Origin of the sequence: Terasakiella pusilla DSM 6293 (assembly GCF_000688235.1) — a bacterium.
Taxonomy (GTDB): domain Bacteria; phylum Pseudomonadota; class Alphaproteobacteria; order Rhodospirillales; family Terasakiellaceae; genus Terasakiella; species Terasakiella pusilla.
Window position 1 is genome coordinate 56,683 of record NZ_JHYO01000015.1, and the last position, 52,912, is coordinate 109,594.

46 protein-coding genes and 1 riboswitch (1 of these 47 cut by a window edge) are annotated in these 52,912 nt (G+C 51.7%); of the genes, 16 read left to right on the top strand and 30 right to left on the bottom strand.

The window, feature by feature from the left end; genetic code table 11:
- From lpdA to Q397_RS0111710, 8 genes are all read right to left on the bottom strand, one after another.
- Positions 1 to 1,002, bottom strand: the 5' portion of a protein-coding gene (gene lpdA, locus Q397_RS0111675) for a dihydrolipoyl dehydrogenase (RefSeq protein WP_028879577.1). It extends 402 nt beyond the left edge of the window; the window shows 1,002 of its 1,404 coding nt (coding positions 1-1,002); the start codon lies at positions 1,000 to 1,002; the stop codon falls past the left edge of the window.
- 82 nt (positions 1,003 to 1,084) lie between these two features.
- A complete protein-coding gene (odhB, locus tag Q397_RS0111680) occupies positions 1,085 to 2,704 on the bottom strand; it encodes a 2-oxoglutarate dehydrogenase complex dihydrolipoyllysine-residue succinyltransferase (RefSeq protein WP_028879578.1) in 1,620 nt (539 codons plus the stop codon).
- Positions 2,705 to 2,721: 17 nt separating this feature from the next.
- Positions 2,722 to 5,658, bottom strand: coding sequence for a 2-oxoglutarate dehydrogenase E1 component (locus Q397_RS0111685; protein WP_028879579.1), 2,937 nt, complete (start codon positions 5,656 to 5,658; stop codon positions 2,722 to 2,724).
- Between the two features lie 102 nt (positions 5,659 to 5,760).
- On the bottom strand, positions 5,761 to 6,633 hold the full coding sequence (gene sucD / locus Q397_RS0111690; RefSeq protein WP_028879580.1) for a succinate--CoA ligase subunit alpha: 873 nt from the start codon (positions 6,631 to 6,633) through the stop codon (positions 5,761 to 5,763).
- A 1-nt stretch (position 6,634) separates the two neighbouring features.
- A complete protein-coding gene (sucC, locus tag Q397_RS0111695) occupies positions 6,635 to 7,834 on the bottom strand; it encodes an ADP-forming succinate--CoA ligase subunit beta (protein ID WP_028879581.1) in 1,200 nt (399 codons plus the stop codon).
- A 104-nt stretch (positions 7,835 to 7,938) separates the two neighbouring features.
- Complete coding sequence (gene mdh / locus Q397_RS0111700) at positions 7,939 to 8,898, bottom strand: malate dehydrogenase (protein WP_028879582.1); 960 nt, start codon at positions 8,896 to 8,898, stop codon at positions 7,939 to 7,941.
- A gap of 410 nt (positions 8,899 to 9,308) precedes the next feature.
- Positions 9,309 to 10,430: a cell division protein ZapE gene (gene zapE / locus Q397_RS0111705; protein WP_028879583.1), complete on the bottom strand. Its 1,122-nt coding sequence runs from the start codon at positions 10,428 to 10,430 to the stop codon at positions 9,309 to 9,311.
- 98 nt (positions 10,431 to 10,528) lie between these two features.
- Positions 10,529 to 11,968 carry a methyl-accepting chemotaxis protein gene (locus Q397_RS0111710; RefSeq protein ID WP_051609952.1) on the bottom strand — a complete coding sequence of 480 codons (1,440 nt, stop codon included), beginning with the start codon at positions 11,966 to 11,968 and terminating at the stop codon, positions 10,529 to 10,531.
- A 331-nt stretch (positions 11,969 to 12,299) separates the two neighbouring features.
- Here Q397_RS0111710 and lepA point away from each other — a divergent pair, with 331 nt between their 5' ends.
- Positions 12,300 to 14,102, top strand: a complete 1,803-nt coding sequence (lepA, locus tag Q397_RS0111715) for a translation elongation factor 4 (protein ID WP_028879585.1) — start codon at positions 12,300 to 12,302, stop codon at positions 14,100 to 14,102.
- A 56-nt stretch (positions 14,103 to 14,158) separates the two neighbouring features.
- On the opposite strand, the gene Q397_RS0111720 is transcribed toward lepA, so the two are convergent.
- A complete protein-coding gene (locus Q397_RS0111720; RefSeq protein WP_028879586.1) occupies positions 14,159 to 14,401 on the bottom strand; it encodes a hypothetical protein in 243 nt (80 codons plus the stop codon).
- A 157-nt stretch (positions 14,402 to 14,558) separates the two neighbouring features.
- Complete coding sequence (locus Q397_RS0111725; RefSeq protein WP_028879587.1) at positions 14,559 to 15,569, bottom strand: class 1 fructose-bisphosphatase; 1,011 nt, start codon at positions 15,567 to 15,569, stop codon at positions 14,559 to 14,561.
- A gap of 105 nt (positions 15,570 to 15,674) precedes the next feature.
- Positions 15,675 to 15,785, top strand: a riboswitch (TPP riboswitch).
- A gap of 57 nt (positions 15,786 to 15,842) precedes the next feature.
- Between Q397_RS0111725 and thiC the strand changes: the two genes are divergently transcribed.
- The 4 genes from thiC (at position 15,843) to ccmB (ending at position 20,116) form a co-directional block, all read left to right on the top strand.
- Complete coding sequence (gene thiC / locus Q397_RS0111730; RefSeq protein ID WP_028879588.1) at positions 15,843 to 17,633, top strand: phosphomethylpyrimidine synthase ThiC; 1,791 nt, start codon at positions 15,843 to 15,845, stop codon at positions 17,631 to 17,633.
- A gap of 117 nt (positions 17,634 to 17,750) precedes the next feature.
- Complete coding sequence (locus Q397_RS0111735) at positions 17,751 to 18,467, top strand: substrate-binding periplasmic protein (RefSeq protein ID WP_028879589.1); 717 nt, start codon at positions 17,751 to 17,753, stop codon at positions 18,465 to 18,467.
- A gap of 309 nt (positions 18,468 to 18,776) precedes the next feature.
- Entirely contained in the window at positions 18,777 to 19,448 is a 672-nt protein-coding gene (gene ccmA / locus Q397_RS22220; RefSeq protein WP_051609953.1) for a heme ABC exporter ATP-binding protein CcmA, read from the top strand.
- 2 nt (positions 19,449 to 19,450) lie between these two features.
- On the top strand, positions 19,451 to 20,116 hold the full coding sequence (gene ccmB / locus Q397_RS0111745) for a heme exporter protein CcmB (protein WP_028879590.1): 666 nt from the start codon (positions 19,451 to 19,453) through the stop codon (positions 20,114 to 20,116).
- 4 nt (positions 20,117 to 20,120) lie between these two features.
- Here ccmB and Q397_RS0111750 read toward each other — a convergent pair whose 3' ends face one another.
- On the bottom strand, positions 20,121 to 20,756 hold the full coding sequence (locus Q397_RS0111750) for a substrate-binding periplasmic protein (protein ID WP_028879591.1): 636 nt from the start codon (positions 20,754 to 20,756) through the stop codon (positions 20,121 to 20,123).
- 119 nt (positions 20,757 to 20,875) lie between these two features.
- The gene (locus Q397_RS0111755) at positions 20,876 to 23,257 is read right to left on the bottom strand and encodes an FtsK/SpoIIIE family DNA translocase (protein WP_028879592.1); all 2,382 of its coding nucleotides are present in this window, start codon (positions 23,255 to 23,257) and stop codon (positions 20,876 to 20,878) included.
- Positions 23,258 to 23,405: 148 nt separating this feature from the next.
- Between Q397_RS0111755 and Q397_RS0111760 the strand changes: the two genes are divergently transcribed.
- Entirely contained in the window at positions 23,406 to 24,068 is a 663-nt protein-coding gene (locus Q397_RS0111760; RefSeq protein ID WP_028879593.1) for a Crp/Fnr family transcriptional regulator, read from the top strand.
- A gap of 73 nt (positions 24,069 to 24,141) precedes the next feature.
- A complete protein-coding gene (locus tag Q397_RS0111765; RefSeq protein ID WP_028879594.1) occupies positions 24,142 to 24,348 on the top strand; it encodes a YgaP family membrane protein in 207 nt (68 codons plus the stop codon).
- 69 nt (positions 24,349 to 24,417) lie between these two features.
- Here the strand turns inward: Q397_RS0111765 and Q397_RS22225 are convergent, their stop codons facing one another.
- The 4 genes from Q397_RS22225 to Q397_RS0111790 all read right to left on the bottom strand — a co-directional run bounded on the left by Q397_RS22225 (position 24,418) and on the right by Q397_RS0111790 (position 28,913).
- Positions 24,418 to 25,809, bottom strand: a complete 1,392-nt coding sequence (locus tag Q397_RS22225) for a DEAD/DEAH box helicase (protein ID WP_051609954.1) — start codon at positions 25,807 to 25,809, stop codon at positions 24,418 to 24,420.
- A 292-nt stretch (positions 25,810 to 26,101) separates the two neighbouring features.
- Positions 26,102 to 26,617, bottom strand: a complete 516-nt coding sequence (locus Q397_RS0111775) for a phasin family protein (RefSeq protein WP_084149039.1) — start codon at positions 26,615 to 26,617, stop codon at positions 26,102 to 26,104.
- A 218-nt stretch (positions 26,618 to 26,835) separates the two neighbouring features.
- Positions 26,836 to 27,642 carry a pyrroline-5-carboxylate reductase gene (gene proC, locus Q397_RS0111785; RefSeq protein ID WP_028879596.1) on the bottom strand — a complete coding sequence of 269 codons (807 nt, stop codon included), beginning with the start codon at positions 27,640 to 27,642 and terminating at the stop codon, positions 26,836 to 26,838.
- Positions 27,643 to 27,737: 95 nt separating this feature from the next.
- Positions 27,738 to 28,913: a DNA recombination protein RmuC gene (locus Q397_RS0111790; RefSeq protein ID WP_038013661.1), complete on the bottom strand. Its 1,176-nt coding sequence runs from the start codon at positions 28,911 to 28,913 to the stop codon at positions 27,738 to 27,740.
- Between the two features lie 129 nt (positions 28,914 to 29,042).
- Here Q397_RS0111790 and Q397_RS0111795 point away from each other — a divergent pair, with 129 nt between their 5' ends.
- On the top strand, positions 29,043 to 30,452 hold the full coding sequence (locus Q397_RS0111795) for a DUF4139 domain-containing protein (protein WP_028879598.1): 1,410 nt from the start codon (positions 29,043 to 29,045) through the stop codon (positions 30,450 to 30,452).
- A 62-nt stretch (positions 30,453 to 30,514) separates the two neighbouring features.
- Here the strand turns inward: Q397_RS0111795 and Q397_RS0111800 are convergent, their stop codons facing one another.
- The 3 genes from Q397_RS0111800 to Q397_RS22230 are packed head-to-tail and all read right to left on the bottom strand — an operon-like array spanning position 30,515 to position 34,075.
- Positions 30,515 to 31,903: a sensor histidine kinase gene (locus Q397_RS0111800; RefSeq protein WP_028879599.1), complete on the bottom strand. Its 1,389-nt coding sequence runs from the start codon at positions 31,901 to 31,903 to the stop codon at positions 30,515 to 30,517.
- Positions 31,904 to 31,910: 7 nt separating this feature from the next.
- Positions 31,911 to 33,335 (bottom strand): dihydrolipoyl dehydrogenase family protein, encoded by a 1,425-nt coding sequence (locus tag Q397_RS0111805; protein ID WP_028879600.1) that lies wholly within the window; start codon positions 33,333 to 33,335, stop codon positions 31,911 to 31,913.
- A complete protein-coding gene (locus tag Q397_RS22230; RefSeq protein ID WP_205618825.1) occupies positions 33,332 to 34,075 on the bottom strand; it encodes a TVP38/TMEM64 family protein in 744 nt (247 codons plus the stop codon). The genes Q397_RS0111805 and Q397_RS22230 overlap by 4 nt, the downstream gene beginning before the upstream one ends.
- A gap of 133 nt (positions 34,076 to 34,208) precedes the next feature.
- On the opposite strand from Q397_RS22230, the gene addB reads away from it, so the two are divergent.
- Together addB and addA are read left to right on the top strand one after the other, a co-directional pair.
- Positions 34,209 to 37,211, top strand: a complete 3,003-nt coding sequence (addB, locus tag Q397_RS0111815) for a double-strand break repair protein AddB (protein WP_028879601.1) — start codon at positions 34,209 to 34,211, stop codon at positions 37,209 to 37,211.
- Positions 37,208 to 40,639, top strand: a complete 3,432-nt coding sequence (addA, locus tag Q397_RS0111820) for a double-strand break repair helicase AddA (protein ID WP_028879602.1) — start codon at positions 37,208 to 37,210, stop codon at positions 40,637 to 40,639. The genes addB and addA overlap by 4 nt, the downstream gene beginning before the upstream one ends.
- A gap of 3 nt (positions 40,640 to 40,642) precedes the next feature.
- Here addA and Q397_RS0111825 read toward each other — a convergent pair whose 3' ends face one another.
- The 3 genes from Q397_RS0111825 to Q397_RS24180 form a co-directional block, all read right to left on the bottom strand.
- On the bottom strand, positions 40,643 to 41,521 hold the full coding sequence (locus tag Q397_RS0111825; protein ID WP_028879603.1) for a radical SAM protein: 879 nt from the start codon (positions 41,519 to 41,521) through the stop codon (positions 40,643 to 40,645).
- A gap of 38 nt (positions 41,522 to 41,559) precedes the next feature.
- Complete coding sequence (locus Q397_RS24175; protein WP_028879604.1) at positions 41,560 to 42,192, bottom strand: CPBP family intramembrane glutamic endopeptidase; 633 nt, start codon at positions 42,190 to 42,192, stop codon at positions 41,560 to 41,562.
- 65 nt (positions 42,193 to 42,257) lie between these two features.
- Entirely contained in the window at positions 42,258 to 43,451 is a 1,194-nt protein-coding gene (locus Q397_RS24180; RefSeq protein WP_051609955.1) for a peptidoglycan-binding domain-containing protein, read from the bottom strand.
- Between the two features lie 594 nt (positions 43,452 to 44,045).
- Here Q397_RS24180 and Q397_RS0111840 point away from each other — a divergent pair.
- Genes Q397_RS0111840 through Q397_RS0111850 form a run of 3 tightly spaced genes read left to right on the top strand, consistent with a single transcriptional unit; the run spans position 44,046 to position 45,632 of the window.
- Positions 44,046 to 44,576 (top strand): helix-turn-helix domain-containing protein, encoded by a 531-nt coding sequence (locus Q397_RS0111840; protein ID WP_028879605.1) that lies wholly within the window; start codon positions 44,046 to 44,048, stop codon positions 44,574 to 44,576.
- A complete protein-coding gene (locus Q397_RS0111845) occupies positions 44,573 to 45,304 on the top strand; it encodes an AzlC family ABC transporter permease (protein ID WP_028879606.1) in 732 nt (243 codons plus the stop codon). The genes Q397_RS0111840 and Q397_RS0111845 overlap by 4 nt, the downstream gene beginning before the upstream one ends.
- Complete coding sequence (locus Q397_RS0111850; protein ID WP_028879607.1) at positions 45,297 to 45,632, top strand: AzlD domain-containing protein; 336 nt, start codon at positions 45,297 to 45,299, stop codon at positions 45,630 to 45,632. Before Q397_RS0111845 ends, Q397_RS0111850 begins: the two co-directional genes overlap by 8 nt.
- A gap of 1 nt (position 45,633) precedes the next feature.
- Here Q397_RS0111850 and Q397_RS0111855 read toward each other — a convergent pair whose 3' ends face one another.
- The 8 genes from Q397_RS0111855 to Q397_RS25410 form a co-directional block, all read right to left on the bottom strand.
- Positions 45,634 to 45,954 carry a helix-turn-helix domain-containing protein gene (locus tag Q397_RS0111855; protein WP_028879608.1) on the bottom strand — a complete coding sequence of 107 codons (321 nt, stop codon included), beginning with the start codon at positions 45,952 to 45,954 and terminating at the stop codon, positions 45,634 to 45,636.
- Positions 45,951 to 46,325, bottom strand: a complete 375-nt coding sequence (locus Q397_RS0111860) for a type II toxin-antitoxin system RelE/ParE family toxin (protein ID WP_028879609.1) — start codon at positions 46,323 to 46,325, stop codon at positions 45,951 to 45,953. The genes Q397_RS0111855 and Q397_RS0111860 overlap by 4 nt, the downstream gene beginning before the upstream one ends.
- A gap of 204 nt (positions 46,326 to 46,529) precedes the next feature.
- On the bottom strand, positions 46,530 to 47,330 hold the full coding sequence (locus Q397_RS0111865; protein WP_028879610.1) for an ABC transporter permease subunit: 801 nt from the start codon (positions 47,328 to 47,330) through the stop codon (positions 46,530 to 46,532).
- Positions 47,327 to 48,226: an ABC transporter permease subunit gene (locus Q397_RS22245; RefSeq protein WP_240475066.1), complete on the bottom strand. Its 900-nt coding sequence runs from the start codon at positions 48,224 to 48,226 to the stop codon at positions 47,327 to 47,329. The genes Q397_RS0111865 and Q397_RS22245 overlap by 4 nt, the downstream gene beginning before the upstream one ends.
- A gap of 8 nt (positions 48,227 to 48,234) precedes the next feature.
- Positions 48,235 to 49,332 (bottom strand): ABC transporter ATP-binding protein, encoded by a 1,098-nt coding sequence (locus tag Q397_RS0111875; protein WP_156950705.1) that lies wholly within the window; start codon positions 49,330 to 49,332, stop codon positions 48,235 to 48,237.
- 76 nt (positions 49,333 to 49,408) lie between these two features.
- Complete coding sequence (locus Q397_RS0111880) at positions 49,409 to 50,518, bottom strand: polyamine ABC transporter substrate-binding protein (RefSeq protein WP_028879612.1); 1,110 nt, start codon at positions 50,516 to 50,518, stop codon at positions 49,409 to 49,411.
- Between the two features lie 402 nt (positions 50,519 to 50,920).
- Positions 50,921 to 51,403, bottom strand: coding sequence for an IS5 family transposase (locus tag Q397_RS25405; protein ID WP_240475068.1), 483 nt, complete (start codon positions 51,401 to 51,403; stop codon positions 50,921 to 50,923).
- Positions 51,288 to 51,710: a transposase gene (locus Q397_RS25410; protein ID WP_240475067.1), complete on the bottom strand. Its 423-nt coding sequence runs from the start codon at positions 51,708 to 51,710 to the stop codon at positions 51,288 to 51,290. The genes Q397_RS25405 and Q397_RS25410 overlap by 116 nt, the downstream gene beginning before the upstream one ends.
- A gap of 144 nt (positions 51,711 to 51,854) precedes the next feature.
- On the opposite strand from Q397_RS25410, the gene Q397_RS22250 reads away from it, so the two are divergent.
- The 3 genes from Q397_RS22250 to Q397_RS0111900 form a co-directional block, all read left to right on the top strand.
- The gene (locus tag Q397_RS22250) at positions 51,855 to 52,172 is read left to right on the top strand and encodes an EamA family transporter (RefSeq protein ID WP_205618826.1); all 318 of its coding nucleotides are present in this window, start codon (positions 51,855 to 51,857) and stop codon (positions 52,170 to 52,172) included.
- Between the two features lie 93 nt (positions 52,173 to 52,265).
- Positions 52,266 to 52,583: a pyrimidine/purine nucleoside phosphorylase gene (gene ppnP / locus Q397_RS0111895; protein WP_028879615.1), complete on the top strand. Its 318-nt coding sequence runs from the start codon at positions 52,266 to 52,268 to the stop codon at positions 52,581 to 52,583.
- Positions 52,584 to 52,676: 93 nt separating this feature from the next.
- Positions 52,677 to 52,912: IS1182 family transposase (locus Q397_RS0111900; RefSeq protein WP_028879616.1), on the top strand; the 236-nt coding region annotated here is incomplete at its 3' end.

The window sequence follows — 52,912 nt, forward strand, 5'->3', positions numbered from 1 at the left end:
TTCGGCAACCGCAACGCCTTCTTCTTCGGCTTTGTGCGCCAGCATCAGACCACCGATGACGTCACCAACAGCAAAGATGCCCGCAACGTTGGTTTGCAGGTCATGATCCACCTTGATAAAGCCGCGCTCGTCCATTTCAACGCCCGCTTCGGCGAGACCGAGGTTATCTGTGTACGGACGACGACCGATCGCCACCAGACACGCATCCACCTTCAATTCTTCCGCGTCACCGCCCTTGGCCGGTTCCATAGTAAGCGTCACAGAGGTTTTGGTTTTCGCTGCCGCTGTCACCTTTGTGCCTGTCTTAAAGTTGATGCCCTGTTTTTTCAGGGTGCGTTGAGCGGTTTTGCGAATTTCACCGTCCATACCCGGCAGGATCTGGTCGAGGAATTCGATCACAGTGACTTCAGCGCCCAGACGGTTCCAGACAGAACCCAACTCAAGGCCGATCACACCGCCACCGATGACAGCCAGTTTCTTCGGGACTTTGCGCATTTCCATCGCGCCCGTAGAAGACATCATCAGTTTTTCGTCGATTTCAAGGAACGGCAAAGTTGCCACGTCAGAACCGGTTGCGATCACGATATTTTCTGTTTCCAGAACTTCTTCACCGCCGTCGTTCAGTTTCACGGAAACTTTGTCCGCGCCTGCGACTTTACCTTCACCAACGATGTACTTGATCTTGTTTTTCTTCATCAGGAATTCGACGCCCTGTGTCAGCTGCTTCACAACAGCTTCCTTACGGTCGATCATCTGATCCAGATCCAGTTTCGGGGTGACTTTAATCCCGTGGTTTTCCATCTCATGCGCCGCCATCTCATAGAGATGAGAAGACTGCAACAAAGCTTTCGCCGGAATACAACCGACGTTCAGGCAGGTGCCGCCCAATGCGCCGCGTTTTTCAACGATTGCTGTTTTCAAACCCAATTGTGCCGCGCGGATTGCGCAGACATATCCACCGGGGCCACCGCCGATGACGACTACGTCAAAATTGTCACTCATGACACTAAAAATCCTCTTTCTTAAAAGTCTTAAAAAAAACGGAAGGCCAGTTGAACGACCTTCCGTTTCAATTTATCCGGTCTTAAGCGTCCAGCAAGATGCGTTGCGGATCTTCCAGACATTCTTTCACACGAACGAGGAAGGAAACCGCCTCACGACCGTCAATGATACGGTGATCATAAGACAGCGCAAGATACATCATCGGACGTGCCTGAATGGACCCATCCGGCATGACCATCGGGCGCATTTGCGTTTTATGCATACCCAAAATCGCAGACTGCGGACGGTTCAGGATCGGTGCGGACAACAGGGAGCCAAAGACGCCACCGTTAGAAATGGTGAACGTACCGCCCATCATTTCGTCCATTGTCAACGACCCGTCACGGGCGCGTTTACCGTAGTTCAGAATGTCACCTTCGATCTGCGCCAGTGATTTTTCATCACAGTCACGTACAACCGGTACAACCAGACCTGTCGGGGAACCAACCGCAATACCCACATCATAGTGGTTTTTATAAACGATGTCGTCGCCATCGATCTCAGCGTTGACAGCAGGCCACTCACGCAGGGCTGTCACACAAGCTTTGGTGAAGATACCCATGAAGCCAAGCTTCACGCCGTGTTTCTTCTCAAAACCGTCTTTGTACTGTTTACGCATTTCCAGAACGCCCGTCATATCGACTTCGTTCCAGGTTGTCAGGATCGCAGCTGTGTTCTGTGCTTCCTTCAAACGAGACGCGATCACTTTACGCAGACGTGTCATTTTAACACGTTCTTCGCGCGGGCCTTCCGGACGCGGCGGGATCATCGCACCATTTGGTGTGCTTGATTTCGCAGCAGGGGCCGGTGCGGCCGCTGGTTTCGCAGCAGGTGCCGGGGCAGCTTTTGCAGGTGCCGGTGCCGCTTTGTCTTTGGCAGCCTGACCACTTTCGATATAAGCCAGAACGTCGCCTTTCACCAAACGACCGTCTTTGCCGCTTGCCGGGATCTTGGACGCATCTAAACCGTTTTCTTCAACCAGTTTGCGAACCGCAGGGGACAGCGGGTGGGCTGTGTTGGCTTGACCAGCCGGTGCCGCAGCAGAGGCTGCCGGGGCTGAGGCTTGTGCCGGTGCTGCCGCAGGAGCTGCTGCGCCTTTTTTGGCACCAACCGCAATACGACCAACAACCGTACCAACTTCAACGTCCGTGTCTGGACCTGCAATGATCTCGATCAGCACGCCTGCTGTCGGTGACGGCAGTTCAGCTGTTACTTTGTCGGTTTCAACTTCGCAAAGTGCTTCGTCTTCGGCAACTTCGTCGCCAACAGCTTTCAGCCAGTTTGAGATTGTGCCTTCCGTGACAGACTCACCCATCGCCGGAATGACGATATCAACAGTTTCGCCCGTCCCGGCAGAAGCCGCCGGTGCTTCTTCTGTCGCAGCAGCAGGGGCCGCCGCAGCCGGTGCCGGTGCAGCCGCTTCATCAGCTTCGCCAACCATACACAAGACAGCACCAACTTCTACATCGGTATCTGCACCTGCAACGATTTCGACTAATGTGCCGGCAACCGGTGACGGAACTTCGACCGTCACTTTATCGGTTTCCAGCTCTACGAGCGGTTCGTCAACAGCGACAGTGTCGCCAATGTTTTTGAGCCACTTTGAGACCGTACCTTCCGATACGGACTCACCCAAAGCGGGAACAGTGATTTCTGTGGCCATTTGTTTCCTCACAAATCCTAAAGTTTAGATGCAGCCATTTTGGTTTCGCGGGCGAATGGTGTCGGAAGAGTTTCCAACTTGCCATTCAGCGCCTCTTCAACCAGGAACTGTTGTTCAGCAACGTGGACCTTGTTCAGACCCGTTGCAGGGGAAGCCGAAGCACGACGACCGGAATAACCCGGCATGCCGCCTTTAACCTGAAGCTCTTGCGCAATGTAGACCAGACGTGGGAAGACAAATGTCCAGTACCCCATGTTTGCCGGTTCTTCCTGACACCAAACCAACTCGGCGTTCGGATATTGAGCAAGTTTTTCTTTGATGGTTTCTTTCGGCCATGGATAAAGCTGTTCCACACGAATGATGGCAACATCCTTGATCTCTTTGTCGCGACGCGCCTGAAGCAGATCGTAGTATACTTTACCTGTACACAAGACCACACGACGGACGTCTTTGTTCGCCACCAGCTCGTCAGTCTCCCCGATCACGCGCTTGAAGGCGGAACCGGTTGTGAAGTCAGCGAGCGTGCTTTGACACAATTTGTGACGCAGCAGAGATTTCGGCGTAAAGATGACCAACGGCTTACGGAAGTTGCGGCACTGCTGACGACGAAGCGCATGGAAGTAGTTCGCTGGTGTCGTCAAGTTACAGACCTGCATGTTATCTTCCGCACAAAGCTGGAGATAACGCTCCGGACGGGCCGAGCTATGCTCTGGGCCCTGACCTTCGTAGCCGTGCGGCAGAAGCATGGTCAAACCGGACAGACGCAGCCATTTAGATTCACCAGAACAAATGAACTGGTCAATCATCATCTGGGCACCGTTGGCAAAATCGCCAAACTGGGCTTCCCACATGACCAAGGCATTCGGTTCTGCCAAAGAATAACCGTATTCGAAACCAAGAACGGACAATTCGATCAGCGGGCTGTCGATAACTTCATAGTCACCTTGGCCTTCACGAATGTTGTTCAGCGGACGATAACGTTCTTCGGTTTCCTGATCGATCAAGACACTGTGACGTTGGGAGAATGTCCCACGGCCACTATCCTGACCGGACAGACGGACCTTGTGACCGTCAACCAGCAGCGAGCCAAACGCAAGCGCTTCACCTGTCGCCCAATCGATCCCTTCGCCGGTTTCGATCATTTTGGACTTGGCTTTCAGCTGACGCAGAACCTTTTTGTTGACGTTAAAGTTATCCGGTGCGGTAGAGATGGCTTTCCCAACTTCCCGCAGGATATCTTCAGAAACAGACGTATCTTCGTTGCGGTGCTCTTCTTCGCCACGGGCATTGTCCATGCCGTGCCATTTGCCTTCAAACCAGTCGGCTTTGTTCGGCTTATAAGAGTTACCGGCTTGGAATTCTTCTTCCAAACGACCGCGGAACTCGTCCGCCATGTCCTGAACTTGTTGTTCTGTCAGTACTTTTTCCGCAATCAGACGCTGCGCGTACAACTCACGCGTAGAAATCTGCTTTTTGATGATTTTATACATCTGCGGGTTGGTGAACATCGGCTCGTCAGACTCGTTATGGCCGTGACGGCGATAACAGAACATGTCGATGACAACGTCTTTGCCAAATTCCTGACGGTATTCAGTCGCGATACGGGCCACGTGAACCACAGCTTCCGGATCATCCCCGTTAACGTGGAAGATCGGGGCCTGAACCATTTTCGCAACATCAGACGGATACTGGCTGGAACGCGAGTAATGCGGCGCCGTTGTAAAGCCGATCTGGTTGTTGACGATGATGTGGATTGTCCCGCCGACTTTATAGCCGCGCAGGCCAGACATCGCGTGACCTTCCGGGACGATGCCCTGACCGGAATAAGCCGCATCACCATGCAATAGCAACGGCATAACCTGCGAACGCGGGCCACCGAGTTGTTCTTGCTTGGCGCGGACTTTGCCATGCACAACCGGGTTCACCAGTTCAAGGTGAGACGGGTTGGCAGTCAAAGACAGGTGAATGGTGTTGCCGTCAAATTCACGGTCGGCAGAGGTCCCGAGGTGATATTTAACGTCGCCGGAGCCTTCAACGTCATCCGGGTTGGATGAGTTGCCCTGAAATTCAGAGAACAAGGCACGGAACGGCTTGTGCATCACGTTGGTCAAAACGTTGAGACGACCCCGGTGCGGCATGCCCAGAACAACTTCTTTCAAGCCAAGCTGTGCGCCCCGCTTAAGAATTTGTTCCATCGCCGGGATCAAAGATTCCCCGCCTTCCAGACCGAAACGTTTTGTACCGGTGTATTTTTTATCCAGGAACTGCTCAAAACCTTCAGCTTCGGTCAGACGTTCCAGAATAGCTGTCTTGCCTTTAACGGTGAAATCGGACTGATTTTCAGACGACTCAATGCGACGCTGGATCCAGGATTTCTCTTCTGGCTCCTGAATGTGCATAAACTCGACACCGATGTGGCGGCAGTATGTGGATTGAACTTTATCAACGATCTCACGCAGGGTGGCTGTTTCCAGCCCCAAAACGAAATCGATGAAAATCGGGCGATCCATATCGGCTTCACTAAAGCCGTAAGACTTTGGATCAAGCTCCGGATGGTAGTTATTGCCTTCGATACCCAGTGGATCAAAACGCGCAATAAGGTGACCACGCACACGATAGGAACGGATCAACATCAAGGCACGGATGCTATCTAGCGTCGCGGCACGAATTGCATCGTCGTCAACATTCGCGTAAACCGCGCCAGCTTGCGGCTGGGCGTTTGCAACAGGTGCCGTCACAGAGCTTACGCCCGTATTGACCACACCATGACTTGGTTTATTCCAACTCGGACCGGAGAGGTTCTGGAGCGCTTCCAGACCGTCTTCACGTAATCCCGAGAAAAAAGCGACCCAGCTCTGATCAACAGAGGACGGATCTTTCATATAACGGGCATACAATTCTGCAAGATAAACAGTGTTGTTGCCATTCAGGACTGATTCAGGGGTATCGACCATATTTACTTTCCCTAGAGAAGCGCGGTTCACCTCGTTTTGCGGGTGAACCGCGCTTTTTCTCCCATTACCAGGATGAGGATGATTGCTCATCCCATCAATGGTTTAGCCAAGCAGCTTAACCATTGTGCTACCGATAGAAGCCGGTGAGTCTGCAACAGCGATGCCCGCAGATCTCATTGCTTCCATTTTCGCGTCCGCAGTACCTTGACCGCCGGAAATGATGGCGCCAGCGTGGCCCATACGTTTGCCCGGAGGTGCTGTGACACCCGCGATGAAACCAACAACCGGTTTCTTAACTTTGGACTGCTTCAGGAATTCGCAAGCTTCTTCCTCTGCAGTACCGCCGATTTCACCGATCATAACGATAGATTCAGTTTCATCGTCCGCCAGGAACATTTCCAAGCAATCGATGAAGTTGGTGCCGTTTACAGGGTCACCACCGATCCCGATACAAGTAGACTGGCCCATACCGGCAGCCGTTGTTTGTGCAACAGCTTCGTATGTCAGTGTACCAGAACGAGAAACGATACCGACTGTCCCGCGTTTGTGAATGTGGCCCGGCATAATACCGATTTTACATTCACCCGGTGTGATCACACCCGGGCAGTTCGGACCAATGAGGCGTGTTTTAGAACCAGCCAAAGCGCGTTTCACTTTAACCATGTCCATAACCGGAATGCCTTCAGTGATACAAACAGCCAGTTCGATCTCAGCATCAATCGCTTCCAGGATCGCGTCCGCCGCGAACGGTGGCGGAACGTAGATTACAGAAGCGTTTGCGCCTGTTTTTTCACGGGCATCAGCAACTGTGTCAAAAACCGGCAGGTCAAGGTGCTTGGAGCCACCTTTGCCCGGTGTGACACCACCGACCATTTTTGTGCCGTAAGCAATCGCTTGTTCAGAGTGGAAAGTCCCTTGTGCGCCAGTGAAACCCTGACAGATGACTTTCGTGTCTTTATTAATAAGAACAGCCATGTTACGCAGCCTCCTTCACGGCTTTCACGACTTTTTCAGCCGCATCAGCGAGGTTATCAGCAGTGATGATCGGCAGACCGGATTCAGACAAGATCTTCTTGCCTTGGTCTACGTTTGTGCCTTCAAGACGAACAACAAGCGGAACGTTCAGGCTCACTTCGCGGGCCGCAGCCACAACACCGTCAGCAATAACGTCACAACGCATGATACCGCCGAAGATGTTCACGAGGATCCCTTCAACGTTCGGGTCAGACAGGATCAGCTTGAACGCTTCAGTTACGCGCTCTTTCGTCGCGCCGCCACCAACGTCCAGGAAGTTTGCAGGCTCACCGCCGTACAATTTGATGATGTCCATTGTGCCCATCGCAAGACCGGCACCGTTCACCATACAACCGATTGTCCCATCAAGTTTGATGTAGTTCAGGTCGTGCTTGGAAGCTTCCAGTTCCATTGCATCTTCTTCGTCTTCGTCGCGCATTTCAGCAACGGCTTTCTGACGATACAGAGCGTTGGAGTCGAAGTTCATTTTCGCATCAAGGGCAACCAGATCGTCGTCACCAGTCACAACCAGCGGGTTGATCTCCAGCATAGACGCGTCCAGCTCAACAAATGCCTTGTACATTGCAGCAAGGATTTTGGAGCAAGCTTTGATTTGGTTACCAGTCAAACCCAGACCAAAAGCAACCTGACGTGTGTGGAACGGCATGATGCCAGTCGCCGGGTCGATTGCAACGGTCAAAATTTTCTCAGGCGTGTTTTCAGCAACTTCCTCAATGTCCATCCCACCTTCAGTGGAGGCCATGATTGTCACGCTGTCTGTCGCACGGTCGATCAAGAACGCAAGGTACAGCTCAGAACGGATGTCACACCCGTCTTCGATGTAAACGCGCTTAACTTCTTTACCTTCCGGACCAGACTGGTGAGTCACCAGTGTGCTGCCGAGCATTTGTTCTGCGTTTTTCGCAACTTCGTCAACGGATTTTACAACGCGAACGCCACCGGCTTCACCGGCAGATGCTTCTTTAAATTTACCCTTACCACGGCCACCTGCGTGGATTTGGGATTTAACAACAAAAACTGGACCCCCAAGTTTTTGCGCTGCTTCGCGAGCTTCATCAGCAGTGTAAGCCACACCGCCCTCAAGTACGTTTACGCCGTACCCTTTGAGAAGCTGCTTAGCCTGATATTCATGAATATTCATCTTTGCTTTGCCTCAAAGTTTGGAAAAGTCGATGCTTTTCCGGGATGATTATTTGAATTCCCTAGAGAAAGAAACAGAGGCGAGTTACCCCGCCCCGTTTCCACTTATTTAGCCATTTGCTCTTTCGTTGCAGCGATCAAACCTTTAACCGCTTCAACAGAATGATCAAACATAGCCTGTTCATCGTCGTTGAGTTTAATTTCAACAACTTCTTCGATGCCGTTCTGACCGATGATAGTCGGAACACCAACGTAGATACCGTCTTGACCGTACTTGCCACCGTCAACCCAAGCTGCACAAGGCAACAGGCGACGTTGGTCTTTCAGGTAGCTTTCTGCCATTTGGATCGCAGAGGAAGCCGGTGCGTAGAAGGCAGAACCTGTCTTCAACAGACCAACGATTTCTGCACCGCCGTCACGTGTACGCTGAACGATTTCGTCCATTTTCTCACGTGTGGTCCAACCCATTTCGATCAGGTCAGGAACCGGGATACCGGCAACTGCGGAGTAACGCTCCAGCGGAACCATTGTATCGCCGTGACCGCCCAGAACGAACGCTGTCACATCTTCAACAGAAACGTTGAATTCTTCAGCGAGGAAGTAGCGGAAACGTGCAGAGTCCAGAACGCCAGCCATGCCGACAACTTTGTTGTGCGGCAGACCAGATACTTCGCGCAGTGCCCAAACCATCGCGTCCAGCGGGTTTGTGATACAAATAACGAAAGCGTCCGGTGCATATTGCTTGATGCCTTCACCAACAGACTTCATGACAGAAGCGTTGATGCCGATCAGGTCGTCACGGCTCATGCCCGGCTTACGCGGAACACCTGCTGTTACGATTACTACGTCTGCACCTTCGATATCTTTGTAATCTGTGGTGCCTTTGAAAGATGCGTTGAAACAATCAACAGGTGAAGATTCGGCAATATCCAAACCTTTGCCTTGCGGAATACCGTCAGCAATGTCGAAAAGGACTACATCGCCCAATTCTTTCAAACCTGCCAGGTGAGCCAGTGTGCCGCCGATGTTACCAGCGCCGATTAACGCAATCTTGTTCCGTGCCATGGAGAATTTTCCCTCGATCCGGTTAAATAAATAAAGCTGGACTCTACCCCATGAGAACATGAGACAAAAGCCCAAAAACCCGTCCGAGGTTAGTAGCGTGAATCCGCTTTGAGAGCAAGTCTTGTTTCCAAAAACTTGATTGCTTAACCCCGCAGAAACCCTAGCATTTGACCTAGAGTGGTCTTACCATGCGGAGCGGAACTCGGTATTAAGGTACCTGAAATTTTCGAAAAGCCAGAGAACGTCTGGGGTTTAATAATATTTCGCGCAAAAATGCTGTGGTGCAGCATAATCCTGCGGTGGTGCTACCATGCATAAAGCGCATGCACTGACCCCTATTTGTGCATGCGCGAATCTATAGATAAAACCTACGCGAAATAAAATTCCGCCTATCGATTCCGCAGCCCTGATTAGGTCAGATGCTCCGCTCCGAGATAGTCTTCTGATTGCATTTCCATCAGGCGTGATACCGTGCGCTGAAATTCGAACGCGCCATCGCCTTCGGGATACAAGGTCTGCGGTAAGGTAGCGGCGGTACAAATCAATTTCACTTTATGTTCGTACAAAGCATCAATCAAATGAACGAACCGTTCGGCTTCATTGCGATTTTTAGGGGAAAGTTGGGGAATACCCTCAATGAAGATCACATCAAATAGGGTTGCCAGTTCCAGATAGACGTTCGCGCCGTAAGGTTTCACACAGAGGTCTGCAAATGTAAAATAGGCAATCCGGTTATACCGTTTTGGAATGTCGATCCGGCGGGACTTGACAGTCACATAGTCTTCCCTTGCCTGCCCATCGGACATTTTTTCCAATTGTGCGTGCAACTGATCGCGCGCTTCCATATCCAGCGGATAGAAGTACGTTTGCTCCCCGCCTTCACGGCCCAGACGATAATCCGTCGGGCTGGCCAGTTGCATCACATCCAGCTTGGCATTAATCATATCAATAAAAGGCAGAAAGCGATCACGCTGCAGGCCGTTTTTATACAAATCATCCGGCACACGGTTGGAGGTTGCAACCACCACAATGCCTTTGTCGAACAGAACCTTGAACAAGCGGCCCAAAATCATCGCATCCGCAATATTGGTCACCTGAAATTCATCAAAACAGAGCAACCAGGCCTCGTCTGACAACTGATTTGCCAGTGGAATAATGGGATCGCCATCGGTATTGAGTTTCTTTTCCCGAATGACTTTCAGGCGGTCATGCACTTCGCGCATAAACTCGTGGAAATGGACACGTCGCTTGGCTGCCACCGGCGCGCTATCAAAAAACAGGTCGGTGAGCATGGATTTACCGCGCCCGACTTCCCCATACATATATATCCCTTGGGGCGGCGTTGGTGTTTCCTTGCGGCGCGTCAACCCAAAACGGGCGCGCCAGCCTTTCTCACCGCTGGTCGGTTCATACGATTTGAGGGCGTTATGAAGAAGTTGCAGTTTCTCTACCGCCAGTTCCTGCGCCGTATCGGGTTTAATATCCCCCTCTTGCAGCATCTCGCGATAGCGTTGCATAGGACCTTGGACCATATGCGAAAATCCTGTTGTTTATGTGCCTGTCCCCCATTCATAGATCAAAAAGTAACCCCGCATCAAGGGCGGGGTTAAAATAAGATCAAGAACAGTGCTTAAAGCTTGTAACCGGAGCGCATCCCGCCCCAGTGCCGCCCTTTCACAAAGATGGGCGCGGAGACATCTTTCATCATGACAAAGTTACCCCCGCCCATATCCCGACGATAGGCTTGCACCAAAAATGGCTTTTCATTGCGCCCAGCCGCCAGCCCGACACGATCATTAAAGATCATCCGGTTACGGCAGTTGGCCGTATTCCAGGCAACATCCCCCGCCTTTTGGGGATGAGAGAACGACAGGTTATGCACCGGCAGATATCCATTCACATCCACGCAGGCCGCAAACACGATTTTATCATGGGCCGCCTGAATGGGTTCCTGTATCTCCGGCAAATGCTGATCCAGAAAATCAAGCGCGCGGGTCTTATATTGCGGCGGGTTGGTCCCATCAATTTTCATATAATCCTGATCAAACAGGTCCTCAAGGGACAACGCGCCACGATCCACCGCCTCTTCCAACAGCGTGGATACTTTTGACGCCCCGTCAACCAATTGATTGATGAAGAAACTATCCACCGTCTCCACCCCCAACTGATTGGTCAACTGAATAAGTTCCGCGCCAAAATCACGCAGCTTCCCCACCCGATCATTACATCCACTCAAGTCTTCGCGGTTTTCTTCCGCACGGGCACTCATATCTTCAAGCTGGGTAACAACCCCGTCAACATGCCCATCAATGGCAGAGGTTGCCTGACTGATATTCAACAACTCACCATCCACCTTGGCAATAGCCTCCCCGACCAAGTGGATCGCATCGCCAATATCCTTGGTTCCGGCTTGTGCTTCGGCGGCACTTTGCACGCCGCGCACACTCTCTGTCATCAGGCCTTCGACCTGCGCGCCTAACTGTTCAAGGGTATGGTCGATCTGTTCCGTCGCTTTGGCGGTTTGTCCGGCAAGGTTTTTCACCTCCCCCGCCACAACCGCAAATCCTTTACCTGCTTCGCCCGCGCGCGCCGCTTCGATGGTGGCATTCAAGGCCAGCAGGTTGGTTTGGGAAGCGATTTTTTGAATGGAACCCGATACGGCGCGCACTTCTTCCAAGGCACCATTCAGACCGGTCAGGCGCTCTTCAATGTCACGTACAAAATCAACAAGGGTCTGGATATTGTGTAACGACACTTCCACTTTGTCACGCGATTGGGTGACGTCCGCATTCGCCTGTTCCGCCACCTGCAACGACGTTTGTGCGGCACCGGCGATCTCGTCCTTGACGCGCGCCATGGCACTGGCAGCTTCTCGCACCAGATTAAAACTGTCGGTTTGCTGATTAATCCGCGCGGTCACATCTTCGATATTGCCAGCGACATCGGCGATCTCAATTACGATATCACCCGCATCAACTGCAATTTTCTGGATAACTTCTGCGACCTGCCCGTCATTTTGATGTACAAGCGGGCGCGAACTGGCTCCGTTGGAAACAGTATCGTCCTTCAAGACTTCCTCCCTAGTATCTTACGCGCTGTCTGATTTTTATTTAGTATCAGCGCGTTGCACTGTTCATGTTGCACTGCAACCATAAATGTGTTTTATTGTTCTTTCCTTTTTACCCCCAATTATAACTTTATGCCACTGATTTCCGTTTTCTCTACACCTATAACGGACGATAAGAAATCATAAATTGATTTTTGGCGCGCCTAGATAAATCCTGAAAAGATATCCTGCCGCTAATATTGTGGGGTTCCCCTTACTGAGACAGTTGCGCTTTGCCTCGACTCCCTATATGTTCGCGCGCGATTGACTATTATCACTTTACCGGATGCCATCCATGACAGACTTGTCCCATATTCGGAACTTCTCCATTATTGCCCATATCGACCACGGCAAATCAACGCTCGCAGACCGCCTGATCCACTTGTGTGGCGGCCTGAGCGATCGTGAAATGCAGGAACAAGTCCTAGACAATATGGACATTGAGCGCGAGCGCGGCATTACCATCAAATCCCAGACCGTGCGCCTGAAATATACGGCGAAAAACGGCGAAACCTATCAGCTCAACCTGATGGATACGCCCGGTCACGTGGATTTTGCCTACGAAGTTTCGCGTTCTCTTGCCGCGTGCGAAGGCTCCTTGCTGATCGTAGATTCGACACAAGGCGTCGAAGCACAGACCCTTGCCAACGTATATCAAGCCATCGAAAACGATCACGAGATCATCACGGTGCTGAACAAAGCTGACCTGCCCGCCAGTGAGCCGGAACGCATCCAGCAACAGATTGAAGATGTGATCGGGATCGACACCTCTAATTCTGTTCTTGTTTCTGCCAAAACCGGCTTGAACTGTGACGAAGTCCTAGAACGGATCTGTTCAGACCTGCCCGCGCCGGAAGGCGATGCAGATGCCCCGTTAAAAGCCCTGATCGTTGATTCCTGGTATGATCCGTATCTGGGCGTTATGACGCTGGTACGTGTAAAGGACGGTCAGTTAAAACGTGGCATGAAAGTCACGTTCATGAACACAGAGGCTGAATATCAAATCGATCAAGTCGGCTGTTTCTCCCCTAAAATGGTTAAGCTGGACTCCCTAAATCCGGGTGAGGTCGGCTATTTTACCGCCGCAATCAAATCCGTGGCTGATGCCGCTGTCGGGGATACCATCACAGAAACCAAACGCCCGGCTGACAAACCGCTGTCCGGCTTTAAGCCGTCTACGCCCGTGGTCTGGTGTGGTCTCTTCCCCGTTGATGCGGCTGATTTTGAAGATTTGCGCGATGCGTTGGGCAAACTCCACCTCAATGATGCTTCCTTCCATTTTGAGCCGGAAAGCTCCGCCGCCCTCGGCTTTGGTTTCCGTTGTGGCTTCTTGGGTCTGTTGCACCTTGAGATCATTCAGGAACGTCTGGAACGTGAATATGATCTCGATCTGATCACCACATCTCCGTCCGTTGTCTATCACATGCATATGAACGACGGCAGCATGGTGAAATTGCACAACCCGGCTGACATGCCGGATGTGACCAAGATCGACACCATTGAAGAACCGTGGATTAAAGCAACCATCATGGTGCCGGATGAATATCTTGGCCCCGTGCTGCAACTCTGTACCGATCGCCGCGGCGAGCAAATAGATTTGACCTATGTGGGCAGCCGTGCGATGGCGGTTTACCGCCTGCCGTTGAACGAAATCGTGTTCGATTTCTATGACCGTCTCAAGTCCTGTTCACGCGGATATGCCAGCTTTGACTATGAGGTGGATGAGTATCGTGCCGGTGATCTGGTTAAAATTTCCATTCTGGTCAACGCAGAACCTGTGGACGCGCTTGCCTTTATGGCACACCGTTCCCAGTCAGAAGCACGTGGTCGCCAAGTGTGTGCGCGCCTCAAAGACCTGATCCCACGCCAACTGTTCAAAATTCCGATCCAAGCAGCCATCGGCGGCAAAGTGATCGCGCGTGAAACCATCTCTGCCATGCGCAAAGACGTCACCGCCAAATGTTATGGCGGGGACATTACCCGTAAGAAAAAACTGTTGGAAAAACAGAAAAAGGGTAAGAAGAAGATGCGTCAATTCGGTAAGGTGGAAATTCCGCAGACCGCCTTCATCGCCGCCCTTAAGATGGGTGACGACTAAGCATAAAAAAAGGCAGCGAACACGCTGCCCTTTCTTTTTTCGGCCCACTGCACTGATTAAAATGCAAAAGGCTGCTTATTTTGCACGTCGCCCAAAAAAATGCTTTCCTCGGACCCGCAGCATATCGGTGATGTTTCCAGATATGTCAATTGTGACATGACCTGACGCCAAAAATCCGTTTTATTTGGATTTTTATCAGCGCTTAATCGGGCTGATATGATACGCTTTGCTTCTGCACACCCGTATTTTTTGCAAAAGTAAGCGGCTACTTCTTTCGCAGCTCTTTCCCCAATCGCCATTTTCCGTGTATCGCCTTTTATTGCAATTTTTCCCTATGATACACGGACCTATAAAGAAAAGATATCCATCCAATAAATAGAGTTTATCACCCCGTCAGAAACCAACGGGGGATTTTAACACCTCTAAATTTAATAGCCTCGCAAGTAGAGTACTATTTTATGCGTCTTCTTCTGCGTGATAACGCACGATTCGTTCAACTTCTTTTTTGGACCCTAAAATGACCGGGACTCGTTGGTGCAGCTCGCTTGGCTGCAGCTCCATAATACGCTCACGCCCTGTCGAAGACATGCCGCCCGCCTGTTCAATGATGAAAGACATCGGGTTTGCTTCATACATCAAGCGGAGCTTGCCGCCTTTTTCACGGATCCGGTCATCCATCGGGTACATAAAGACACCACCGCGACTGATGATACGGTGTACATCCGCCACCATTGAGGCCACCCAACGCATATTGAAATCACGTTCGCGCGGGCCGGTCGAGCCTTCCAGACACTCTTCAATATACCGGCGCACGGGTGGTTCCCAGTGGCGCATATTGGACATATTGATAGCAAATTCTTTAGTTTCTTCCGGGATCGTCAGATTTTCATGGGTCAGGAAAAATTCCCCGACGTTGCGGTCCATCGTAAAGCCGTTGACCCCGTCACCTGTCGTCAAGACCAACATCGTGGACGGACCATAGACCGTGTAACCTGCGCAAACCTGCTCAGTCCCCGGTTGCAGGAAGTCTTCAGCTGTCGGCTGCTCGATCCCTTCCGGGCAGCGCAGGATGGAGAAGATGGACCCCACGGACACGTTTACGTCAATGTTGGAAGACCCATCCAGCGGATCAAACAGCAACAGGTAACGACCGCTATATTCTGCCGGAACTGTGACGATATCGTCTTCTTCCTCAGATGCCATGCCCGCCAGATGTCCACCGATGGTGTTACAGAACTTGAACAGTTCGTTGGATTGTACATCCAGCTTCTTCTGCACTTCCCCTTGGACGTTTTCTGTCCCGTGCGTGCCGAGTGCGCCTGCCAGTTCCCCGTGATCCACCAGATCAGAGATGGTTTTACAAGCGGTCATCACATCCGCTAACAACAAGGTTAAGACCCCTTCGCCCTGACGACGGCGTTGTTCTTCGATCAGAAAATGAGTCAGCGTTTTGCGATAACCGGACATGGGCGTGCTCTCCAATAAACGTGCGTTGGGAGGTCGATAGCAAAACGGCGCCAAATTAGCAACGAAAATGCTGCTTGACCTTTGTAATCAACTCGCACACCCTAGGGCTATTCCAAGGGGTGCCTCTGAATGGGGGCTGAGATGTCGCGAACGAGCGGTGAACCCTTTGAACCTGATCCGGGTCTAACCGGCGTAGGGATGGATAGAAAAATAATATATTCCCCAAAGCCCTTTCCCGGGTCTCCTACTTGTATTTCAAATGGAGATCCTCCCATGACAAAACTAGATATCACCACCGGTGCTTTGCCCGGTTCTGAAAAAGTCTTCTTCGGCTCTGAGGCCTTTGAGGACCTGAGCGTTGCCATGCGCTGCATCCACCTTGAAGGTGGCGAACAGCCTGTGGTCACCTATGATACCTCCGGTCCCTATACGGACCCCAACGCCCAGATCGACATCAACAAAGGCCTACCCAAACTGCGCGAAAGCTGGATTGCCGCGCGCGGTGACGTGGCCGCCTACCAAGGCCGCGAAGTCAAACCAGAAGACAACGGCCTGAAAACTGCCGACGACACCCCCGGTGTCACCCCGTTCCCCCACATCAATCCAACGCCGCTAAAATCCAAAACAGGCGAAGCGGTCACCCAGCTTGCCTATGCACGACGCGGCATTGTCACGCCAGAAATGGAATATGTCGCCATCCGCGAAAATGAAGGCCGCCGTGAAGCCTACTTGCGCGATGGAGAACCCTATGGCGCTGAAATCCCCGATGTGTGCACCGGTGAGTTTGTGCGCAGTGAAATCGCGCGCGGGCGGGCGGTTCTGCCCGTCAACATCAACCACCCGGAAATTGAGCCGATGATCATCGGGCGGAACTTCCTGACCAAAATCAACGCCAATATCGGCAACTCCGCCGTCACCTCCTCGGTTGCTGAAGAAGTCGATAAGATGGTCTGGGCAACCCGTTGGGGGGCGGATACGGTCATGGACCTGTCCACCGGCACCGACATTCACAATATCCGCGAATGGATTTTGCGCAACTCCCCCGTCCCCATCGGGACCGTGCCGATCTATCAGGCGCTTGAAAAATGCCGGGGCATTGCGGAAGACCTGACATGGGACATCTTTAAAGACACGCTGATTGAACAAGCCGAACAAGGCGTCTCCTACTGGACCATCCACGCCGGCCTGTTGCTGGAACATGTGCCGCTGACCGTTAATCGCGTGACAGGCATTGTGTCGCGTGGCGGGTCAATCATGGCGAAATGGTGCCTGCATTATCACAAACAAAACTTCCTGTGGGATCACTTTGACGACATCTGCGAGATCGCCAAACAGTATGACGTTGCCATTTCCCTTGGCGACGGCTTGCGTCCCGGCTCCATTGCCGATGCCAATGACGAAGCCCAATTTGCCGAACTGCGCGCCCTTGGCGTCTTGCAAAAGAAATGTATGGCCCATGATGTGCAATGTTTCATCGAAGGGCCGGGCCATGTCCCCATGCATAAAATCAAGGAGAATATGGACCTGCAATTGGAAGTCTGCGACGAAGCCCCGTTCTATACCCTCGGCCCGCTTGTCACCGATATTGCAGCAGGGCATGACCATCTGGCCTCTGCCATTGGGGCGGCGATGATCGGTTGGTACGGGTGCGCCATGCTCTGTTACGTCACCCCCAAGGAACATTTGGGTCTGCCCAACCGCGATGACGTAAAAGAAGGCGTGATGGCCTATAAGATCGCGGCGCATGCTGCCGATCTTGCCAAAGGTCATCCCGGTGCCCGGTTGCGGGATGACGCCATGAGCAAAGCGCGCTTCGAGTTTCGTTGGAAAGATCAGTTCAATCTGGCCCTTGATAGCGAAAAAGCCCTGCAATTCCATGATGAAACCTTACCTGCTGAAGGGGCCAAGATCGCGCATTTTTGCTCCATGTGCGGGCCGAAATTTTGCTCCATGCGCATCAGCCATGAGGTCAAGGAAGAAGCGCAAAAGGGCATGAAAGAAATGTCGGAAAAATTCCAGAAAGAAGGCGGTGAAATTTATCACAAAATCGACGCTGCACAGTAAAGCAACCAAGAGTTTGGCGGGGCTGTCTACGGATAGCCCCTTTTTTGGGGCTGAATTCTATTGTATGCAGAAAATCCGTTTCTTGTTATAGTACCGGAAAGACACTAGGATAAACGGATGTTGAGAATTGGTTATATCGCACTGTTAGGGATCGCCCTGTCTATCTGCTTTCTGTCAGAAAGTCAGGCAGGGACACGCCTAAAGGTTGCTGCCGTTCACATCCCCCTGATGAGCGAAAGCCCGACACAAGGTGTTTTCATAGATCTCCTAAAAGATATCTCCCAACGCTCAGGTCTTGAATTTGACGTAAAAGTCTATCCCGGCAAACGCGCCCACTATCTTTTTCAACAAGGCGAAGTCGATCTGCTGCTCCCTTTCCCCAAAGGTAACCGCAAAAAAACCGGCCTGCTGACGGACCCGATCTATTCCAAACGGGATTTTATCTTCGTTAAAAAAGGCACCCCAATCCCAAAAACACTGGAAGACGCTGCAGGTATGCGCCTTGGGATCACAGAACATTATAAGTATGATGCCCGCCTGTATGCCCAAGCAGACCTGAAATTAGAGACAACCCACAGCGACCTGCTCAATGTGCGAAAACTCTATTCCGGTCGTATTGACGGCTTTGTGGCCGAAGAATATTCCGCCCTCAGTGCCTTAAAGAAAAGCGGCTTTGAAGATATCCTGTACGATCAGGACCATCCGGTCTTTACCTATGATGCGGTCATGTTGGTACAAACCACCACGCAGGGGCTCAAAACGCTAGAACAAATTAATGCGGCCCTTGCCGAGCTTAAAAAAAGCCAAGGCCACCCCGCGCTGACCCAAAATTAGAGTGTCATATCAAAAAAATGTAATTAAGGCACAATAAGGCAAAAATTGCTCATATTGCTGCCCAATTTAGCCGCCATAATACTCAACATAGAAAGGTTGGTGCGGTGAAGAGCATCCCCCTCTCGATAAACCCAAGTATCGAAATAGCCCCCTATAGTTCAACTAACTTACGCTCTTCAAAACACAGACCGGACTAAATGAATCGATCATGCCAGAACTCTCAAAACATCCTCGGACTTGCCCCCCGAGGATGTTTTGTTTTTAATAGGCCTTTCTAAATACAAGCACTAACCGCCTGAGGGGATCATAATGGCGACATTTGCGGGACAGGATCTTGTTTGCATCCGCGGGGAACGACTGGTTTTTTCTCATCTGGATTTTAATATCGCCAGCGGTGGCTGCCTGACCTTGATCGGGCGCAACGGTGCCGGTAAATCTTCCCTTCTCCGCATGATGGCAGGCCTCTTGCGCCCGTCAAGCGGGGTGATGAGCTGGGATGCCACCCCCGTTCAGGACGACATGGACGAACACCGCGAACGCCTGCATTATGTCGGGCACCATGATGCCATCAAACCTGTATTAACAGTGGAAGAAAATCTGAAATTCTGGGCGGGCTTACGCAGCGACGCACAAGAAGCCCAAGCCAATTTTAAAGAAGCCCTAGACCTGTTTTCCATCGGACACCTGATGGATGTCCCCGGACGTTTCCTATCCGCCGGCCAAAAGCGCCGCGCCAACCTGGCGCGCATCATCGCGTCCAAATCACAGGTCTGGTTACTGGATGAACCGACCACAGCCCTGGACAAAGAAACCATCGCCAAACTGGAGGAGATCATCGAAAACCATCGCGCCACTGGCGGCATGGTCGTGCTCTCCACCCATTCGGATCTGAACATCAAAAATCAGGAGATTCTGGACGTCAGCGCCTTTTCAGCCGCGCGCGGTCAGGAAAGCGCCTCACTTCTGGCAGAGGGAATATAATCATGGGTCGTTTTATCTCTGTTGTGCGCCGTGACCTGCGGCTTGCGCTGCGCCAAGGCAGTGACAGCGTTATGGTCGTCATGTTTTTCTTGCTCACCGTGGTGCTGTTTCCTTTCGGGATCGGACCGGAAGGCAATATCCTTGCCCGTGTGGCCTCTGGCGTTATTTTCGTTGCGGCCCTGCTTGCTTCCATGCTGTCCTTGGAACGGTTGTTTCAAACCGATTATGAAGATGGCTCCCTCGAACTACTCACCCTCAGTCCTGTGCCGCTGGAAATCGTGGTTCTTGGTAAAATTACGGCCCATTGGCTGACAACCGGCCTACCCTTGATCATTGCCTCCCCTTTACTCGCCGTCCTCATGAATATGAGCAGCGATGGGTTTAGCATGCTGATGCTGGCCCTTTTGCTCGGTACGCCCGCACTTAGCCTGATCGGCGCGATTGGGGCTGCCCTTGTGCTAGGATCCAGACGCGGTGGGGTGCTCATTTCCCTGTTGGTCCTGCCTTTATTTGTGCCTGTGCTGATTTTCGGGGTCGGACTGGTGGAAGCCGCCATCGGTGGATTTGCCGTTAAATCCCAAATCCTGATCCTGTCCGGTATCCTGTTTGCCTGTCTTGCCTTCTGTCCGTTTGCGGCTGCGGCTGCGGTGCGGCAATCGGTGGAATAGAAAGTTAGTGTGTTGCGTTAAAACGGTCTTTAAACAGATGCAAAAGCTCAAATCGGCGCGGTGATTTTTTACTGATACCGATGTAGAGCGGGATCGTCTTGATCGTTTTAACCTCCAACCCATCCGTGTTACGGTTTTTCACAAAATTTCCCGGCATCAAAGAATAATCGGCACGCCCGCTTTTGAGAAACTTCAAGAGGTTATCAATCCCATTGGCCTCTGACACTTTCATCACCGGGGTAGTATATTCTTTAATTAAAGACGTGCCGCGTAGGAAAATACCGCGCAATTCGCCGATATCTTCCAGTTCGTAGCCTTTAGTGTCAGGAGAGACCATCACGATGTGAAGATCGGCAATCGGGCCAATAAAATCGATGTAATCTTCGCGTTTGGGCGTTTTAAACACACAGGGCGTAAGATCAGACTTACCATGTTCCAGATTCAACATAATCCGCAACCAAGGCACATCTTCGATCTGTAAGTCATCCAAAACGCTCTCGACACGTTCCAGACATTGCGCTTCTTCTGTCAAGCCGTTGAGCATTTCATAAGAAAGCGCAACTTTAATCGGCTTTTCACTCCCGAAAGACGGATTAGGAAGCAAAAGCGAAGCACAAAGCATTGCCCATATGCTTTTCATAGCAGCCCCTTAGCTTATCTTTCCCGGCCTTCGATTATAGATAAACAGCGTTTATTCATAAAATTCTAATTTAAGATGCTGCTTTTTTATTATCTCAAAGAGTAATACATACATCCTTATTATTCAACACCATCCTTACCTGCCAGTACTTTACGCCGCCCAACCCGATCTGGTGCAGACACAATACCCGCTTCTTCCATCTGGTCGACAATGCGCGCGGCGCGGTTATATCCAATGGATAAGCGACGCTGAATGTGGCTGGTTGACGCTTTGCCGTCTTGAATACAAATTTGTACCGCCTGATCATAAAGCGCATCATCACCGGATGTATTGCCGCCCACAGCCCCTGTCGGCATGACCAGCCCGTCAATCGGCTCGTCACTTTCTTCTGTGACCGCCTCGACATATTTTGGCTCACCTTGTTTTTTCAGGTGATTCACAACGTCTTCCACTTCCCCGTCCGACGCAAACGGCCCATGCACACGTGAGACTTGCCCACCGCCCGGTTTAAACAGCATATCCCCCATGCCCAGCAATTGTTCCGCGCCCTGAACTTCCAAAATAACGCGCGAGTCAATTTTTGTGGTCACGGTAAAGGCAATACGGGACGGGAAGTTGGCTTTAATCGTGCCTGTCATCACGTCTGTGGATGGACGCTGTGTCGCCATGATCAAGTGAATACCGGCGGCACGGGCTTTCTGCGCCAAGGACTGGATACAGGCATCAATCTCTTTCCCCACCATCAACATCAGGTCCGCAAATTCGTCCACAATCACCACAAGGAACGGCATTGCTTCCATATCCAGCGGCTGTTCTTCAAAGATGGGTTTGCCGGTTTCCGGGTCAAAGCCGGTTTGCACACGCCGCGTCAGGACCTCGCCTTTTTTGCGGCTTTCTTCCAGCTTGGCATTATAGCCGGAAATGTTACGCACGCCCAAATTCGACATCAGACGATAGCGCTCGTTCATTTCTTGCACGCACCATTTTAACGCCATCACCGCCTTGCCCGGTTCTGTCACCACAGGCGAGAGCAAATGGGGAATACCGTCATAAACCGACAGTTCCAACATTTTCGGGTCGATCATAATGAACTTACATTGTTCCGGTGTCATGCGGTACAGTAAGCTCAGGATCATGGTGTTCACCCCGACAGACTTACCAGACCCCGTGGTCCCCGCTACCAGCAAGTGCGGCATGCGTGCCAAGTCCGCCATCACAGGCCGCCCGCCGATATCCACCCCAAGCGCCATGTTGAGGCTGGCTTTCGGGTTTTCAAAGCTCGGCGACTCGATCAGTTCACGCAGATAAACCGTATCGCGTTTTGCGTTTGGTAATTCAATCCCGATCACACTACGACCGGGCACAACCGCGATCCGCACCGATACCGCTGACATGGAACGGGCAATATCATCTGCAAGCGAGATCACACGCGAAGTTTTTGTCCCCGCAGACGGTTCAAGTTCATAGAGCGTCACCACCGGACCGGGGCGCACTTCAACAATCTCACCTTTTACGCCGAAGTCTGCCAAGACCTGTTCAAGCAATTCCGCGTTATGTTCAAGGGCGCTGCGATCAATTTTAGTTGACGCTTTTTGCGCCGGGCTGGCTTGCGTCAACAGATCCATCGGCGGGAAGTTATAACTATCGGGGGAGAGCACCAAGGACTGCTGCTTGGCTTTGCTCGCCTTTTTCGGCACGTCCAGATTCACCTCCGGCTCCGTCACGCGCTTGGGTGTTTTTTTGCGTTTGAGGATAGGTTCGACCTCCTCATCCTCAAACAGGGCCTGTTCTTCTTCCTCGATCAATTCTTCCAGCTTGGTACGCTTTAAAATGCCAACGCCTTTTTTGACCGCCTCAACGGACCCGACAGCCGTGCCTTTTAGCGCTGTGCCGACACCATTACCCATAGACGACCATTCTGAACGGGACAAGGCAAGACCATAGAGCAACCCAAAACCGCCCAGCCCCGCTGCCAACACAGACAGCAGGACATCAAAGTAAGGCACTTTGCCCAACCCAATGATGCTAAACAGTTGCAACAGACGTTCGGTCAATAATAAACCGGATAATCCCCCCAATCCGCTGCGCAACGGCCAATCTACAGGGACCGGCAGCACATTCAGGGCAATGCTTAACAATAAAGTGGAGGAACATAGGATCACCAAACGCAGCCATAGGCTCGACACCATCTGTTTGGAGGTGATGCGCCAGGCCCAACACACCATCACCAATGCCGGGATGATCGAGGCAATCCCGACAGACTGGATAAACAAATCCGCAACATAAGCCCCCGCTGGGCCCATCAGGTTTGCGACCTCATGGGGCGAGGCACTATTTAAAGACGGATCAGACGCTTGATAACTGAGCAAGGTCACCGCCAGCACAAGCCCCAACGCGCCCAACAACAGACCACCGGCTTCGATTAATCGGCGGACCAGAAATTGCTGCACACCGGGCGGCAACAAAGGGGTTCGTTGGGTCTTTGAGGTACTACGGGCCATACTATCGCGCTCACTTCATCTTCACGAAAATCAGAGATCGTTTCAATTTATCCCAAGACAGTTAAGGGATAGTTTACGCAAAAATGAGAGATGGACAGCGTGAGAATATATGATACCTCTTATATAGATAAATACTCAGGGGATCGGGATGGACCAAATCAATAAAATTGTCGGGTTTGAGAACCTCTCACCGGACGATAGTGCCTTTATCACCCCACGGCTGCAACGCCTGAGCGTTCCTGCTGGCACCAAGGTATTTGAAGCCGGTTCCCCTTGTGCGGCCTTTTTGATTGTTTTAGACGGCTGCGTGCGTGTACAGATGATCGGGGAGACGGGCCGAGAAATCGTGCTCTATCGTGTGGAAGACCAGCAGACCTGCATCCTGACCACTGCCTGTCTGCTCTCCGGTGACGCTTATTCTGCCGAAGCCATTACGGAATGTGAGACAACGGCGATTGCCCTGCCTATCGATGCCTTTAACGCGTTGCTCAATCGCTCCCAAGCCTTTCGCGATCTCGTCTTTTCCAGCTATGGGAAACGGATTTCCAATCTCGTCTCCTTAGTGGAAGAAGTCGCGTTTGGTCGAATTGATGTGCGCCTTGCCCAGTTCCTGAAGGACAGAATGGATAACAACCACATCCTTAAAAAGACCCACTATGAACTCGCCGTCGAACTTGGCACCGCGCGCGAAGTGATCTCCCGCCAACTCAAAGATTTTGAGCGCAAGGGCTGGATCACCCTGTCGCGCGGACAAATCACCGTTACCACCCCAGACGGATTGACGGCCTTTATTCGTGCACAATGTGATTAAGTCACAGATAAAAGACGCCTCTTCCTGTTTACTGATCGTCAATAGAATGGATGTCTTACAGGAGTATGGAACAATGACTAAGAACATGGGATCAATCGATCGTATCTTGCGCATCATCGTCGGTCTGGCGCTTTTGGCTTATGCGGTGCTCTTTCCCGACACAGGCTATAACGTTTGGGGCTATATCGGGATTGTCCCACTTGTCACCGCCCTGATCGGCTGGTGTCCGGCTTACACACTGATCGGTGTAAAAACCTGTTCGGCTGACCCGAAAAATTAAACAAGCCGACACAAAAAACCCCGCCTTTTCAACAAGGCGGGGTTTTTATTTGTCTTGCACGTACCTGTTTTAAGCCGCGCGGCGCTTTTGACCCGCGCCCGCCTTACGGGCATGGGGCTTGGCAGCGGTCTTTTTAAAAGACCCGTTACCGGACGCCTTTTTCTTAAAGCCGCCCTCTTTCTTTTTAAAGCCACCTTCCGGCTTAGCGCGACCGCCAGCACCGCCGCCGCCAAACTTACGTTTGCCACCGTTGGCATTGGCATTGCCACCACCGCCGAAACGGCGACGTCTTTGCTCTCCCCCTGCCGATTTGAACGGCAGCGGATCTTGGTGATACGGGTGATCGTTGTGAATATCCACACGCTGCTTGATGGTGCGTTCAATCACCTGTAACAAATCGCCTTCATCATCGGTACAGAAAGATAAAGCAACACCACTTTGTCCTGCACGGCCTGTACGACCAATGCGGTGGACATAACTGTCACCTTCCAGCGGCATATCATAGTTGATCACGTGAGAAATATCGGCAACATCAATCCCGCGGGCTGCCACATCTGTTGCGACCAACAATTCAATGTTACCACTGCGGAAAGCACGCAACACACGTTGGCGCGCAGACTGTTGACGGTCCCCATGGATCGCATCGGCCTTGTGACCACGTTCTTTCAAATTGTCACACAGGCGATCTGCCATCGCTTTTGTACGGGTAAAGATCAACACCTTGGTCAAGGTCGGATCATCCAGCAGGTGGGCCAACAGCTTTGGCTTGTCTTTTTGCTTCAGGTGCATGACACGGTGGTCAATGGTGGTCGCAACCGAATTTTCGCGCGCAGCTTCAACCTGTTTTGGTTTGTTCAACAGACCTTGGGCCAGACCACGAACGGCCTTTGACATGGTTGCCGAAAACATGACCGTCTGTTTTTCTTTCGGCATATTTTCTGCAATTTTCTTCACGTCATTGATAAAGCCCATATCTAGCATACGGTCAGCTTCGTCCAATACGAAGGTGTGAACCTCATCAAACTTGATTGAGCCCCGTTCCATATGGTCCATTAGGCGGCCCGGTGTCGCCACAACAATATGCACACCGCGTTGCAGCTGTTGCAATTGCTGACGATAAGGGGAGCCACCAAAAATAACCGTATGGAAAATCTTTTGGCCTTTAGTGAACGAACGGATGCTGACACCAATCTGTTGCGCCAGTTCACGAGTCGGCGCCAAGATAATGCAGCGCGGCTTACCCGCAACCGTTTTATCGTTTTCTTCTGCCAAACGGTGCAGCATAGGCAGAACAAACGCAGCCGTTTTACCGCCGCCTGTCTGGGCAACGCCCATCAGATCGAAGCCGTTCATAAGGTGGGGAATGGATTGGTCTTGGATTTGAGTCGGCTCTGTAAAGCCTTGTTTTTCAATGGCAGACAGCAACGGCTGCGCCAGACCCAGCATATCAAATGTGGTCACGCTATTTTCCTATATCAAATGCGTTCAAGTCGTTCAAATGCGTTCAACGACCTATAATTTTTCCGCACATGATGCCCATATCGGGGCAAGGAAACGCGACCTTAGAGGCACCGGAAAGTACCGTCTGTAATCAGGGCACGTGCATTAACTTGCACGCACGGAAAGTCTTCTGTAAGCGGCTATATCTTATTTTTGCTACAGTTTGTCAAGCTTTGCATGGACAAACACAAAAAGAAATGGGGTAGTCCACTTGAAAGGGACCACCCCAAAACAACCTTACAGGGGAGAAGGTTTATTTTTTCAGTTTCAGCACTTCAGCTTTCACTTCGTCCAAAGACTCTGTGAAACGAGCGCGAATTGTTTCGAAAGCTTCGTTGTTGGATTTACCAGCCATCTCAGCCAGTTCACGCATGTTGGACAATGCTTTTTCAACAGCGTCTTTAACCAGATCAGTCTGTTGAGCAACTTTGTCTTGCGGCTCGCCTGCAACGGACAAATCTTTGAATGTCGCTTGCATTTCTTCCATTGCCTGGCTCAGAATTTCGGCCTGACGTTTGAAGACAGCCTGCATACCTTCCAAAGCAACTTTGTTCGCTTGAGCGAGGGCTTCGAGGTTTTTCTTTTGGCTTTCCAAAACGATGTTGCCATCGACACCCGGAATTTTGTACTCAGAAAAAGCTTTCTGGAAATCACCCATGAATTTCTGCGGATCAAATTCGCCCATCAATTTAGTCGGGTCAAATTCGCCAAATACTTTAGTAGCGTCGAAAGCAAATGGGTTTGCTTGTGTTTTTTTAGCTGCGGTCATTGGTCATAGCTCCAATTCAGATTAAAGGTTTTGCTGCACTGCAAAATTTCTGACTGCAATATGCGTGAATCGCTCGGAAAAGTCAATGGCTTTTTGTGCGCCGCACAAAAATTAAACCAATTTAAAATTGCAAAACGCAAAAAAATATTAATTTTTAATCACTTAAGCAAAATGAAAAGTTGATTATTCTTTTGTGACATCGCCGATTCCCGACCTTTTTAGCCCGCCAGCTCCTTACTTCGCTGCACTGCAGCATTGATCGATTTCTCAAAAATCGGGGCGATTCCATCCGACGCCATCAACACCTCAAGGGCCGCTTGTGTTGTCCCCCCCGGCGACGTGACATTGGTCCGCAACTGACCTGCATCCGTGCCGGTCTGACGCATCAACTCCCCCGCTCCTGCAACAGTGGCGCGGGCAAGCTGGGTCGCCAAGTCTTGAGGCAATCCGGCTTTCAATCCGGCCTCGGTTAAACATTCCGTCATATAAAAGACATAAGCCGGGCCGGACCCAGACACCGCCGTAACCGCATCCATCAAACCTTCATCTTCGATCCACGCAACTTCGCCAATCGCTTTCAACAAGTCTGTGCAATGTTCTTTCATCGGCTCACTCACCTTCGCGTTGGCACAAGCCACGCTGATCCCACGGCGAACCGCCGCCGGTGTGTTGGGCATCACGCGCACAATGCGCGCTTCGGCCCCCAGCGCCTGTTGATAATAAGAAATGGTTTTACCCGCGGCAACGGACACAAAAGTTGCACGATCGGCAAACGGTTTTGCCGCCAAAACGGCCTCATCCATCATTTGCGGCTTAACCGCTAACAAGATCACATCAGCGGGAAAGCCGTCTTCAATATCATCCAAAGAATCGACAACGGAAATATCATGGGTATCCCGCAGGCTTTGAGCATGCTCACCGGAACGTTCAACAATCCGGATACTGTCTTTCGGCACACCTTGATCCAGCCAGCCTTCCAGCATCGCCCCACCCATTTTGCCGCATCCAACAAGGATCAAGCCCATGATATATTCTCCTGTATAAAACGATTCAATTTTCCAGAGCATCTCTCTCCTTTGTCACAAAAGCAAGACCGATACCTGTAAAAGCCCAGATTTTTTTATCCGGCCCCCTCTGACTCAATCCGGTTCGGGGGTGTCGCCAGCTCCTCTGCCGGTGAATGGGCACCGAGCTGGATTTCTTCAATACGTTCGCCGCGTTTGGTGATCTTACCCGTCGTGATCTGAATATCGCGGATATCCTTTGCCGACTGCAAAAAATGCTTATCCAGATTTTCGACCCGTTTATCCAAACGATCCACATCTTCCAGCAACGTCATGACTTCTTTTTGGATGCGCCCCGCTTCTTCACGCATGCGAGCATCTTTAAGGACCGCGCGCACCGTATTTAAGGTTGCCATCAAGGTCGTCGGCGAGACGATCCAGACTTTCGCCTTATAAGATTTTTCCACCACATCGGTAAAATTGGCATGAAGTTCCGCATAAATCGATTCCGATGGCAAAAACATCAGCGCACTTTCCGCCGTCTCCCCCGCCAGAATATATTTTTCCGAAATATCTTTGATATGTTTCAACACATCCGCCTTAAAGGTGCGGGTCGCCAGCACTTTATCCTGATCGGTTTGGGCCGCCTGCAATGCATTATAACTTTCCAGCGGGAACTTGCTGTCAATACAAATAGAGCCCGGCGGGTTAGGAAGCTGCAACAAACAATCCACCCGCTTTGTGTTGGATAAAGTTGCCTGAAAACTATAGGCAGATGGCGGCAAAGCATTGGTCACCAGCATTTCCAACTGCACTTCGCCAAAGGCGCCACGGGTCTGTTTGTTGGACAGGATATCCTGCAAGCTCACCATCTGCTGGGACAGGTCCATGATGTTTTTTTGCGCCGTATCAATCACCGCCAAACGTTCTGCCAAAGTGGACATCTGCTTTGCGGTGGATTTGGTCTGTTCCAGCAACCCTTCCCCCATGCGATGGCTAAACAGGCTCAACCGTTCATCCAGTGTTTTTGTGATGGCGCGTTCCTGGGTTTGCAGCCGTTCACTGACCGCGTGCTGGGCGCGGTTCTGGTTTTCATCCATCTGGGCAAGGCGACCGGCAAGCTCACTATGCGCGCGCCCCAGCTCCACAAGCTGCTGGGCCAAAAGCTCACTATCCCCCTCTGCCCCTTTGGGTCGCCGCATAAAAGCAAAAACCGCCAGCAACAGGCTAAAAAAACTCACCCCGACCAGTAAACTCATTACAATATCGGAGTTATCCAATATATTCTCCATCACTTTCCCAGCCTTCCCGTCTTTACACTTTTAATTCTCTGCCTATCTCTTAGCATGAAATTTCTGCCGCGCAAGCTTGCCCGTCGCCAAGCAAAGAGGCAACATAACAAAAAATACTTGGAGTAAGACATGACACATATCCGCCCGGGCCTCTTTTTTGCCGCCACACTGCTTGCCAGCACCTCTGCGCTTAGTGAAACCGCCCTTGATCAAAGCCATCAGAAAGACCTTGGCCTGACCATCTACCAAAACGGTCTGGGTTTTGTGCGCGACCAACGCGCGGTCAAACTGGACAAAGGCGTACAGGATATCGCCTTTGAAGATATCAGCGCGCAGCTCATCCCCGACAGCTTGCTGATCTCCGGCAATAACTTTGCCATCAAAGAACGTCGCTTTGCCTTTGATCTGCTGACACCGTCCGTGTTGGTGGAAAAGTCCCTCGGCAAGACCGTCACCTTCCGTAAAACCAATCCGGTGACCGGTAAGGATGAACTGATCCAAGCCAAAATCCTGTCCAACCAAGGCAGCCTGATCATTGAACGTGACGGTAAAATCGAAGTGGGTCAACCGGGTAACCTTGTGCTCGACCAACTGCCGGCAGGCCTGCGCGCCAAACCTTCTATGATGGCGGAAATCGAGGTCTTGAAAAAAGGCGATCTGGATCTGGCCTTGGGCTATCTCACCAGTGGTTTGAACTGGCATGCCTCCTACAGTGTGGAAGTTGCCCCCGATGGGAAATCCCTGTCCATGAAATCCTGGGCGAACCTGACCAACACCTCCGGTGTGGATTACCAAAACGCGACCCTGAACTTGGCCGCAGGTTCCATCAACCGTCAAGCAGCCCCTCGCGTCCAAATGATGCAAGCCAAAGGCGCGGTACAATCCATGGCCATGATGGATAGCGTGCCGGAAACAATGGCCATGGCCCCGCAATCGCTTGGTGGCATTCACCTGTACCAACTGCCCAACAAAGTAAACCTCGCCCAAAAAGAAACCAAACAAGTTGCCCTCAGCAAACCCGTGACCTTTAAAAGCGAGCGCGTGTTGGTCAAACGTTTTGGCCCCGTCTACGGCGCCCTTAACCACCAATCCGAAACACCGGTTCACCCTGATATCGAACTGTCTTTCGAAAATACCACAGGCCAGCCCCTGCCAAATGGACTGGCGCGTCTCTATCGCAAAGACAACCAAGGCAATCTGCAATTCATCGGGGAAGATAACCTGAACCAAACGCCTAAAAATGCCGTGGCCAAACTGCATCCGGGCCAAAGCTTTGACGTGACCTTAAAACGCACGCAAACAGACTTTGACGTAGACGGCAAAGACCGTTTCAACGCGGCTTACGAAATCGTCATCAAAAATGCCAAAGCCAACGCGGAAACAGTACGTATTGAAGAAACATTCCCCGGTGAATGGAAACTGGAAAAATCCAGCCACAAACTGTCCGAAAGCCAAGGTCAACGCGCCATCTGGGAAATTGATGTCCCGGCAAATGGCGAGACAAAGCTGACCTACCGGATCAACGTACAGACACGATAGACCCAGACTCCACAGCATATTGAAAAGCCTTTGATCCCGTCTGTGATCAAAGGCTTTTTTTGTTAAGCCATCATCGGCAAACTCAGCCGAAAGCAGGTGCCCTTTTCACCGGTATGGATCAGGGTTAAATCCCCATCATGGGCGCGCAAGATATCCCGCGCGATGACCAACCCCAGCCCCGTGCCCCCCCGTCGGGCGGACCCATCAAACGGCTTAAACAGGTTATCGCGTGCTTTTTGCGGCAGGCCGGGCCCGTCATCGACGATATCAATCTGGCAGACGCCCATCGTTTCGTCCTGTGTCAAAGACACTTCAACCTTGCTTGCCCCCATCTGAATGGCATTGCGCACGAGATTCGCCATGACACGACGCAACTGGGTGACATCGCCTTCCACCTCCGCCAAATCATCGACCTGATTAACCAACTCACAATCACGATCCATCAAGTCTTCCAGATGGCAAGATACTTCGTCCACCAGATCACGCATGTAAAACAGCTCTTTTTCCACATGCGGTGTACTGTCGGAAACGTAGTTCATGGTTTGAGAGCATAAATCAATGGCTTGATCTACTGTATGGGACAGTTGCGGGGCGAGTTTACGCACTTTTTCGTCACTACTTCCCGCCAACTGGTCCGAAATAAGCATGCTTTTTGCCAAACTATTGCGCAAATCATGATTTATTTTCGCTGCTGCCACCCCAATGGCTGCTAACCTGTCTTTTTGGCGCAACATCTTACGCAGTTCGCCCTGCATTGACAGCAGCTCATCTTCCGCAAGGCCGATTTCGTCGCGCCGACCAGACGGCACAATGGTTGAGCAATCGTCTTCAGGGTGGGTTCGAAAATCCGCCATATTTTTAACCAAACGTCGCACAGGCCGGACCATCAACCAATGCAGGCTGACGTAAATCAGCACCGCCGTCATCAACGAAATCACCAAAGACAGGTTCAAAATCCGTTTGGAATAGTCCAGCATTTCCATGCGCAACGGGGCTTCATCCAGAATCACTTCAATGCGGACTGCCTCATCGCGCGGACTTGGCCCCATGACCCGCATGACCCGATTAGTCTCCTGCCCCATGGTTTCAAAGGCATGCCAAATCAACGCCCCCCACTTTTCCTCACTGATCTTTACGTCAAGATCGGTTTGGGGCGGCATATCACTGGACAAGGCCAACATGCGCCGATCTTCCTCAACCAGCACCACGCCATAGGCTTTGGCATGGGCAAGAAGACGGTCTTCCAGTTCCTTATCCACCATATGATCCGGCGCAGCTTCCAGCGCCAACGCCGCCAAATGCGCCGTTTCCATATGATCTTCCAGATAAACCTGACGATAGCGCGCGATCGACGGCACATAGATAAAGGCTTCTGCCAACAGGACGAATATCACTGTCAGGATCAACAGTCGCACCGACAAGCCGACCCGTATATCGCCCATAGACTTCATCGTTACCTCATCCAAATTTCAGCAGGAAACGCACCAGCTTCTTGGTCTTTTCACTAAACAAAGACGGGGTAAAAAACGATCCTGCCGCCCGCTTGGACACTTCGCCCAAGGTCGGATAAGGCGCAATCATCGAGGCCATATCCCCGATCTTTAATTTTTTCGTGATCGCCAAGGTCCAGACGCCAATCAGTTCCCCCGCATGGGCACCAACAATCGCCGCCCCCAAAATCTTTCCTTTGGGCGTTGTAATCACCTTGATCAGTCCATCTGTCACGCGTTCCGCACGGGCGCGATCATTCTCTGAAAAGGGCCATCGCAAAATGCGGATCTCGCCATGGGCTTTGCGCGCCGCTTCTTCGTTCAGCCCCACACTCGCCAATTCAGGGGCGCAATAGGTCACCCACGGCAAGGCGCTGTAATCCGCCTTTGCAGGCAGTTTAAACAATGCGTTTTTAATCACCACGCCCGCATCATATCCCGCCTTGTGAGTAAACTGGAACCCGCCAGCCACATCCCCGATGGCAAAAATCTTTTTATTGGTCGTGCGCAAACGACCGTCCACTTTGATCCCACGGTCATCAAAACCAACCTGCGCCGCCTTTAACGCCATCCCGTCCACATTGACCTGACGTCCTGTTGCAATCAACAGGTGCGATCCCGTGATCACCTCTTCAGCCCCGTCGCGATCAATCGTCACCGATACGCCTTCTGACGATTTTTCAACAGAGACAACTTTAACCCCTTCGTGCAGGTTCACCCCTTCAGATTGAAGGCGCAGGCGCACGATATCCACCAGTTCAGGATCATCTTTCGGCATAATCGATGCCATCTCAAGGACGCTCACCTCCGCGCCCAAATGACGATGGGCCTGTGCCAACTCAATCCCGATGGGACCGCCGCCAATGACGATCAAATGTTGTGGGGTGTCCGTCAGATCAAAGATCGTCTCATTCGTGTAAAAAGGCGTTTCTGTCAGCCCCTCAATCGGCGGGATCATCGCGCGTGATCCCGTGGCAATCACAAAGCGTTTGGCTTGCACGCGCGTGCCATCTACCTCAATTTCCTGTGGGCTGGTAAAGACCGCTGCGCCTTTTAAGACGCGCACGCCCAATCCTTCAAATCGCGCCACACTATCATGGGGTTCGATCCCGGCAATGACACCTTTAACATGATCATGCACGGCTTGATGGGTAATCCCGTTTAAAGTCACATCAATCCCAAAGGCACCCGCATCACGCACCGCTTGGGCGGCATGTCCGGCTGCCAACAACGCTTTCGAGGGGACACAGCCATAGTTCAGGCAGTCTCCGCCCATTTTATCTTTTTCCACAAGGACCACATCGGCCCCCATCTGGGATGCACCAGCCGCCACCGACAACCCGCCGGACCCACCACCGATTACGCAAATGTCCGTCTTAATAATCTCGCTCACGCCTTCCCCCGTTGCTTCATTTTTTTATAGAGTACAGGAACCATCGCCAACAGCGCCAGCCCAATAATCGGCGCGATGACCTCAGGGCTAAAGATAACCCCCAAGTCCGGTGTTCGCCCCTCATCAAAGACCGCGCCCAAGCCGCTGCCGACACTGGCATAAACAAACGCACCGGGGATGATCCCGACAAAGGTGCCGATGGTGTAAGTGCTTAACTTCACGCCCAACAGGGCAGGCACCAAATTGACCAACCAAAAGGGAAAGATCGGCACCAGACGCAGGACCAGCATGTAACTGAGCGCATCTTCCTGAAAACCTTTTTCCATCTTCACCAAAGCCTTGCCCACTCTGGCATGGAAAAAATCATAGAGCGCATAGCGGGCCAGCAGAAAAATCCCGACCGCCCCTGCTGTTGCCCCCACCACAATGTAAGCCGTTGCTTCCACCGTACCGAACAGAAAGCCCCCGGTTAAGGACAGCCAGACGGCACCGGGCAGGGAAAACATCACCGCCACATGATAGGCCAGCACAAACCCAAGAACCGCCAGCAGATAATGGTCTGTCGTCCACGCCAAGATATCCTGTCGATTATCGCGCAAGGTTTCAAAGGAAAGATAATCCGCCCCGCCCAGCACGAAAAACGCCATCACCCCGCCCGCCAAGATCAGCAGGGGCAGCAGATGGATTTTCTTTTTCGACTTCGTTGCGGGCGTTTGGGTCATGTCATTTGGTGCAGTCATCAAGGTCAGCCAGTATTCGATTAACAGTTCCCTCTATTCTAACGGGCTTTGTCATTCGTTCTAGTCACGCTTGCGTGAACAGGATGTGAAATTGCCCCTAGACCGCCGTTTCCTTTCCCATTACAAACGTTTCATGATGAATCGTGCGCCTCATGTTTACAGTATTTCACCCAATGTGTCCTTCGCGGATGCGTTGGCCCACGGCATTATGGCAGAGTTTGGGGAACGACCGGAACAACTCTCCAGCGTGACGCTTTTGCTGCCGACCCGACGGGCATGCCGAACCGTGCGCGATGCGTTTTTGCGCCATTCCATGGGCAAGCCGTTGCTGTTGCCGCGCATGCACCCCTTGGGCGATCTGGATGAAGATGAACTGGCGCTGACCGGATGGAAAGATATCGGCGGGATCAACGCGATCAAACCCGCCATTTCCCCGTTGCGCCGTCAGCTTTTGCTCACCCGCCTGATCCTGAGCTTTGAAGAAGGTAAAACCACCGCCGACCAAGCCGCCCAATTGGCAGGGGAACTGGCGGGCCTGCTGGATCAAGTCCATACGGAAGGCTTGGCCTTTCACGATCTCAAGACCCTTGTGCCGGAAAATTACGCCGAACATTGGAACATCACGCTGGATTTCTTAAAAATCCTGACCGACCACTGGCCCGTCATTCTAGAAAGTGAAGGCGTGATCGATCCGGCTGATCGGCGTAACCGCCTGCTGGACGCCCAACGCCGCGTCTGGGAAGAAACCCCGCCGCAAGGCCCCATCATTGCCGCGGGCTCCACCGCCAGTATCCCTGCTGTCGGGGCCTTGTTGGCCTGTATCGCGCGCCTGCCTCAGGGCCGTGTGGTCCTGCCGGGCCTAGATCGTTTCATGGCAAGCGATGACTGGGCCAACCTTGAAGCGACCCACCCGCAATATGGTCTTAAACAACTGCTGGACCGCCTGCGCATGGCCCCCGATGAAGTGCTGGATTGGGACTGCGATGGCATTGAAGGCTCCCACCCTGTGCGCGCAAAACTGCTGTCTGAAGCCATGTTGCCCGCCAAGACAACGGATAAATGGCGAACGCTGGATCATCCGGTCGCAAACGTGCTGGACGGTGTGGAGCGCGTCGATTGCCCCACCCCGTTTGAAGAAGCGGGCGCGATTGCCCTGATGCTGCGCCGCGAACTGTCTTATCCCGGACAGACCGCCGCCCTTGTCACCCCTGATCGAAACCTCGCACGCCGCGTGGCGTCTGAGCTACGCCGCTGGGGGATCGAGATTGACGATTCTGCCGGTACACCGTTACAGCATAGCCCAAGCGGCACATACCTACGCCTGCTCGCGCAATGTGTCGCGGAAGATTTCGCCCCCATCCCCTTTCTGGCGCTGTGTAAGCATCCGTTAAGTGCGGCAGGTCAAAACCCCATGGTCTTTCGCCGTCTGGTGCGCCAACTGGAACTACGCATTTTGCGGGGTCCGCGCCCCGGTGTTGGACTGGACGGCATGCGCCATGCCCTTGATCGGCGCGAGGCTGACTGGCGCAAACGTACTAGCCGCCTGAGCACCACGCAAAAAAAGACCCTGTCTGATCTACGCAGTCTCTTAGACCAGATCGAAGAAGCCCTGCATCCACTGATCAAAGTCATGAAGCGGCGCAAGACCGACCTGATCAAACTACTGGAAGCCCACGTCAAAGCCGCAGAAGCCTTTGCCACGACTGAATTGGACAGTGGCGTCCAGCGCCTCTGGGCCGGTGAAGCAGGCGATTGCGCGGCAGACTTTATCTCCGAACTGCGCGAGGCCACCGGCGGATTTGGGGAACTTAGCCCCGATGATTACCCCGCTCTGTTTGATGCGCTGATGAGTGGCAAGGCCGTGCGCCCGCGCTTTGGCGCCCATCCGCGTCTTGCCATCCTTGGTCTGTTTGAAGCACGTTTGCAAACGGCTGACCTGATCGTCTTGGGTGGACTGAACGAAGGTACATGGCCGCCGGATGTCAGCGCAAACCCGTGGATGAGCCGCCCGATGATGCGCGATTTCGGCTTGCCCCAGCCGGAATTTTTGATCGGCCAAACCGCCCATGACTTTACCCAAAACTTTTGCGCCCCGCGCGTAATCATCACCCGATCCGACCGTGTGGACGGCACCCCGACCGTACGCTCACGCTGGCTACGACGCCTGGAAAATCGCCTGTCCGGCACAGACGTTGCTGCGCAGTTTAGCGGCCACAGCGGGTGGCTCAACTGGCAAGCCGCGCTTGATTATGTCGCCAAAATTCAGGCCGTCAGCCCGCCTGCCCCGCGCCCGCCTGTGTCTGCACGCCCCCGCGAGATGTATGTCACAAGTGTTGAACAGTGGATGCGCGACCCGTATGGCCTCTATGCCAAAATGATCCTGAATATCAGGGCATTAGATGATATTGACGCGGACCCTAACGCCGCCGATTATGGTAATATTATCCATGAATCATTAGAAATATTTATGGAAAAATACCCCAAAGACCTACCTGATAACGCCGATCGTGAACTGCGCGCGATTGGGCGTGACGTGTTTGGCACCGAACTGGATAACCCCGGCATTTGGGCCTTTTGGTGGCCGCGCTTTGAACGTATCTGCGACTGGTTTATTGAACAGGAACAGAGCCGCCGCGCCCTAATCGCCAAAAGCTATACCGAACTGGAAGGCAGCATCACTTTTGACGGGCCTGCCGGTCCCTTTAAGATCGCGGCCAAGGCTGATCGCATGGACCTGTTTAAAGATGGTGAACTATCGATCATCGACTACAAAACCGGCACACCGCCCAGTAAAAAAGAGGTTGAGGCCGGCTTTGCCCCGCAGTTGCCCCTTGAAGCAGCAATTGCCATGCAAGGTGGCTTTACCCAATTTGGCCCGCGCACAGTAAAAGAGCTGGAATTTTGGCGTCTGCGCGGCGCACAAGTGGCAGGGGAACGTAAACCCGCCACCGACAACCCCGCCCAAACGGCGGAAGAAGCCTTGGAAGGCTTAAAAGGCTTGGTCGGTGCCTATGACCATGTGGAAGCCCCCTACGGGTCACGCCCCAACCCCGAACATGCGCCCAAATATTCGGATTATGAACATCTGGCCCGCGTCAAAGAATGGTCAACCGCTGCGCCGGGAGAGGACGAATGACCCAATTTCTTGATCCCAACATCGTCCAGCGCCAAGCGTCTGACCCCAAGGCATCGGTCTGGGTGGCGGCAAATGCCGGGACAGGTAAAACCAAGGTTTTAACAGATCGCGTGCTGTCCCTCATGGTGACAGGCACCCATCCGCAACATATCCTGTGTCTGACCTTTACAAAGGCAGCGGCTGCGGAGATGGCAAACCGGATTGCGGACAAGCTGGGGCAATGGTCCATCATGGAAGACCAAAGCCTGGAAGACGCCTTGCACGACCTGTTGACCCGTCCGGCAAGCAAGGATGAATTTATTCTGGCGCGCCAATTGTTCGCCCGTGTGCTCGACACCCCCGGTGGCTTGCAAATCCAGACCATCCACGCTTTTTGCCAATCCTTGCTGCGCCGCTTCCCCTTAGAAGCCGAACTGGCACCGCACTTTCAGGTGATGGACGAACGATCTGCCGCGGAATTGTTAAAAAAAGCGCAGGACGAAATTTTGATGGATGCGCGCTTGGGCCGCACGCCGGAACTGCATGACGCCTTGCGCGTTGTGACCGGACATATCCACGAAACCGCCTTCCCCGAACTGATGGGCGGTCTGGCATCTGAGCGCGGACGTCTGCGCCGCGTGCTGGATCATCATGGCGGTGTGCGCAAACTGGTCGCCCGCCTTGCCGACCTGATGGGCCTGCACCCCACAGATACACCTGAAACAATCATTGAAAAGGCCTGCGAACAAGATAGTTTTGATGCCTTGGGCCTGCATGTGGCGGTTGAAGCCCTTTTTGAAGGCGGCAAAACCGATAAAGAACGCGCGCAAACGCTGGCAACGTGGCTTAACAGTAAAAAAGCAGAACGCATCAGCGGGTTTGAGGACTACAGCAGCGCGTTTTTGAAGAAAACCGACAAAGAAATTAAGGCCACGCTCTACACCAAGGGCGTTGCCACTTCCGTCCCTGCCATCGTCGATATTATGCAGGTCGAGGCTGAACGGATTTATCGCACCCACGGGCGCATCCGCGCGGCTGTCACCTTGCAGACCACCAACGCCCTGTTGCGTATCGGCAAATGTTTGCTGGATGCCTATGATAAATATAAACGCGGCGCGGCCTTGCTGGATTATGACGATCTGATCCTAAAAACCCGTGACCTGTTGACCCACGACACCGTGCCGTGGGTACTTTATAAACTAGATGGCGGGATTGAACATGTTTTGGTTGATGAAGCCCAAGACACCAACCCCGATCAATGGCGCGTGATCGAAGCCCTGACCCAAGAATTTTTTGTCGGCACCGGCACCAAGGACGAAGAAGACGTGCGCACCATCTTTGCCGTCGGCGATGTGAAGCAATCCATTTACAGCTTCCAAGGTGCAGACCCGACCGAGTTTGAGCGGATGAAAAACCTGTTCGCCTCCCACGTCCCGCAAGCCCAGCAGGTCTGGCGTGAAGTGCCGATGACGGTGTCTTTTCGATCCACCCGCGCGGTGCTGCAAACCGTGGATGCCATCTTTAGCGACCCTGCCCTTGCCCAAGGGGTCGAGATCAACGACACCATCCGCCATGACGCATGGCGCGCCCAAGATGGCGGATTAGTCGAGGTCTGGCCCGCCATCCGCCCCAGTGCGGCTGATCCCGGCACGGCGTGGAAACCCCCTGTGGAACGTCTACAGGTCGATAGCCCGCGCGCACGTTTAGCAAAACTTATAGCCAAGCGCATTCATAAGATGATTTTATCCAATGAAACGCTGGAGGCCAAGAACCGCCCCATTCAGGCAGGTGACGTCATGGTACTGGTGCGCAGGCGATCCGGCTTTGTCGAAGAACTGGTGCGTGCCTTAAAAGAACTGAATGTCCCTGTCGCTGGGGTGGACCGGATGGTCCTGAACGAACAAATGGCGGTCATGGATTTGGTCGCGCTTGGGCGATTTTTGCTGCAACCGGATGATGACCTTCAACTGGCCTGCGTGCTTAAGGGGCCGTTGCTAGGGATGACGGAAGAAGACCTGTTTGACCTTGCCCATAAACGCAAAGGCAGCCTGTGGTCGGCCTTGCGTGATCGGGCAAAATCGGACCTGCGCTTCCATCAGGCCCATAATTACCTTGCCGACCTGATGGGCCGCACCGACTATGTACGCCCGTTTGAACTTTATACCTACATCCTGACCGCCCTTGAGGGACGCAAAAAGCTGATCTCCCGCCTGGGGGTGGAAGCTGATGATCCGTTAAACGAATTTCTTGATCTCGCGCTACAGTTTGAACGCAGCCACGCGCCGTCGCTGGAAGGCTTCCTTGCGTGGCTGGAAACGGGAGAAACCGAGGTCAAACGGGATTTGGAACAAGCCGACCAGAACGCGGTCCGGGTCATGACCGTACATGGCGCAAAGGGCTTGCAAGCGCCCATCGTCTTTATGCCCGATACCATGCAAAGCCCATCCATGGGGCCAAAGATGTTCTGGCCGCGTGACCCCGATGATGGCGAAGAACTGTTCCTCTGGCCGCCCAAATCCGAATATATGGAAGACCTGTCCAAGGCCGAGAAGGATCGCCTCAACCGCAAGCGTGATGAAGAATATCGCCGCTTGCTCTATGTGGCCCTCACCCGCGCAGAAGACAGGCTCTATGTCTGTGGGTGGGAAACCAAAAAATCACCGCCTGAAAATTGCTGGTACAATATGATCAAAGGCGGTCTGGACGGTGTTGCAGACAAACTGAACGACCCCTTCCTCGACAGTTGTGAAGAAAGTGACGAGGATGAAATCCTGCGTCTGACCTGTGCACAGGAAAAATTGGTGGAGCCGGAAAGCGGCCCTGCACGATTGGAGCTGGAAAAGCTGCCCCTGCCCGACTGGGCCAAATCGCGCCCGGGCCAAGAACCGACCCCACCACGCCCGCTGGCTCCCTCGCGCCCAACAGAACCCGAACCTGCGACCCGATCGCCCCTTGGGGAAGATCATGGTTATCGCTTTAAACGCGGGAACATCATTCACGCCCTCTTGCAAACCCTGCCCGACTTGCAAGAAAGCGAGCGCGAGGACGCAGCGCGCACCTATCTGTCCGGCACCAGTCTGGACCTGAGCGACAAGCAGCAGGAAGAGATTTGCGACGAAACCCTGGGCGTCTTAAAGGATGCGGACTTTGCCGAGGTCTTTGCCCCCGGCTCCCTCGCCGAAGTGCCGATTGTCGGGGTTGTGGAAGGCCGCGTGCTGTCTGCGCAAGTGGATCGCCTGCTGATCAAAGACGACGAGATCGTGGTGATTGACTATAAAACCAATCGCCCGCCGCCGCGCACGGTCAAAAAAGTGCCGACGCTCTATATCAACCAGATGCGCTCTTATCGCCAAGCGCTACAGGCGATCTATCCGGACCGCCCCGTGCGCTGCGTGTTGCTTTGGACCGACACGCCCAAGCTGATGGAGATACCGGAAGAGTATCTCTAACCCTTAAAGGCGGCGCATAAAGCGGGGGCGAATGGCATTTTCCCCACGGATTGCGCCTTGAACTTCTGCGACCAGACGGGCCTGATCCTTGGGCAAATTGCCCGCCAACGCCAAGGCATTGGACGCATGGTTGGACCGGAAGATGACAGGTGCAGGCGGTTTGATGTTGACCAGCAGACGTTCCAGCTCCTTCAGGATCGCAAGGTCGCTTTGCGCCTCAAACGGCTCGCCAAACTTGGTCATAAACTCGTCATAGGCGATCTCTTCCAAATAAAGCTGAAGGGTGGAGAGATAATTAACAGGCGCTTGGGACAACAGCTCGACCGTGCCGTCGATATGATCTTCCCAATATTTTTGCCCGCCTAAGCCCAAGATGACGGTTGCGGAGATTTTCAACCCCGCCTCACGCGCCTTTAGCAACGCATCCGCGATCCCTTTCTGGCTGGCGCCTTTGGTGATTTTCTTCAACATCACAGGGGCACCGGACTCGATACCCACATAAAACAACGGCATCTTGCGCGCTGCCAATTCTTCCAGCTCCGCCGGGGTTTTCTTTAAGATATTGCCCGGCGTGGCATAAGCCGATACGCGATTGAGGTTAGGGAAACAGGCGTGCAGCTTATCCAAAATCGCACGCAAACTGTCCATCGGCAGGGTCAGCGCATCCCCGTCCGCCAAAAACACCCGATGCGCCTCCGGCCACACACGCGCCGCCTGTTCAATATCGGCAAACACGTCTTCCAGCGGACGGGCGCGATAGTCCTTCGTCTTATACATGGAGCAAAAGGAACACTGATTAAACGAACACCCCAACGTCGCCTGAATAATCAAATTATTCCCCTCAGACGGCGGGCGATACAGCGGCATGTCGTAGTTTAGCATTTGTGAAGCCTGCAAAAGAAAGGCGATGAATAACAAATTTACAAAAAACGCTCAAGTGCCATGAGGCCAAAGATAATGAAATTGGTCAAGAAATGTATGACTATCACGAAGTGAAGCGATTTGGATTTCTGATAAAGGAAAAAGAATAAAAGCCCCCAAAGGAAGGTTTCAATAAGCGCAGTGATACCTTGAGGGGCGTGGATTAAAGCAAAAAGAATGGATGTAATGAGATATCGTGACGGGAGATTGAAGCTTTTCCCTTTTAGGACTTCATTAAGTTTATATCGGAATAGAAATTCCTCTGTAATTGCAACAAGGAGCAACCCAATCGTCATATCGAAAACCAAAAGATAAACGTTTTTGATGGGGGGGTAAGTTTTTGGTTCTGGGAAATAATCATTTACATCATGTATGAACTCAAATGAGATCAGCATTTGGTGCAAAAATATAAATGCAATTAACGCAACCGGAAAGGCGAGCCACATATGAAATAATGGCCAATTGGGTTTAGATAGAAGTACAGACCGTTCCCGCCAAATGAAAATTAACATCACGATGCGGATTAGGTAATCGGCCAGATATATGGCATCCCCAGTAATTGGAAACTTGATCCATCCTATATAAAACAGCATCAATAATATGAATGCTGAAATGTTATCTGTAATTGCCATATCTTTCTATCCTTACTCCCCTTCCCAATATTATGGGAAGGGGAATTATTGTCACCTATTTATAGTTATCCACGGGGTGGGTTAATGATTGGTCCATCAGGAATACGCTCTGGTGAGAACAGGCTTGAGAGCCAATTAAGGAAATCTTCCCACAAGCTTGTATCGTCTTCGCGGTTCATTTCATCATCCAACCATTCATCTTCGTCTTGGTCATCAGGTGCGGATGCTCCTTTTGCTTTGGCATACTGTTTCGCAAGATTTTTGATCTTTCCTTGCATTGCTTTTGCTGTTTCTCCATCTGGCTTTAAAATCCCATCGACCTTCAGGCCGTTAGCCACCTGAAAACGTTTGATGGAAGTATCCAATGCCTGTGGATCGTTATCAGGTGTGTTGGGATCAGCATGACCGAATAATGTGAGCATTTTCTTCACTTTTCTCAGGTCGTCAGGTTTGTTTTCTTCAGTACTACCTACACTGCTCTCAAAACTGAACAGGTCTTTGATTTTTCCTTTCCCTGTTGTTTCTTGGTTTATGGAAAGCTCTGGAGTATTATTTTGGTTGCTTGCATTCAGTTCACCGTCGGGATCAAAAGGCTCTACCTGATCTGGCGATATGGCTGTAACTGGTTGTACCATCTTTCCTGTTTCGTCATATTGAAGCGTCCCTGAGAACGCTCTTTCAAACTGTTTAGTTACATGGTCACGAAGGCGTGTGTCATGCTGATCGCCATAGCGTTTATCCGTCATCATGGACTGGATACGTTGTTGCACGCTTTTGCCTTTTGGAATGATTGCGGTCTTAGGTTTCTGGTTTTGAAGCTTCGCGACTTTTTCCCATTGTTTTGCCGTTGGCATTTTACCTTTCACTGGTTTAGCCAATGGATCAGGTAATCCGGTTAAAGGGTCAACCTTTGTTTTTGGTTTAGGTGTCACTTTCTTTGCGGTTTCTATAAGGTCAGTATTTGTGACCCCTTTGTTGGCCAGTGTTTGTCCCAGTGTGGTCGCTGTTGGGCCACTGGGTTTCATGACACCATCAACCTTAAGGCCATTCTCCTGCTGAAAGCTCTTCAAGCCATCAATCATCTGATTATCAGGAATATCGGTAATGCCGAAAGAAGGGATTTCGTAATTTCCAACCGCATTCAGGGCGGATTTAGTCTTCACGACATCATCAGGATTAATATTGGTGGAAGAACTTACGGTGCTTCCCACATCAAATAAGTTACCAAAACTGCTGGCAGCGCCAGATAACCAATTCATGGGTTCCTCCAAAATTTAGACATAAAAAAAACCGCGCTTCCGAAAAATCGGAGCACGGCTTGCTCAAAAGAAAACAGGAGAAGGGACCAGTTGGTCGCACTTCTCCTGTTGACTAAAACTATGGTTACTTCATTTCTTGAACAGAGTTAATCAAAAAGAACAAATAAAGAACATATGATTCCATGAAAAAGTAATAAGTTCAATTATAGAATTGAATTTAAACAACTTTTTTAGGTCGACATATAGGCATGTCGTAGTTTAGCATTGGGTCATCCTAAAAATTTTAAGCTTCTGATATCAATTCCACGCCGGAGACTCAAGCGCCATCAGCCCGAAGAGAATAAAGTTGGTGATGAAATGAAGGACGATCACAACACGCTATGACAAAAAAACAGAGAACTTTCTGGTGCCGATTAAACTGGCATCTTTTAGACCTTTGAATATTCTGCTGAGGACTATGGCAGGTTTGGGGGGATTTTTTCAAGTGATGTAAATTTATGGCCTCACTGTCCGGCAAAACAGCGGACTTGACAGTTCGGTGTTCTTTTTATAGAACGTTCTATATATAGAACATTTTATGAGCAAGGATCGGGTATGGATAAGCCGGGTGTCAATACATTGGGGCGGCATTTACAGAAGTTGCGCCAGAAAAGCGGGCTGTCTCTGTCTCAATTGGCAGCTCAGGCCGGGATTGCAAAATCCAATTTGTCGCGCATTGAGCAAGGCAATGGCAACCCGACGCTGGACACCATCTGGCGTCTTGCGATCCAGTTGAAAGTGCCGTTCAGCACTTTGATTGCGCCGGTCAGTGGTCCAATCAATGATCGTGATGTGGAATTGCGCTTGATTGATCAGGGGATGGATGATCCGGCGGTGGATGTCTATTGGATGTCTTGCGCGCCCCATACTCAACGCGAAGCCGAGGGTCATTCCGTCGGCACGATCGAGGCGATTACCGTGATCAGCGGGGAGTTGGAAGTCGGGCCGCAGGATAACCTGAAACACCTGCGCGCGGGTGAAACACATCTCTTTCATGCCGACCAACCCCATGTCTATCGGGCTGGTGACAGTTGGGCGAGTGTCATGGTCACCATTGTATATGCGAAAGGAGGGGCAACAGAATGAGCACGGAAAAAGTGATGAGCCGTCCAGCCCCCTTTGTAGCGGGACTGCAAGATGGCATTCCTCTGTTGGGGGGCTATATCCCCGTTGCCATCTCGTTTGGGCTGGTATCGTTGCAATCGGGTTTTGGGGTCTGGGAAACGATTTTAATCTCCACCTTGGTTTATGCCGGGGCGTCACAGTTTTTGTTTGTGGCGATGGTGGCGGCAGGCGCGCCCTTGTGGTTGGTGATCGTCATGACCCTGTTGATCAATGCGCGTCATCTGGTCTATGCACCTAATATCGCCGCTTATTTGCCGCCTAGCCGTTGGTGGCCGGCTATGATGCATGGATTGACCGACCAAATCTTTGCGCTTGCCCTCGTTCGCTTGCCCAAGATGGCGGAGGAAGCACGGTTGGGCTGGTACGCCGGTGTCAGTTTGTTGGCATGGTTTAGTTGGATTTTCGGAACCGCCCTAGGCGCGATTGCGGGCGAAGAATTGACCACGCGCTGGCCCTTTTTGGGTGAGGTGATGCCCTTTGCGTTGCCTGCGCTGTTTCTGGTTTTGCTGGCACCGCGCTTTAATTCACGGCTCTGGACCTTAGTGCTGGCTGTTACCATCGGCATGGCCTTTACCTTAAAGCTGTTGGGGCTACCCAATGCAGCGATCCCGCTGGCCGCTGTCAGCGGCGCGGTTCTCTATCATTTGATGAAAGGCATTTGGGGCCAAGGGAGTAAAAACGATGGGTAATGACATCTGGATGGTTTTGGTAATCTGTGCGCTGGGCACGTTTTTGATGCGCCTTGTGCCACTGCTGTGGATGCAGCGCCATTTGGCACGGCGCAAGGCCGAAGAAGCGATCGAGGAAATGCCGACATGGCTAAGCGTCCTTGGCCCTTTGATGATTGCCGGGATGTTTGGGGTATCGTTGATCCCGTCCCACCCCAGCCCGACCACATGGATTGCGACTCTATTGGGCGTGGCTGCGACCTACGTCGTTTGGCGCTTCACCCAATCACTCGGCTGGCCCGTCTTTGCGGGTGTCTTGGTGTTTGGCGCGGTGGTGCTGTTGGGGTAAGTTATACCAGCACCTCGAGCCCTTTACGGTTTACCACATCAAGGAGTTTGGCAGCCGGCCCACTGGGTTTCTTGGGTTTCTGTGCTTCCCATGAAGCAACAGTCTTAATGGACACATTCATATATCGTGCAAAAACGCCCTGGCTGACGCCTTCTTTTTCTCGGATGGCTTTGACTTGCTCAGCGGTAAATTCGGGTATTGGCTCCAGACAGGAGTCGTCAAACTTTTTGAGCGTCGCTTTGTTTATAACGCCCGACTTGTGCAAACCTTCTACAGTTTCATGCAGGGCGGCTAGGGCGTCTGATTTGTATTTTCTGGTCATAGTTCATTTTCCACTTCGATTAGTTCGCCGTCTTTTAGCAATTTTTCGATACTTTTATCGTCCATGGACAGATAGATTTCTGCAAGGTTTTTGTATTCGGTCACTTCCGTTTGAGTAAGGTTATCAATGGCGTTCTTTTCAAAAGCATAGATAAAAAATGCTTTATCGCATTTGATAAACGCGATGATAGTACGATGTCCTTTCGCTTTCCCTCTTCCTGGTTTTGGGATTTGTTGCTTAATTAAACCATCATCATAATCACAATAGATCAAACCATTGTTGGCATCTTTGACGGCATTAATCAGTTGGTCATTGTGAATGTTTTGTTTGCGAGTATATTTTTTAAACCACTTTGACTTAAAGATGCGCAACCTTAGCTCCTGTCTGAATTATACTACTCGGCAGTATGTTTTGCAATGGGCATATTTGAAAGGGGGCGCTGAAATTAACTCTAAATTTGATCACGTGTAAATATATTAATATTATCATCTATTAATTGATTTTTGCCGTAAAAACAATAAAGGCCGCGCGAAGTTTATCCCTCGCGCGGCCTTTTGTTTTGAGCTTTGTGTAGTCTATCGTTTTTCCTGCCGGATCAAGCGGCTGACGACGAAGACGCAGATGATGACCAGCAGCAACAGGATGGTTGCCAGGGCGTTGATCTGCGGGTTGACGCCCAGACGTACGGAGGAAAAGACCACCATGGGCAGAGTGGTTGAACCCGGACCGGAGGTGAAGCTGGCGATAACCAGATCATCCATAGACAGAGTAAAGGCCAGTAACCAGCTTGATAGCAGGGCGGGAAACATTAACGGTAACGTCACCAGCATAAAGACTTTGAGCGGGCGCGCCCCAAGGTCCAAGGCGGCTTCTTCCAGTGATCGATCAATGGTTTTTAAGCGCGATTGAATAACCACAACCACATAGGCCACGGAAAAAGTAATATGGGCGATGGAGATGGTCGTCAGGTCGCGTTTTTCCGGCCAGCCGATCAATTGTTCCATGGCGACAAACAGCATCAGCATGGTCAGGCCCAACAAAACTTCCGGCATGACAAGCGGCGCTGCAAGGACGCCTTGCAACATACTTTTGCCACGAAAGCGCCCAAAGCGCACAATCGCGATGGAAGCCAGCGTGCCCAGAACCACGGCAAAGGTGGCGGAGATCGCTGCGACTTTTAAGCTTTGATAAGCCGCGCCCAAAAGCTGTTCGTTGCGAAACAACTCGCCATACCATTTGGTGGAAAACCCACCCCAAACCGTGACCAGCTTTGACTCGTTGAAGGAATAGACAACAACCGCCAAGATCGGCAGATACAAGAACGCATAGGCAAACGCCATGGCGCTGAAAACGAAACCGGGTGTACGCAGTCTCATTGGTCGCGTTCCTCCAACACTTGCTGGTGGCGTTGCCATAAAACGAGGGGAAGAACGAGGATGACCAGCATAATCACCGCCACCGCGGAAGCTAACGGCCAGTCGCGGTTGAGGAAAAATTCATTCCACAAGACTTTGCCGATCATCAACGTGTTGGCCCCACCCAACAGGTCAGGGATCACAAACTCCCCAATTGCCGGAATAAAGACCAGCATGGAGCCTGCGATAATCCCCGGCATGGATTGCGGGATGGTGACGGACAAGAAGGCCTGCATCGGCTTGGCCCCCAGATCGGCTGCCGCTTCCAGCAAGGAATAATCCATCTTTTCCAGACTGGCATACAGCGGCAGGACCATAAAGGGCAGGTAGGAATAGCTGATCCCCAGATAAACCGCAAAAGGCGTATGCAGCATGACAAGCGGTTGATCAATGATGCCAAGCGCCATCAAAAGATGGTTGATCAATCCTTCATTTTTCAACAAGCCAATCCATGCATAGACCCGAATAAGGAAAGACGTCCAGAACGGCAAAATCACCAGCAGCAACAGGATATTGCGCACCTTTGGGCTGGCGCGTGAAATGCCAAGCGCCATGGGATAGCCGATGAGGAGACAGATCAACGTCGAGATCGCCGCGATCTTGATGGAGTTGGTGTAGGCCGCAAAATACAGACTGTCGGAGATGAGAAAATAGAAGTTCTCCATCGTGCCGTGGATTTTAAACAGCAGACCACCCGCCCATTCAAAGACCTCCGTATAAGGCGGGATGCCTGTGCGGGTTTGGGAGAAACTGATTTTCAGCAGAATGAGGAACGGCAGCAGGAAAAAAACGGTCATCCACAGGAACGGGATCAGCAAAACGCTTAACCGTCCCAGCTTGTTTGCCGTTTTTGACATCAGCCCCGTCATTGCGCCAACACCACAGCGTTGTCCGGATGCCAATAAAGCAGCACTTCATCCCCCCATGTGATTTTACGTTCCGCGGTATGCTGGAAGTTCAGTTGCGAGGCTTGCAGCACACGCCCGCTTTCCAGTTCCACGTGATAAATGGACATATCGCCCAGATAGGCGATGTCTTTAACGGTGCCCGCAACGCTGTTCAGCTCGTCACTGATTTCTTCTTCCAGGGTGATGCGCATTTTTTCCGGGCGGATCATGACGGCAACGGGGGCGTTATTTTCCGCAAAGTCATGACGTTTGATGCTGAAGTCCTGACCCAGTTCGCGACATTCGATATAGGCGTTGGACTCGTCTTCTTTTTGCAGGATCCCTTCAAAGATGTTGGCTTCCCCGATAAAGTCGGCGACATAACGGCTGTGCGGATATTCGTAAATCTGGCTGGGTGTGCCGACTTGTTGCAGCATACCCGCGTTCATTACCCCAATGCGTGACGACATGGTCATGGCCTCTTCTTGATCGTGCGTGACCATGATGAAGGTAATGCCCGTTAGTTCCTGAATATTCACCAGCTCAAATTGGGTGCGTTCACGCAGTTTTTTATCAAGGGCGGCAAGCGGTTCATCCAGCAGCAGGACTTTCGGCAGCTTAATCAGGGCGCGGGCCAAGGCCACACGTTGACGCTGACCGCCGGACATCTGGTGCGGTTTGCGTTTGCGCATGCCTTCCAGTTCGACCATTTTCAGCATACTGGCGACGCGGTCTTCAATTTCTGACTTGGGGGTTTTTTCTTGTTTCAGGCCAAAGGCGACATTTTGTTCGACCGTCATGTGCGGGAACAGGGCGTAGGACTGAAAAACGGTGTTTACCGGGCGTTCAAAGGGTGGGATGTTGGTCAGGTCGACACCATCAATGATGATGCGCCCGCTGGTGGGTTTTTCAAAACCTGCAATCATCCGCAACAGGGTGGTCTTGCCACAACCTGACGCGCCGAGGAGGGAAAAAAGCTCGTTCTTTCCGATATCAAGGGAGAGGTTGTTGACGGCAACTTCTTCCCCAAAGGTTTTGGTAACATTTTCAATGCGGATAAAGGGCTGTGTATCCAACGACTGAATTCTCCAACAAGAAGATAAGAGAGACAGGCCAGCCCCCCGGTAAAGGGGCTGGCCTGTCGGTTGTGTGTTACTGGTTTGTTTTCAGGCGTGTCCACTCACGGGTCATTTGGCGCATGTAGCCACGTGATTTTGGCGGCAGGCTGAAAAACGCGTTGCGTGTTTCTTCAGACGGGTAGATCACCGGATCGGCTTGACGTTCTTTAGAGACAAATTCCGTCGAGCCTTTGATCGCATTGGCATAGCCAACCGCATCGGTGATCGGACCGACCACATCGGCGCGCATCATAAAGTCGATAAATTTCTTGGCATTTTCCGGATGCGGGGCATCTGCCGGGATCGCCATGACGTCGATCACCACTTGTGCGCCTTCTTTCGGCAAGAAGACCACCACATTGACACCATTGTTGGCCTCAATCGCACGGTCACGCGCTTGGATCATATCCCCACCATAGCCATGAGAGACGCACAGGTCACCGTTTGCCATATCGTTGATGTTGGTGGAAGAATGGAAATAGCGAATGTATGGGCGAATGGCCTCAATTGCGCCAGAGGCTGCTTTTAAATCCGCCGGATCTTCAGATTTCGGGTCTTTGCCAAGGTAGACCATGGCCGCTGCAAAGACTTCGGTTGGGTCATCCAGCAGGGAAATGCCGCAGCTGCTTAGTTTTTTCGCCCATTCCGGGTTAAAAATCAAAGACCAGCTATCGACCGGCGCACCGGGGGCCAGCTCATTCACCTTATCCACATTGTACGCCACACCCGTGCCCGCGATCATGTAGGGCACAGCATGTTTCAGCAATTCCGGATCTGCTTTGTTGAGGCTGGCGGCAACACCGTCTTCAATATTAGCCATGTTCGGCAGTTTGGTTTCATCCAAAGGCAGGTAAATACCCGCTTTGATCTGGTTGGCAACAAACGGCAGTGCGGTTGGAAAAACCACGTCATAGCCGGATTTGCCCGCCATCAATTTGGCTTCCAGCATTTCGTTGGAGTCATACACATCATAGTTAACCGTGATGCCGGTTTCCTTGGTAAATCGCTCAAGGGTATCTGCAGCGATGTAATCGCTCCAGTTATAGACGTTCAGCACTTTCTCTTCTTCGGCCTGAGCCTGTGAAAAAGAAATAACACTCAAGGTCACAGCCACCGCTGCACAACATTTTTTCAGTACTGACATTGAAAACTCCACACGACCTCCGGAACGTATCAACAGAGGCGTAATACAAAATAAAACCAACCGCTTCGGGAGGGAAAACGGATACGTCTATATTGGGAAACAGAGGCCCCATGTCAAATGAAAATTCATATTTAAAACAACGATTTTTTCACGTGGTTTTGGCGGAGGTGGAGGGGGAGGGAGGGAGTTGTGGCTGGTTAGTTTGGGAAAAAGGATTCAGTGTGTTTTTCCGGCATTTAAGATTTTGTTAGTATTTTCATGAAAATAATTCTTTTAGACCTGCTGCAATATTGCGAGGGTAGACTTCTAATAGGTCAACCATTTCTGAAATATCTACATCTTTGTCTTCACATAGTCTATGAACTTCTGCTGTGGTGATAGTCGGTACTTTAGGGTCAGGACTCATTGATTGAGGTAAAAGATCAACGACGCAGCGATGCAGATCGTTGAAAAGAATGTATGAGCACAACGGTCGTATCTGGTTGCTACACGTCGCCAATCCTTGAGTTTCCCAAATATATTCTCGACTTTGAGCCGCTGTTTATAAAGTTTGCCGTTAAATTTAATTTTCTGCTTTCGGTTCTTTTTTGCCGAGATACAGGCTTTAATCCCTTTTTCTCGTAAGGCATCTCGAAACCAATCGGCATCGTAGCCACGATCCGCCAACACCCATTTGGCAGGTGGCAAGGCATCCACAATTAAACTAGCCCCTTTGTAATCGCTCATTTGCCCTTCTGATAAAAGCAGGACGACAGGTCGCCCCTGACCGTCACAAACCGCATGAAGTTTGGAGTTTAGTCCGCCTTTTGTTCGCCCGATACGACCGGGAACATCCCCTTTCATCGTCTCTTCGAACGAAGTGAGGGAGATTGAGCAGGCTGGCAGCCGTGCGATGGGCCTTGAGATGTGGTGCATCAATTTGAAGATGCTCTGGAATATCCTGATCAGCTGCAAGACCGACAAATATCTTGTCAAAAATGCCCATTTTGCTCCAACGGATAAAGCGATTATAGAGCGTTTTATGAGGCCCATAATCTGCTGGAGCATCCCGCCATTGAAGTCCCCCTTTCAAGACATGAATGATCCCTGAAATCACGCGTTTATCATCCACACGAGGAATGCCGTGAGATAAAGGGAAATAAGGTTCAATACGTTTTAGCTGCTCATCACTCAGCCAAAAATGATCACTCATAAACAGGTCCTCCTGATCTGAATGAATCACAATCAGCTTGATGAAGCTAGAAAATTAATAGGCCCTGAGCCTAGCTTACAACGCTGTTTAACACACTCAATGCCCGCGTTTTGAATCACACCGAAAGTCATACTGGCCTGCGCATTGGGGATTACAGGGATAGAGATCAGCCTCCCCAGTCACACAAGCTACTGGGTGGCGCTCTTCTATCTCGCGATTGCGGCCTCGGTTCTGGGGTTTACAGCCTACCTGATGTTACTGGCGCGCATCGGCTCTGCACAAGCGGCCTATACCACCGTTCTCTTCCCCATTGTGGCGCTGACGATTTCAACCTTTGTGGAAGGATATGAATGGTCCGTCCTCTCCGTGTTTGGCCTGTGCCTCGCCCTTGGTGGCAACATTGTGATGTTTGCCAAACCCAAGATAAAGCCCGTCCTGACACCCGGTCCCGTCAAACCCTAGAAACTTGCTTCAACGGTTATTTTGACTCTCTCAAAGCGCAAAAGGCTGTGATACAAGGGAGCATCAGTTTTAGCGATAACAATGAGACAAAACATGAGCCAATTTGAAAATGTGACACTGGTTAAAGAAGCCAACTTCTATTTTGAAGGCAACGTCACCAGCCGTACCGTCCTGTTTGCAGACGGGTCCAAAAAAACACTGGGGATCATGATGCCCGGTGAGTACACGTTCGGGACAGCCGAAGCCGAGATTATGGACATACAAGCAGGTGAAGTTGACGTCCTTCTACCCGGTGAAACAGACTGGCAAACCTTTACCAAAGGCCAGACTTTCAACGTGCCTGCCAATGCGTCGTTTGACATTAAAGTCAAAGACGTCACGGACTACTGCTGTTCTTACATCACAGCCTAAAACCGGACAGTAAACAGGCCCGCCTTTCAACGGTGGGCCTCAGATTGCTGACAAAGGTCTCGCCTTGGCGAGGCCTTTGTGATTCAATGAGGAATGCTTAAAAAACGCGGTCCTCAACAAACGGAACTTGAGATGGTCAGTCTGGATAGTCTGGTTCCGTCCAACCATCTTTTGCGCAAAATTGATGCGCATATTGATTTCAGTTTCATTCACGACAAAGTGGCGCCTTTATATTGCGCCGATAATGGTCGACCTCCGCTTGATCCGACTATGTTGTTTAAGGCTTTACTGGTCGGTTATCTCTTTGGCATTCGCTCCGAGCGTCAGTT

Bases quoted from the DNA above. Each gene is read 5' to 3' on its own strand.
- Q397_RS25410 (WP_240475067.1), bottom strand. From the start codon at position 51,710: ATGAGTGATCATTTTTGGCTGAGTGATGAGCAGCTAAAACGTATTGAA.
- addA (WP_028879602.1), top strand. From the start codon at position 37,208: ATGACCCAATTTCTTGATCCCAACATCGTCCAGCGCCAAGCGTCTGAC.
- sucC (WP_028879581.1), bottom strand. From the start codon at position 7,834: ATGAATATTCATGAATATCAGGCTAAGCAGCTTCTCAAAGGGTACGGC.
- Q397_RS0111765 (WP_028879594.1), top strand. From the start codon at position 24,142: ATGACTAAGAACATGGGATCAATCGATCGTATCTTGCGCATCATCGTC.
- Q397_RS0111880 (WP_028879612.1), bottom strand. From the start codon at position 50,518: ATGTCAGTACTGAAAAAATGTTGTGCAGCGGTGGCTGTGACCTTGAGT.
- ccmB (WP_028879590.1), top strand. From the start codon at position 19,451: ATGGGTCGTTTTATCTCTGTTGTGCGCCGTGACCTGCGGCTTGCGCTG.
- Q397_RS0111760 (WP_028879593.1), top strand. From the start codon at position 23,406: ATGGACCAAATCAATAAAATTGTCGGGTTTGAGAACCTCTCACCGGAC.
- sucD (WP_028879580.1), bottom strand. From the start codon at position 6,633: ATGGCTGTTCTTATTAATAAAGACACGAAAGTCATCTGTCAGGGTTTC.
- Q397_RS22245 (WP_240475066.1), bottom strand. From the start codon at position 48,226: ATGTCAAAAACGGCAAACAAGCTGGGACGGTTAAGCGTTTTGCTGATC.
- Q397_RS0111850 (WP_028879607.1), top strand. From the start codon at position 45,297: ATGGGTAATGACATCTGGATGGTTTTGGTAATCTGTGCGCTGGGCACG.
- Q397_RS0111845 (WP_028879606.1), top strand. From the start codon at position 44,573: ATGAGCACGGAAAAAGTGATGAGCCGTCCAGCCCCCTTTGTAGCGGGA.
- mdh (WP_028879582.1), bottom strand. From the start codon at position 8,898: ATGGCACGGAACAAGATTGCGTTAATCGGCGCTGGTAACATCGGCGGC.
- Q397_RS0111795 (WP_028879598.1), top strand. From the start codon at position 29,043: ATGACACATATCCGCCCGGGCCTCTTTTTTGCCGCCACACTGCTTGCC.
- Q397_RS0111735 (WP_028879589.1), top strand. From the start codon at position 17,751: ATGTTGAGAATTGGTTATATCGCACTGTTAGGGATCGCCCTGTCTATC.
- Q397_RS0111720 (WP_028879586.1), bottom strand. From the start codon at position 14,401: ATGGCGATTGGGGAAAGAGCTGCGAAAGAAGTAGCCGCTTACTTTTGC.
- addB (WP_028879601.1), top strand. From the start codon at position 34,209: ATGATGAATCGTGCGCCTCATGTTTACAGTATTTCACCCAATGTGTCC.
- Q397_RS0111840 (WP_028879605.1), top strand. From the start codon at position 44,046: ATGGATAAGCCGGGTGTCAATACATTGGGGCGGCATTTACAGAAGTTG.
- thiC (WP_028879588.1), top strand. From the start codon at position 15,843: ATGACAAAACTAGATATCACCACCGGTGCTTTGCCCGGTTCTGAAAAA.
- Q397_RS0111790 (WP_038013661.1), bottom strand. From the start codon at position 28,913: ATGGAGAATATATTGGATAACTCCGATATTGTAATGAGTTTACTGGTC.
- Q397_RS0111685 (WP_028879579.1), bottom strand. From the start codon at position 5,658: ATGGTCGATACCCCTGAATCAGTCCTGAATGGCAACAACACTGTTTAT.
- Q397_RS0111750 (WP_028879591.1), bottom strand. From the start codon at position 20,756: ATGAAAAGCATATGGGCAATGCTTTGTGCTTCGCTTTTGCTTCCTAAT.
- Q397_RS0111825 (WP_028879603.1), bottom strand. From the start codon at position 41,521: ATGCTAAACTACGACATGCCGCTGTATCGCCCGCCGTCTGAGGGGAAT.
- Q397_RS0111800 (WP_028879599.1), bottom strand. From the start codon at position 31,903: ATGAAGTCTATGGGCGATATACGGGTCGGCTTGTCGGTGCGACTGTTG.
- ccmA (WP_051609953.1), top strand. From the start codon at position 18,777: ATGGCGACATTTGCGGGACAGGATCTTGTTTGCATCCGCGGGGAACGA.
- zapE (WP_028879583.1), bottom strand. From the start codon at position 10,430: ATGGTCCAAGGTCCTATGCAACGCTATCGCGAGATGCTGCAAGAGGGG.
- Q397_RS24175 (WP_028879604.1), bottom strand. From the start codon at position 42,192: ATGGCAATTACAGATAACATTTCAGCATTCATATTATTGATGCTGTTT.
- odhB (WP_028879578.1), bottom strand. From the start codon at position 2,704: ATGGCCACAGAAATCACTGTTCCCGCTTTGGGTGAGTCCGTATCGGAA.
- Q397_RS0111865 (WP_028879610.1), bottom strand. From the start codon at position 47,330: ATGAGACTGCGTACACCCGGTTTCGTTTTCAGCGCCATGGCGTTTGCC.
- Q397_RS0111855 (WP_028879608.1), bottom strand. From the start codon at position 45,954: ATGACCAGAAAATACAAATCAGACGCCCTAGCCGCCCTGCATGAAACT.
- ppnP (WP_028879615.1), top strand. From the start codon at position 52,266: ATGAGCCAATTTGAAAATGTGACACTGGTTAAAGAAGCCAACTTCTAT.
- Q397_RS0111725 (WP_028879587.1), bottom strand. From the start codon at position 15,569: ATGTCCGGTTATCGCAAAACGCTGACTCATTTTCTGATCGAAGAACAA.
- Q397_RS0111755 (WP_028879592.1), bottom strand. From the start codon at position 23,257: ATGGCCCGTAGTACCTCAAAGACCCAACGAACCCCTTTGTTGCCGCCC.
- Q397_RS22230 (WP_205618825.1), bottom strand. From the start codon at position 34,075: ATGACTGCACCAAATGACATGACCCAAACGCCCGCAACGAAGTCGAAA.
- Q397_RS24180 (WP_051609955.1), bottom strand. From the start codon at position 43,451: ATGAATTGGTTATCTGGCGCTGCCAGCAGTTTTGGTAACTTATTTGAT.
- proC (WP_028879596.1), bottom strand. From the start codon at position 27,642: ATGGGCTTGATCCTTGTTGGATGCGGCAAAATGGGTGGGGCGATGCTG.
- Q397_RS0111775 (WP_084149039.1), bottom strand. From the start codon at position 26,617: ATGACCGCAGCTAAAAAAACACAAGCAAACCCATTTGCTTTCGACGCT.
- lepA (WP_028879585.1), top strand. From the start codon at position 12,300: ATGACAGACTTGTCCCATATTCGGAACTTCTCCATTATTGCCCATATC.